General features: G+C 59.5%; 41 protein-coding genes and 3 pseudogenes. 24 read left to right on the forward strand and 20 right to left on the reverse strand.

What is annotated here, in order from left to right; all coding sequences use genetic code 11:
• Positions 1 to 147: 147 nt before the first annotated feature.
• Together IOD40_RS18950 and IOD40_RS19885 are read right to left on the reverse strand one after the other, a co-directional pair.
• Positions 148 to 412 (reverse strand): annotated as a pseudogene (locus IOD40_RS18950) (transposase); the annotation flags it as partial.
• Between the two features lie 223 nt (positions 413 to 635).
• Positions 636 to 917: a hypothetical protein gene (locus tag IOD40_RS19885; protein WP_210336983.1), complete on the reverse strand. Its 282-nt coding sequence runs from the start codon at positions 915 to 917 to the stop codon at positions 636 to 638.
• Positions 918 to 1,555: 638 nt separating this feature from the next.
• Here IOD40_RS19885 and IOD40_RS18955 point away from each other — a divergent pair.
• The 5 genes from IOD40_RS18955 to IOD40_RS18975 all read left to right on the forward strand — a co-directional run bounded on the left by IOD40_RS18955 (position 1,556) and on the right by IOD40_RS18975 (position 7,861).
• Positions 1,556 to 3,889, forward strand: a complete 2,334-nt coding sequence (locus IOD40_RS18955) for an FdhF/YdeP family oxidoreductase (RefSeq protein ID WP_198478271.1) — start codon at positions 1,556 to 1,558, stop codon at positions 3,887 to 3,889.
• Between the two features lie 211 nt (positions 3,890 to 4,100).
• The gene (locus IOD40_RS18960) at positions 4,101 to 5,063 is read left to right on the forward strand and encodes a Bug family tripartite tricarboxylate transporter substrate binding protein (RefSeq protein ID WP_198478272.1); all 963 of its coding nucleotides are present in this window, start codon (positions 4,101 to 4,103) and stop codon (positions 5,061 to 5,063) included.
• 53 nt (positions 5,064 to 5,116) lie between these two features.
• On the forward strand, positions 5,117 to 5,842 hold the full coding sequence (locus IOD40_RS18965; protein ID WP_198478273.1) for an RraA family protein: 726 nt from the start codon (positions 5,117 to 5,119) through the stop codon (positions 5,840 to 5,842).
• 59 nt (positions 5,843 to 5,901) lie between these two features.
• Positions 5,902 to 6,354 carry a tripartite tricarboxylate transporter TctB family protein gene (locus IOD40_RS18970; protein WP_198478274.1) on the forward strand — a complete coding sequence of 151 codons (453 nt, stop codon included), beginning with the start codon at positions 5,902 to 5,904 and terminating at the stop codon, positions 6,352 to 6,354.
• 4 nt (positions 6,355 to 6,358) lie between these two features.
• Positions 6,359 to 7,861, forward strand: a complete 1,503-nt coding sequence (locus tag IOD40_RS18975) for a tripartite tricarboxylate transporter permease (RefSeq protein WP_198478275.1) — start codon at positions 6,359 to 6,361, stop codon at positions 7,859 to 7,861.
• A 64-nt stretch (positions 7,862 to 7,925) separates the two neighbouring features.
• Here the strand turns inward: IOD40_RS18975 and IOD40_RS18980 are convergent, their stop codons facing one another.
• Complete coding sequence (locus IOD40_RS18980; protein ID WP_210336984.1) at positions 7,926 to 8,813, reverse strand: helix-turn-helix domain-containing protein; 888 nt, start codon at positions 8,811 to 8,813, stop codon at positions 7,926 to 7,928.
• A 51-nt stretch (positions 8,814 to 8,864) separates the two neighbouring features.
• Between IOD40_RS18980 and IOD40_RS18985 the strand changes: the two genes are divergently transcribed.
• From IOD40_RS18985 to IOD40_RS18995, 3 genes are read left to right on the forward strand one after another with little or no spacing between them, the layout of a single operon-like run.
• On the forward strand, positions 8,865 to 9,854 hold the full coding sequence (locus tag IOD40_RS18985) for a fumarylacetoacetate hydrolase family protein (protein WP_198478277.1): 990 nt from the start codon (positions 8,865 to 8,867) through the stop codon (positions 9,852 to 9,854).
• A gap of 3 nt (positions 9,855 to 9,857) precedes the next feature.
• Positions 9,858 to 10,487, forward strand: a complete 630-nt coding sequence (locus IOD40_RS18990; protein ID WP_198478278.1) for a flavin reductase family protein — start codon at positions 9,858 to 9,860, stop codon at positions 10,485 to 10,487.
• A 4-nt stretch (positions 10,488 to 10,491) separates the two neighbouring features.
• Entirely contained in the window at positions 10,492 to 11,298 is an 807-nt protein-coding gene (locus IOD40_RS18995; protein ID WP_198478279.1) for a cupin domain-containing protein, read from the forward strand.
• Positions 11,299 to 11,816: 518 nt separating this feature from the next.
• Here IOD40_RS18995 and IOD40_RS19000 read toward each other — a convergent pair.
• The 5 genes from IOD40_RS19000 to IOD40_RS19020 form a co-directional block, all read right to left on the reverse strand.
• Positions 11,817 to 13,685, reverse strand: a complete 1,869-nt coding sequence (locus tag IOD40_RS19000) for an ABC transporter ATP-binding protein (RefSeq protein WP_198478280.1) — start codon at positions 13,683 to 13,685, stop codon at positions 11,817 to 11,819.
• Entirely contained in the window at positions 13,685 to 14,569 is an 885-nt protein-coding gene (locus tag IOD40_RS19005) for an ABC transporter permease (protein ID WP_198478308.1), read from the reverse strand. The genes IOD40_RS19000 and IOD40_RS19005 overlap by 1 nt, the downstream gene beginning before the upstream one ends.
• A gap of 35 nt (positions 14,570 to 14,604) precedes the next feature.
• Positions 14,605 to 15,585, reverse strand: coding sequence for an ABC transporter permease (locus IOD40_RS19010; protein ID WP_198478281.1), 981 nt, complete (start codon positions 15,583 to 15,585; stop codon positions 14,605 to 14,607).
• Positions 15,586 to 15,686: 101 nt separating this feature from the next.
• On the reverse strand, positions 15,687 to 17,255 hold the full coding sequence (locus IOD40_RS19015) for an ABC transporter substrate-binding protein (RefSeq protein WP_198478282.1): 1,569 nt from the start codon (positions 17,253 to 17,255) through the stop codon (positions 15,687 to 15,689).
• The gene (locus IOD40_RS19020) at positions 17,248 to 18,984 is read right to left on the reverse strand and encodes a M28 family peptidase (protein ID WP_198478283.1); all 1,737 of its coding nucleotides are present in this window, start codon (positions 18,982 to 18,984) and stop codon (positions 17,248 to 17,250) included. Before IOD40_RS19020 ends, IOD40_RS19015 begins: the two co-directional genes overlap by 8 nt.
• Before the next feature lie 160 nt (positions 18,985 to 19,144).
• Between IOD40_RS19020 and IOD40_RS19025 the strand changes: the two genes are divergently transcribed.
• Both IOD40_RS19025 and IOD40_RS19030 read left to right on the forward strand, forming a co-directional pair.
• A complete protein-coding gene (locus IOD40_RS19025; RefSeq protein WP_198478284.1) occupies positions 19,145 to 19,990 on the forward strand; it encodes an N-formylglutamate amidohydrolase in 846 nt (281 codons plus the stop codon).
• Positions 19,991 to 19,996: 6 nt separating this feature from the next.
• Positions 19,997 to 20,791: an IclR family transcriptional regulator gene (locus IOD40_RS19030; protein WP_210336985.1), complete on the forward strand. Its 795-nt coding sequence runs from the start codon at positions 19,997 to 19,999 to the stop codon at positions 20,789 to 20,791.
• Between the two features lie 146 nt (positions 20,792 to 20,937).
• Here IOD40_RS19030 and tcuB read toward each other — a convergent pair whose 3' ends face one another.
• The 4 genes from tcuB to IOD40_RS19050 all read right to left on the reverse strand — a co-directional run bounded on the left by tcuB (position 20,938) and on the right by IOD40_RS19050 (position 28,244).
• Positions 20,938 to 22,122, reverse strand: a complete 1,185-nt coding sequence (gene tcuB / locus IOD40_RS19035; protein WP_198478286.1) for a tricarballylate utilization 4Fe-4S protein TcuB — start codon at positions 22,120 to 22,122, stop codon at positions 20,938 to 20,940.
• Positions 22,123 to 22,136: 14 nt separating this feature from the next.
• Entirely contained in the window at positions 22,137 to 23,531 is a 1,395-nt protein-coding gene (tcuA, locus tag IOD40_RS19040) for an FAD-dependent tricarballylate dehydrogenase TcuA (RefSeq protein WP_198478287.1), read from the reverse strand.
• 262 nt (positions 23,532 to 23,793) lie between these two features.
• Positions 23,794 to 24,738 carry a LysR family transcriptional regulator gene (locus IOD40_RS19045; protein ID WP_198478288.1) on the reverse strand — a complete coding sequence of 315 codons (945 nt, stop codon included), beginning with the start codon at positions 24,736 to 24,738 and terminating at the stop codon, positions 23,794 to 23,796.
• Between the two features lie 665 nt (positions 24,739 to 25,403).
• Positions 25,404 to 28,244: a hypothetical protein gene (locus tag IOD40_RS19050; RefSeq protein ID WP_198478289.1), complete on the reverse strand. Its 2,841-nt coding sequence runs from the start codon at positions 28,242 to 28,244 to the stop codon at positions 25,404 to 25,406.
• Positions 28,245 to 28,250: 6 nt separating this feature from the next.
• On the opposite strand from IOD40_RS19050, the gene IOD40_RS19055 reads away from it, so the two are divergent.
• Complete coding sequence (locus IOD40_RS19055; protein ID WP_198478290.1) at positions 28,251 to 28,538, forward strand: hypothetical protein; 288 nt, start codon at positions 28,251 to 28,253, stop codon at positions 28,536 to 28,538.
• A gap of 532 nt (positions 28,539 to 29,070) precedes the next feature.
• Here IOD40_RS19055 and repC read toward each other — a convergent pair.
• The 3 genes from repC to repA all read right to left on the reverse strand — a co-directional run bounded on the left by repC (position 29,071) and on the right by repA (position 32,922).
• Positions 29,071 to 30,330: a plasmid replication protein RepC gene (repC, locus tag IOD40_RS19060; RefSeq protein ID WP_198478291.1), complete on the reverse strand. Its 1,260-nt coding sequence runs from the start codon at positions 30,328 to 30,330 to the stop codon at positions 29,071 to 29,073.
• Positions 30,331 to 30,551: 221 nt separating this feature from the next.
• On the reverse strand, positions 30,552 to 31,604 hold the full coding sequence (repB, locus tag IOD40_RS19065; RefSeq protein ID WP_407649226.1) for a plasmid partitioning protein RepB: 1,053 nt from the start codon (positions 31,602 to 31,604) through the stop codon (positions 30,552 to 30,554).
• A gap of 109 nt (positions 31,605 to 31,713) precedes the next feature.
• Positions 31,714 to 32,922 carry a plasmid partitioning protein RepA gene (gene repA / locus IOD40_RS19070; protein WP_198478293.1) on the reverse strand — a complete coding sequence of 403 codons (1,209 nt, stop codon included), beginning with the start codon at positions 32,920 to 32,922 and terminating at the stop codon, positions 31,714 to 31,716.
• Between the two features lie 309 nt (positions 32,923 to 33,231).
• Between repA and IOD40_RS19075 the strand changes: the two are divergent.
• Positions 33,232 to 33,871, forward strand: a pseudogene (locus IOD40_RS19075) (hypothetical protein).
• Between the two features lie 41 nt (positions 33,872 to 33,912).
• Here the strand turns inward: IOD40_RS19075 and IOD40_RS19080 are convergent.
• Positions 33,913 to 34,140 (reverse strand): WGR domain-containing protein, encoded by a 228-nt coding sequence (locus IOD40_RS19080; RefSeq protein ID WP_198478294.1) that lies wholly within the window; start codon positions 34,138 to 34,140, stop codon positions 33,913 to 33,915.
• 156 nt (positions 34,141 to 34,296) lie between these two features.
• Positions 34,297 to 35,451: a tyrosine-type recombinase/integrase gene (locus IOD40_RS19085; protein WP_198478295.1), complete on the reverse strand. Its 1,155-nt coding sequence runs from the start codon at positions 35,449 to 35,451 to the stop codon at positions 34,297 to 34,299.
• 447 nt (positions 35,452 to 35,898) lie between these two features.
• On the opposite strand from IOD40_RS19085, the gene dctP reads away from it, so the two are divergent.
• Genes dctP through IOD40_RS19100 form a run of 3 tightly spaced genes read left to right on the forward strand, consistent with a single transcriptional unit; the run spans position 35,899 to position 38,795 of the window.
• Positions 35,899 to 36,924: a TRAP transporter substrate-binding protein DctP gene (gene dctP / locus IOD40_RS19090; RefSeq protein WP_198478296.1), complete on the forward strand. Its 1,026-nt coding sequence runs from the start codon at positions 35,899 to 35,901 to the stop codon at positions 36,922 to 36,924.
• 34 nt (positions 36,925 to 36,958) lie between these two features.
• Positions 36,959 to 37,498: a TRAP transporter small permease subunit gene (locus IOD40_RS19095; RefSeq protein WP_198478297.1), complete on the forward strand. Its 540-nt coding sequence runs from the start codon at positions 36,959 to 36,961 to the stop codon at positions 37,496 to 37,498.
• Entirely contained in the window at positions 37,491 to 38,795 is a 1,305-nt protein-coding gene (locus tag IOD40_RS19100) for a TRAP transporter large permease (RefSeq protein WP_198478298.1), read from the forward strand. The genes IOD40_RS19095 and IOD40_RS19100 overlap by 8 nt, the downstream gene beginning before the upstream one ends.
• A 56-nt stretch (positions 38,796 to 38,851) precedes the next feature.
• Here the strand turns inward: IOD40_RS19100 and IOD40_RS19105 are convergent, their stop codons facing one another.
• Positions 38,852 to 39,670, reverse strand: a complete 819-nt coding sequence (locus IOD40_RS19105; RefSeq protein WP_210336986.1) for an IclR family transcriptional regulator — start codon at positions 39,668 to 39,670, stop codon at positions 38,852 to 38,854.
• A gap of 133 nt (positions 39,671 to 39,803) precedes the next feature.
• Here IOD40_RS19105 and IOD40_RS19110 point away from each other — a divergent pair, with 133 nt between their 5' ends.
• The 8 genes and pseudogenes from IOD40_RS19110 to IOD40_RS19145 all read left to right on the forward strand — a co-directional run.
• Complete coding sequence (locus IOD40_RS19110) at positions 39,804 to 41,843, forward strand: hydantoinase/oxoprolinase family protein (RefSeq protein WP_198478300.1); 2,040 nt, start codon at positions 39,804 to 39,806, stop codon at positions 41,841 to 41,843.
• Entirely contained in the window at positions 41,840 to 43,507 is a 1,668-nt protein-coding gene (locus IOD40_RS19115) for a hydantoinase B/oxoprolinase family protein (RefSeq protein WP_198478301.1), read from the forward strand. The genes IOD40_RS19110 and IOD40_RS19115 overlap by 4 nt, the downstream gene beginning before the upstream one ends.
• Positions 43,508 to 43,578: 71 nt before the next feature.
• A complete protein-coding gene (locus tag IOD40_RS19120) occupies positions 43,579 to 44,889 on the forward strand; it encodes an aspartate aminotransferase family protein (protein ID WP_198478302.1) in 1,311 nt (436 codons plus the stop codon).
• Positions 44,890 to 45,464: 575 nt separating this feature from the next.
• Positions 45,465 to 47,729 (forward strand): FepA family TonB-dependent siderophore receptor, encoded by a 2,265-nt coding sequence (locus IOD40_RS19125; RefSeq protein WP_198478303.1) that lies wholly within the window; start codon positions 45,465 to 45,467, stop codon positions 47,727 to 47,729.
• 70 nt (positions 47,730 to 47,799) lie between these two features.
• Entirely contained in the window at positions 47,800 to 49,164 is a 1,365-nt protein-coding gene (locus IOD40_RS19130) for a class I SAM-dependent methyltransferase (protein WP_198478304.1), read from the forward strand.
• Positions 49,165 to 49,517: 353 nt separating this feature from the next.
• Positions 49,518 to 50,960: an NAD(P)/FAD-dependent oxidoreductase gene (locus IOD40_RS19135; protein WP_233714059.1), complete on the forward strand. Its 1,443-nt coding sequence runs from the start codon at positions 49,518 to 49,520 to the stop codon at positions 50,958 to 50,960.
• Positions 50,961 to 50,994: 34 nt separating this feature from the next.
• Complete coding sequence (locus IOD40_RS19140; RefSeq protein ID WP_198478305.1) at positions 50,995 to 51,528, forward strand: TetR/AcrR family transcriptional regulator; 534 nt, start codon at positions 50,995 to 50,997, stop codon at positions 51,526 to 51,528.
• Positions 51,529 to 51,816: 288 nt separating this feature from the next.
• A pseudogene (locus IOD40_RS19145) lies at positions 51,817 to 52,218 on the forward strand (integrase core domain-containing protein); the annotation flags it as partial.
• Positions 52,219 to 52,263: 45 nt separating this feature from the next.
• On the opposite strand, the gene IOD40_RS19150 reads toward IOD40_RS19145, so the two are convergent.
• Entirely contained in the window at positions 52,264 to 52,485 is a 222-nt protein-coding gene (locus tag IOD40_RS19150; RefSeq protein WP_198478306.1) for a hypothetical protein, read from the reverse strand.
• 159 nt (positions 52,486 to 52,644) lie between these two features.
• On the opposite strand from IOD40_RS19150, the gene IOD40_RS19155 reads away from it, so the two are divergent.
• Complete coding sequence (locus IOD40_RS19155; protein ID WP_198478307.1) at positions 52,645 to 53,958, forward strand: metal-dependent hydrolase family protein; 1,314 nt, start codon at positions 52,645 to 52,647, stop codon at positions 53,956 to 53,958.
• 354 nt (positions 53,959 to 54,312) lie between these two features.
• On the opposite strand, the gene IOD40_RS19890 is transcribed toward IOD40_RS19155, so the two are convergent.
• A partial coding sequence (locus IOD40_RS19890) for a hypothetical protein (protein WP_210336987.1) occupies positions 54,313 to 54,552 on the reverse strand: 240 nt, incomplete at its 5' end.

The raw sequence follows: 54,552 nt of genomic DNA on the forward strand, positions 1-54,552 counted from the left end.
GCCCGAACCATTTATTGGGAACGGCGTGTGCGGATCTCATCATGGCCTGGCTGCAACCGCAGCCCACTCGCGAGAGGCCGGATACATTTATGCAACTGGTATCGTCGCTCACGATGTCGCGTACCCTTGCACGGACGAGGCGGACCATACATTCTTTGACAAAAGCTCCTTCAGCGCAGCTGCTTCTAGCATCTGGTCCGCCAGCAGCTTCTTCAGCTTAGCGTTCTCATCTTCCAGGGCCTTCAGACGCTTGGCGTCGGACACGTCCATCCCGCCATACTTCGCCTTCCAATTAAACAGTGTCGCCTCGCCTGACCCCATGCTTGCGGGCCAGATCGCCTGCCTTCGCGCCCGCCTCGTGCTCGCGCAGAACCCCGATGATCTGTTCTTCCGTGAACCGCTTCCGCTTCATCTATCTGTCCTTCGATCAAAGGCCGGACTCTAATCTCAGATGGAGGAAAAACTCAGTGGCAGGTCAATACGGTCAATTCCCAAAGCTACAAAAGCAACTGCAGCTTTCACAGATCAGAGTGCTGACACCAGACACCAAGATGATCGCAGGTCCAGCAATACCGAGTAGGATGCCGAGTTCGGTGTTCGAGCCCCGCCGAAGTGGGGCTTTGATTGACGTTCTCTTATTTCTTCTGGATATTGCTGCTGGTATCTCGCTTTGCTGGTCTAGGTTTCGTATCGCCCGTCGGTACCGCGATACTGCTTCCGCGTTCTGCGCAGCCTCGTCTGGCTTGGCTATGGGTGATCTCCTGAGTACCGTCACCGTATGTCCATCTATAGCCATCGTCACAAATTACGGTATATCGCTCGTTCTTATATTCGATTGAATATGCGAAGGCCGTCGGGATTGGTGCGAGAAGAACGGTTGATGCGATTGTGACCAGGACGATGTTCTTGAAATTCATGACTGGCTCCTCCGGTTATTACAATCAGACGAACAAAAAACGCAAACCTATCGTTTTTGGACGCTGCTGCTCGTGTCTTTCTGTGCTGGTCCTGTTCTGGCCAATCCGTCCGGGACCTTGATGCTACTTCCACGTGCTTCGCAGACCTTCTTCGCGTCGTCATGTGTTATTATTTGAGAACCGTCGCCGCGCCTCCATCTGTCCCCGTTGTCACAGGTAACCGAATACTTCTTATCTTTGTAGTGGATCGTATATGCGAAAGCCGACGAGATCGGCGCGATAGAAACAGCTAGCGCGAGGGTTGCTAGAGAGATGGCCCTACAGCTCATGTCTTATTTCTGCCTTTTGAGTACAAAAATAGTGTAGTCTTTGCTTTGAACTCGTGCTGAACGCGTTGTTCAGAATGTATTCAGATTTCGGCGATAAATATTTTGAGGCAGCGCGCGTACCGGTGGACTTACCGTCATCGGGCACAGCCGAAGCAAACATCACCCAGTTGTCAAGGCACAACGGTTCGGGTGACGCCGTAACTCTGCCAAGTCCCGCGCCCTCCTCCGCCTCGCCCCTCCCCTACCTCGGAACGATCCCCCCAGGCCTCGCATTAGCAAACTGAAGCAACACTGGATCTGGAGCGCGGGATGGCTGATCGGGCACGTCACCAAACCTACACCCAACCAACGGGGGGCTGGGGGTCGATCAAATCATTGGCAAAGCATGTGACAAAGCAGGGGGCGTTTGCGGCCGCGCCCGGCTTGGTGCGTGATCACAACAAGACTGGCGGCTACATGTGCACCAGCTGCGCATGGGCAAAACCGGCCAAGCCGCATTTCGGCGAGTTTTGCGAAAACGGCGCCAAGGCGACGTTCTGGGATCTCACCCCGCGCCGCGCTGATCGCGCGTTTTTTGCCCGCCACACCCTGTCGGAGCTGCGCAAACGGGACGATTTCGCTCTCGAGAATGAAGGGCGACTGACAGAGCCGATGCGCTATGACCCGGCCAGCGACCGCTATGTGCCCGTTTCCTGGGACGAGGCATTCGCGGATATCGGAGCACGGCTGAAGGGTTATGATCGCGAAAGCGTCGTCTTCTACATGTCCGGCCGCGGCTCGCTTGAAACCTCGTTCATGTATCAGCTGCTGGCGCGGATGTATGGCAACAACAATCTGCCCGACAGCTCCAACATGTGCCACGAGACGACCTCGGTTGCGCTGCCGCAGAGCATCGGCACGCCGGTCGGCACCGTGCTGCTCGAGGATTTCGCGCAGACGGATTGCATCCTTTCCTTCGGCCAGAATGTCGGCACCAACTCGCCGCGCCTTCTTCACACGCTGGAGGAGGTGCGCGAGCGCAACGTGCCGATTGTGGTATTCAACCCGCTGCGCGAGCGCGGCTGGGAGGAGTTTCTCAATCCCCAGCATATCGGCCAGATGGTAACCAACAGTCCGGTGCAGATCGCGACGCAATATTACCAGCCGCGCGCGGGTGGCGACATTGCCGTGATGATGGGCATGGCGAAGGCCCTGCTTGCCTGGGACGACGACTCGAAGGCCGCCGGCGCAAAGCGCGTCCTCGACATTGCCTTCATCGACGAGCACACACATGGATTTGACGCGTTCGAAAGTCGCGTTCGCGCCTGCTTGTGGGAGGACATTGTCCGTGAAGCCGGAATAGCGCGCGGTGAGATCGAGGCCGCGGCGCGGACCTATGCCAATGCAAACTCCGTCATCGCCATTTACGGGATGGGGCTGACCCAGCATCGCCTTGGCGTCGACAATGTTCAGATGCTGATGAACCTTCTCTTCATGCGAGGTAATATCGGCAAGAAGGGTGCCGGCATCTGTCCGATCCGAGGCCATTCCAACGTTCAGGGCCAGCGCACCGTCGGCATTGCCGAGAAGACCGATCTGGTTCCGCTGGACCGGCTCGCGGAGCGCTACAGCTTCTCCCCGCCTCGTCAGGACGGGCTGAACACGGTCGAAGCCTGCGAGGCAATCATCGAAGGCAAAATCAGGGCCTTCATCGGCCTTGGCGGTAATTTCCTGCGCGCCATTCCCGAACGCGAATTGATGGAAGAGAGGTGGCGCGATCTGGATTTGTCCGTACAGATTGCCACCAAGCTCAACCGCACTCATCTGGTGCCCGCGAAAACGACGTATCTTCTGCCGACCCTAGTGCGCTCTGAGATCGACGAGCAGGCGACAGGGCCGCAAATCGTGACGATGGAAGATTCCACGACCCGGATCCACGCCTCGCGCGGCAAATACAAGCCTGCCAGCCCGCACCTTCGCTCCGAACCGCGTATCGTCGCCGAGATCGCCAAGGCAGCGCTTTTGCCAAACGGGCGTGTGCCGTGGGATGAATGGGTGGGCGACTATGCCCTGGTGCGTGACGAAATCGCGGCCATCTTTCCGGCAGATTTCGGGGATTTCAACGCGAGGCTCGACATTCCGGGCGGCTTCGCGCGGCCGGTCGCAGCCCGGGACCGTGCGTGGGAAACGAACACGGGTCGTGCCAATTTCAAGGTGCCGCAGGCGCTGAACGCCTCCTTCGACGAGGGAAATGATCCAGACATATTGCGGCTGATCACCCTTCGCTCGAACGACCAGTTCAACACGACGGTCTACGGTTATGACGATCGCCTTCGCGGCATTCACGGCTCGCGCATGATCGTGATGATGAACCGCAAGGATCGCGAGCGACTCGGCATCGAAAAAGACGGGACCGCAAGGTTGACCACCGCCGTTGATGACGGGATCCACCGCAGCATGGGCGGCTTTCAGGTGATCGATTACGACCTGCCCTCCGGCACGATCGCCGCCTACTACCCAGAATGCAACGCCCTCATTCCTCTCTGGCACTACTCCCAGGAAAGCAAAACGCCAGCGGCAAAGTCCGTGCCGGTGCGGATTGAGGCTGAGCGGCGGATCATACCAGGTCACCTCAAGGTCACGGCTTCTAGAGCTGCTAACTAGGCATTGGCAGGCTAGGCATTAGGTATGTCGTACTGAGGACCTCCACTTTCATCACTACCCGCGTCAAGTAAAAGAAATTTCCTCATATTCCGGCATGCGGAACGCTGTGCTGTCTTGCTGGAGAGCCTCCATCTCCTGACATAGTAGTTTACCTATCCGCCGCACTGGGAGGCCATCGCAAATGGTCCGCGGCAAATCGGGAGAGATAGCTATGTTGAAGAAATATTTGGCAAGCGCCGCGATTGGCATGATGGCGCTCGGCTTGGGCGCATCGGCTTCGTTAGCACAGACCTATCCTGACCGTCCGATCACACTGGTTGTTCCGTTCGCTGCAGGCGGCGGCACGGACATTCAGGCGCGCAAGGTTGCTGACGGCATTTCCAAGGCACTCGGCCAGCCGGTCGTTGTCGAAAACAAGCCGGGCGCAGGCAGCCTCATCGGCGTGCAGTATGCAGCCCAGCAGAAGCCGGACGGCTACACGCTGCTAATGATGTCGTCGTCCTACGTGACGAACGTCGTTCTGGGCGAAGGCAAGCCATACGATCCGGCAGCCGATTTCGAGCCGGTCACCATGGTTTCGATCTCGCCGACCGCACTCGTCGCTCACCCGAGCGTCAAGGCTGAAACGCTGCAGGAATTCATCGATCTCGCCAAGGCAGAGCCGGGCCTGATCAACTACGGCACGTTTGGCGACCGTTCGCAGCCGCATCTGTCGGCTGTGCTGTTCGGCGCTGAAGCTGGCCTTGAGATGAATGCAATTCCTTACAATGGCGGCGGCCCGGCTGTGACGGCTGTCGTCAGCGGCGAAGTCGACATGCTGATGCCGACGATCATGCTGGTTCAGCCGCATGTCGAAAGCGGCGCGCTGCGTGCGCTTGCGATCGCATCGTCGGTTCGCAGCCCGCTGGCTCCGGAAGTCCCGACCTTCGCTGAAGCTGGCTTCCCGTTCGAAATGGGTACCTGGTTCGGCATCGCAGCTCCGGCTGGCACCGATCCGGAGATCGTCAAGAAGGTTTCGGAAGCAGCCATCGGCTTCCTGACCACCGACGAAATGCGCAAGGAAATTGAAGGCGAAGGCTCGGTCCTTCTCGCACTCGACCCGGCGAAGACGAAGGCATTCATTGCCGACGAAATCGAGCGCTGGACGAAGGTCAAGGAACTCGGCCTCTTCTAAATCTGGACAATCCGGGCGGCCTCAGCCGCCCGGTCTGCTTTACGGATAGGACCATGACAGTCAGACTTACCGGCAAGATTGCCGCCGAGCGCATTGCTGCGCTGGATTTTCCGCGTCCCGACCAAGACATCATCGACGCGTTCAAGACCATCGGATGCGACACTTCGATGGTGTCGGATGTCATGGACAAGCTTGGTCTCGTCGGCGCTGTTGGCGCGTCGGACCTCGTTCCAACCATTCACGGCCAGCCGATCGTCGGCCCCGCCATCACGGTCAAGCACGAGCCGCTGCGCGGCGACGACAACCCGAACCAGCGCGCTGCCGCCGGCTTCAACGGCATGGCCGAAATGGAAGCGCACAACCTTGCCCAGCCGGGCGATGTCGTCGTCATTCAGGGCGTCGCCGGTCTGTCGAACATGGGCGGCGTCTCGTCGACCATCGCACAGCGCCAGGGCATTGTGGGTGCCATCGTTGACGGTGGTATCCGCGACCTCAACCTGTCGCGCGAAATCGGCTTCCCGAAATGGGCGACCGAAATCTCGCCGATCACCGGCAAGTGGCGCATCCAGACGACCGAGATCAACGGTCCGGTCAATGTCTGCGGCTTGCGCATCAATCCGGGCGATCTGATCGTCGCCGACGACACGGGCGTTTGCGTTGTCCCGATCGAACATGCACGCGCGGTGGCCGATGGCTGCCTCAAAATGTTCAACCTAGAGGCACGTCGTCTCGAAGCCATCGCTGCCGGCGCGCATATCGCAGACCTGCCGAAGGCCTGATTATCACGACAACGCTCGCTCCTCACCGGGGGCGGGCGTTTAGTCTTGGAGGAAATGACATGCTGCGGTTTTTGCTGCGCAGTCCTGATGGGCAAACGGCCCTGACATTTGTCGGGCTTGGCCTTGCCGTCGCTTGGGGTGCAACAAGCTACAACGTCGGAACGCCGGGCCGCATGGGACCGGGCTTCTTTCCGTTTGTCCTCGGCCTCCTTTTGGCCGCGCTCGGTCTTGGTGTCTTCCTTGCCGGCTGGTTCAAGCGCGAGCACGAAGCCTTTGGACCAACGCCGTGGCGCGCGATCATTTGCATCACCGCATCGGCCCTTATTGCCGGTGTCTTCCTCGAGCAGTTCGGACTGGCACCTGCCGTCGTCGCATCGACCTTCATCGGCGCACTGGCCGAGCCGCGCGCCAACTGGCTGCGCGTTGCCGTCGTCTCGGTCGCTCTTGTCGGCTTTGCGTGGCTTGTCTTTGTCGCCGGGCTGGATCTTCGACTGCCGCTGGTGAGGACCTGAGGCCATGGATTTCATCAATAACCTCGCGCTTGGCTTTTCCCACTCGCTGGCGCTGCACAATATTCTCTATTGCTTCATCGGTGCGCTGCTTGGCACCGCGATCGGCGTCCTGCCGGGTCTTGGGCCGCTCGCCACCATTGCGATGCTTTTGCCGCTGACCTTCAGCCTTGATCCGATTTCGGCGCTGATCATGCTCGCGGGCATCTATTATGGCGCGCAATATGGCGGCTCGACCACCGCGATCCTCGTCAATCTGCCGGGCGAAAACTCGTCGGTCGTCACCGCGATCGACGGCTACCAGATGGCGCGTCAGGGGCGTGGTGGCGCAGCGCTTGCAACCGCAGCGCTTGCCTCCGTGCTAGCAGGCGTCATCGCCACCTTCTTCATTGCCGGCTTCTCGCCGATCTTGGCTAAGGCCGCGCTGTCGTTCAAATCACCAGAATATTTCTCGCTGATGATCGTTGGCCTGTTTGCGGCGGTTATCCTTGCCAACGGCTCGATCATCAAGGCGATCGGCATGGTGGTGATCGGCCTGATCCTCGGCACGGTCGGCACGGACTTGAACAGCGGCGCCAATCGCTTCACCTTCGGGACGCTGAACCTGATGTCGGGCCTTGAATTCGTCGCCATCTCGATGGGCCTCTTTGCCTTTGCCGAGATCATGTCGAACGTGGCGCAAAAGGCCTCGGCCAAGACCGACCTGCACAAGGTCTCGCGCCTGTGGCCTTCGAAGCAGGATTTCCGGTATGGCACTCCTGCAGCGGTGCGTGGCACCTTGCTTGGTTCCGTGCTCGGCATCTTGCCTGGTGGCGGCGCGGCGCTTGCGTCTTTCTCGGCCTACTCGCTGGAAAAGAAGGTCGCGCGCGATCCGTCGCAGTTCGGCAAGGGCGCCATTCAGGGCGTTGCAGGTCCAGAAGCTGCCAACAATGCGGCGGCCCAGACCTCGTTCATCCCGATGCTAACGCTTGCGATCCCGTCCAACGGCGTCATGGCGCTGATGATGGGCGCGATGATGGTGCACAATATCGTGCCGGGCCCGATGATCCTGACGCAGAACGCGCCGATGTTCTGGGCGCTGGTCACCTCGATGCTGATCGGCAACGTGATCCTTGTTCTCCTCAACCTGCCGCTCGTCGGCCTATGGGTCAAACTGATCAGCGTGCCGTACACGGTGCTCTATCCGGCTATCTTGATGTTCTGCCTGATCGGCCTCTACGGCATCGAAAACTCGAGCTTCAACGTCTATGTCGCAGCTGTGTTCGGCCTCGTCGGCTTCATGCTGCACCGGTTGAAGTGCGAACCGGCTCCCTTGCTGCTCGGCTTCATTCTCGGCCCGCTGCTGGAAGAGAACCTGCGCCGTTCGCTGCTTTTGTCTAAGGGTGACTTCACCATCTTCGTCGATCGCCCGATCTCGCTGGCGCTTCTGCTTCTGGCTGCGGTGCTGCTTTTGTCGACGATGATGCCAAGCTTCCGCAAGAAGCGCGAAGAGGCATTCGCCGAAGACTGATCAACGGCACATTCCCGAAACGAAAAGCCCCCGTCAGCATCCGCTGCGGGGGCTTTTTCGTGACTCAGAGATAATCCAGCGGTGCGGCGTCTTCGCGGTCTAGCTCGTGATGTTCGTGCTCGCCGCGTTCGGACGTCGATGCCGCGCGCGGCATGGCGCGCAGACGTTCGAGGATTTGCTCGGACGTTGCGTGCAGATCTTCGGCAAGCTTGGCCTTGGCGTCTTCGCCAACCGCCGAGCGGAAGAATGTGATGCCGATTGTCGCCGCTACCCGCCCGGTACGGCACAGCACCGGTACTGCGATCGAGTTGGTGCGTGGCTCCGTTGCCGGGTCACGCTCGGCCCAGCCCTGACGGCGATAGATATCGATATAGGGTTCGATGAAATCGCGGCCTGCCTTGTCGAGACGGCCGAACATTCGCTCGCGCTCTTCATCCGGGCAAAAGGCAAGGTAGGCACGCCCATGCGCGCGGTGCAAAATGCTCAGCCGCCGGCTCATCGTTGAATGCGTATGGGACAGCGGGCTGCTCGACATGGTCGAATAGCGCACGACCATGTGGTCGAAATCCACCACAGCCATCGCCGCCGGCCACAGCGCCCGCTCGGTAAACGCATCGAGCGGCACGGCAGACGCCTCGACCAGCCGTGACACGCTGTTATAGCCATCGCTCAGCGCCAGAACGCGCGAGGACAAGCAATAGCCGGCATTGCGCTCCAGTCGCGTCACATAACCGCGGCTTTCCAGAACTTTCAGCATGCGCACGATGGTCGGCTTTGCATAGCCGGTGCGCGCGTGAATATCACGCAGCCGCATCGGCCCGAGGTGGTTCATCGCCTCAAGGATGGCCAAGCCCTTTTCAAGTGAGGTTTCCGCGGACATCGACACCATCAGAAAATCGGCATGTTCCAGTTTGCGGAACGTTTGCGCGTTCCGCTCCAACCTGGCCCCCATGCAGGCTAAGCAGATACGGCATATTGCGTTCAAGACAATGAGAGCATAACCATGAAGCTGGGTACCATCAATCACAACGGTCGCCGCGAACTCATCGCTGCTTATGGCGACGACAAGGCCGTATTGCTGCGCCCGCTGCTGGCCGATGCCGGCCTGCCCGACGCTGGCCTGTCGCTGAACGATTTCATCGACGCAGGCGCAGCCGCCATGGACGCTGCCCGCGCGATCCTTGCACGTACTGATCTTCCGCAAGCCGCTGTTCTTGCGGTCGAGGGCCTCGACTGGTTGCCGCCGCAGCCGCGCCCGAGCAAGATCCTTGGCGTTGCCTTCAACAACATGGGCATCCGCAACGCGGCTTTCCACGATCCGGGCGTGCCGAACTTCTTCCTCAAGGCTCCGTCGTCGCTGACGGGCCACGGCAAGCCGATCGTGATCCGCAAGGATTACGGCGAGACGATCCCCGAGCTCGAACTTGCTGGCGTCATTGGCAAGCGCCTCAAGGAGGCGACCGTCGAGGAAGCCCGCGAAGCGATCTTCGGCTTTGGCATCATCAACGACATCACCTCGCACGGCCTGAAGTTTCAGCTCGACTCGATCTCGACCGCGCGCTCGGCTGATCTGCTGCGTCCGTTCCACCTCGCATGGCGTCGCCAGCACGGCGAGGAAGACCGCGACGTGCATTATGTCTACCACGCCCGCTCCAAGGCTTCTGACACGTTCGGTCCGATGGCCCCGTGGCTGACGACCGCTGACGAGGTGGAAAACCCGAACAACCTTGCCGTCACCGGCTGGTACAATGGCGAAGTTTTTGCGCAGGATTCGACGTCGAACTACCGCTTCAAGGTTGAGGAAGTCGTTGCCGAGGCATCGCGCTACTTCACGCTGGAGCCGGGAGACATGTTCTGCTTCGGCACCTCGGCCCGCGGCAACGAAAAGTTCCCGCACGGACACCGCAGCGTCAACCTGCACGAGATGCAGGGTGAAGTCGCGATCGAGATTGCCGGCCTTGGCCGTCTCTCCAACCCCGTCATTCTGGAATAATCCATGCTGATCGATCTTCGCGATGCACCGCTGTCCGACCGCGGCTTAATGAATGCGATTGTCGCGCCGCGCCCTATCGCGTGGATCGGCAGCCAGGACGCTGATGGACGAGGCAACCTTGCCCCGTTCTCCCACTTCAACGTCGCTTCAGGCGCGCCAGCGATCATCTCGGTGTCGATGAACACGCCAGATGACCGCCCACGCAAGGATACGCTGGCGAACATTCTCGAAACCGGCGTCTTTTCAGTCAATCTGGTCAGCGAAGCCTTGCTGCCCATGATGGTGGCCACATCCGCGCCGCTCCCAAAGGGCATGGATGAAGCCGCGGAACTCGGCGTTGCAACGGAACCTTGCGACTTCATCGCCGCCCCGCGAGTGGTCCAGGCTCCTGCAACGCTCGAGTGCCGCCTTTATCGCACTATCGAGATCGACCCCGAGCGCGAAGGCGACACGCTGAGCACGCTGGTTCTCGGCCGTGTCGTCGGCATTCATCTCCTCGACGAGCATCTCGACGAGAAATCGCGCTTTGATCCCAAGCGCGCGGCGCTCGTCGCCCGCTCTGCCGGTATCCAGTACCTCACGGTCGGCGAGACCGTCGCCATCCCGGCCCCTTTCAAGCGCGCAGGAAGCTGATCCGATGGAACCGACCAAGTATTTTTACGACCTGTTCGACACAAAAGCCGCTTCTACGTCGCTTGACGGTGATGGCCTGACCGTTCGTCGCCTCGAGGCGGCGCAGCGCAGTCTCTCCCTGACCACGCCCGACACCGCCGAAGCGATCCTGATCCTGTCGCACGGCAAGGCGCAGGTGACAGGCCAGACCATTCAGGGCGAGCGCCAGCTTGCCATTGTCGCGCCCGCAACCGACATCGTGCTCGAACCCGAAACGCTTGCCTATCTCGTCGCGCCAAAGGCAAAGACGGCTCGCTTCACGAGGGCAAAGACACTCCCCGCCATCTACGACATGGATAGGTTGCAACCGCCAGCGGACAATCCGCGCCTCAAGATGCTGCAGACCGATGCGATGAGCATCAACTGGGTGCATTATCAGGGCCCGCGCGACCGCACGAAACTGTCGCCGCATTCCCATGCCGACTTCTCGCAAGGCAGCCTCGCGCTTGAAGGCAACTTCATCCATCACCTGCGCACGCCGTGGAGCAAGAACGCCAATGAATGGCGCGCGGATGTGCATGTCGATGCTGCAAGCCCGAGCCTTGCGACGATCCCACCAACGGTCGAACACACGACTGAAGGCGTCGGCGATGGCCCGCACCTGCTCGTCGATCTGTTCCACCCTGCCCGCGCCGACTACATCGCCAAGGGCTGGATGCTGAACGCGAACGACTATAAGAGCTGCGGCAAACAACGCCTGCCCGAGCGCATGGCGGGTCAATCGGCCTCACATCCCGTGGCCTTGCAAAATATGTTGCACGGTAGGGGATAGAACGGTTGCCTGATTAGGCGAGCGCTTTGGATGGGCTTTTAACCCTTTGCGGTCCCCTCCGGAGCAGCCCTACAACGGTCAGACGGCATCTCGATAGGCTTCAGGTAGGCTTGGACAAGGGGAATAATGGCAGCAGGGCATCGCGTCCGCACATGCGCGGCGGTGTGCGCGCTTGTGTGGAAGGGAACGCCGGCGAGGATTGCAGCACTCGCGTAGGATCAAGCGCGGGAGCCTTGTCTGAGGCTCTGGTCAGGTCTCGGAACGACGGGCATTCATCGCTGGACTGATGGCTGATGGGGCGGCCATAAGGTCGCAATGCTCGCCGCGGTTAAGGTTTGGGGATAAGGTTCACCGAACAGGGTATGCGTTTTCGCGCTGGCCCTTCCGGGGCCAGACGCCGGGCTTCTAGCTGATCGAAGTCATTATCGATAAGGCCAGGCGCGGCCGGGCCTTGCCAATGAAGGGCTTTCGCTGCCTGATCGACATGTTGCCCGCCTTAGGACCCACCCGAATTTCACTCATGGACGGGTCCGTTTTATAGGTCCGACAGAGACAGCTGCGTCTTTCATCACCAGGTGGCCCGGGGAGACTTCTGCGTAGTCACGTTGAGGTGGGACGAAATTGATCGGGCGAATGGGGCTCTTGATCTCGTCGTTGGACAGACCGTTTCGGATGTTGCGTCGTTCAGGATCCGAAATCGGCACAGCCGAAATCAGCTTTTTCGTATAAGGATGCTGCGGATCGCTAAACACGCGGTCGCGGGGGCCAATCTCGACGATCTCACCGAGATACATCACGGCTACGCGATGGCTCACCCTCTCCACCACTGCCATGTCGTGGCTGATGAATAGGTAGGACAGGCCAAGACGCTCCTGGAGTTCGAGCAACAGGTTAACCACCTGCGCCTTCACCGACACATCGAGTGCGGAGACGCTTTCGTCGGCGACGATCAGCTTGGGGTCGAGGATCAGTGCACGAGCGAGCGATATACGCTGGCGCTGACCACCCGAAAACTCGTGCGGAAGACGGTTTAGCATGTCGGCACGCAGACCAACGCGCTCGAGAAGGTCGGCCGCCTTGTCGCGTGCCTGAGAACGCGTTCCCATGCGGTGGGCGAGGAAGGGTTCGGTAATGGCCTCGCCGATGGTCATGCGCGCATTGAGGCTGGCGACCGGGTCCTGGAATATCATCTGAACTTGCTTGCGCATCTGGCGTAGCCCGTTGCGGTTCAGCGCAGACATCTCGGTGCCTTCGACAATGATCTGACCGGATGATGGCTGGGTCAGGCGCATGATCGAGCGTCCGGTGGTTGATTTGCCGCAGCCGGACTCGCCTACGAGCGACAAGGTTTCACCGGGGCGCAAGTCGAAAGAGACGTTTTCGACGGCATGAACCCTGCCGGTCAGCCCGCCAAAAGTCCCACCCTTGATGTCGAAGCGGGTCACGAGGTTGCGCACTTCCAGAATAGGCTTGGCGGCCGGATCGACCGTCGGTACGGACGCGGGCACCGGTTCCGCCAAACCCGTTTTCTTGCTCACAACCGGAAAACGAAGAGGGTCTTGTAGACCGCGCATGCTGCCAAGACGCGGTACAGCAGCCAGCAGCGCCCGCGTATAGGGAGCTTGCGGTGAAGAAAAGATCTGCGATGTCGGCCCTTCTTCAACCGCGTTGCCGTGATACATCACGACAGTGCGGTCAGAGATCTCGGCGACGACGCCCATGTCGTGTGTGATGAACATCACAGACATGTCGTCCTGATCCTGCAACTCCTTGATCAGCTCGAGGATTTGCGCCTGAATGGTGACGTCAAGCGCCGTAGTGGGCTCGTCGGCAATCAGCAGGCGCGGCTTGCAGGCCAAAGCGATCGCTATCATCACCCGCTGGCGCATGCCGCCAGAAAATTGATGAGCATAATCATCGAGGCGCGACGCGGCAGATGGAATTCGCACACGGTCCAATAGCCTGACCGCTTCCTTGCGGGCCTGGGCGGCAGAAAAGCCCCGATGGCGGCGCAAGGTCTCCACCATGTGGAAACCAACGGTGTAGACCGGGTTCAGGCTGCTTTCCTGAAAAATCATCGCAATGCGATTGCCACGGATCTTGCGCATCTCGGCATCGGGCAGCGCCAAAAGGTCATTTCCTTCGAAAAGGATCTGGCCTTCGATGCGGCTTGTCGACCTTGGCAGGAGTTGCATGATCGACATGGCGGTCACGCTCTTTCCCGAGCCACTTTCACCGACCACCGCGACTGTCTCACTGCGGCCGATGTCGAACGAGATGTCTCGCAGCACCGGCGTCCAGAGCCCATCTTGCTGGAAGGATGTTGTCAGATTGCGGACAGCCAGAAGCGGCCCGGCTTCCGCGCGTAACGAAACGTGGCCAGTCATTATGCCTGTCCTCGCGGGTTGAAGGTTTCACGCAGGTGGTCGCCCACCATGTTGATGGCCACGATGGTGATCAGAAGCGCAATGCCGGGGTAGAAACTCATCCAGTACTGGCCCGAAAGCATGTATTGGTAGCCATTGGAGATAAGCAGCCCAAGGCTCGGTTCGGTTACAGGTACGCCAAGGCCAAGGAACGAAAGGGTCGCTTCAAGGGCGATGGCGCGCGCGATCTGTACGGTGCCGATAACGATCAGCGGGCTAAGGCTGTTTGGGAGCAGATGCCTGAGGAGAACCCGCCAGGTTGGCACACCAAGGCAAACCGCAGCTTCGATATATTCGCGGCGCGTCTCGACAAGCGCAGAGCCTCTTGCCGTGCGCGCATAGGTCGCCCACTCCACGATCACCAGCGCAAGCACGACGTTTGCCACGCCCTTGCCCAGGAAGGCCAGGATCATCAGCGCAACGAGGATGGAGGGGAAGGAGAGCTGCAGATCTACAATCCGCATGATCAGGCTCTCGGTGCGGCCCCCGGTATAGGCAGCGATTAGCCCGATTGTAGCTCCGATCAAGGCGGCCGTAATCGCCGACACGATCCCGACAAATAGCGAGATGCGCAGTCCGTACATGATTGCGGAGAGCATGTCGCGGCCCTGACCGTCCGTGCCGAGCATGTAGACCAAGTCGCGACCGAGTGCTTCGCTCCCTGGTGGCAGCAGCCCGTCCATGATGTCGAGTTGCAAAAGGTCGTAGGGGTTCTGCGGCGCGAGGAACGGGGCCGACAGCGCTACGAGTAAAATAATTGACAGGACGATGAGCGCTAACAGCGCTGCAGGAGCGCGGCGGAAGCTGCGCATCAGTGTCTTGAACGAGCCGGCCCTGACCGGCATTGCCACCGGTCCGGCTTGAAAATCCGTATCCGACATTATTTGGTCCCCCGCGCGCTCAACCGGACCCTCGGGTCGAGGAAGGCGTAAAGAATGTCGACGATCAGGTTGATGCAGACGAACATCAGGACGATCAGCATCAGGTAGGCGACGATGATCGGGCGATCGAGAACGTTGATGCTGTCGATGATCAGCTTGCCCATGCCAGGCCATGCGAAAATGGTCTCGGTGACGACGGAGAAGGCGATCAACGAGCCGAATTCCAGGCCAATGATGGTCACCACCGGGATCATGATGTTCTTGAGAACATGAACCCAGATGACGCGCTTCTCGGTCAGGCCTCTTGCACGGGCGTAGCGGATATAGTCCTGGGGCAGCACTTCCTGCACACCGGCTCGGGTGAGACGCATCACCAACGAAACCTTGAAAAGGGACAGGTTGATTGCGGGCAACAGCAGATGGCTCAGGCCGTCGCGCGTCAGGAAGGACCACTGGACGCCGAGGAACTCGGCGGTGTCACCTCGCCCACTTGCCGGAACCCAGCCCAACTGCACCGAGAACACCATGATAAGCATCAGGCCGACCCAGAAAGTGGGCAACGAGAAGCCAAGGATCGATCCCGTCATGAGGAGCTTTGCCGGCCAGCGATCCGCGCGAAGGCCAGCGTAGAGGCCGAGCGGAATGCCGATCACAATGGCCATCAGCATCGCGGCTAGCGCCAGTTCGATCGTTGCGGGCAAGCGTTGCAGGATCACACCGAGTGCCGGCGCACCGTAGACATAGCTGGTGCCGAGATCACCGCGAAACAAATTGCGCAGGAAGTCGAGATATTGAGCCCATAGCGGCTTGTCGAGGCCCAGATATTCAATGGCCCGCAGCCGTTCTGCCTGGCTCGCGTCCGGCGGGATCAATATGTCTACCGGATTGCCAATGACGTTGACGCCGATGAAGACAATGATCGACATGGCCGCGATAACCAGGCAGGCCTGGAAAAGTCGTTCGAACAACCATCGCAACATTTGAATCTCTTTCTGTCCGGCGCGAGGCGAGCTTTTAAGCGCAGCCACACGCAGCGCGAGGCGCAGCCGCCGGTCCGGCGGCTGCGCTCAAGGCGTCGGTCTTAGTTGGAGCGGATGTTCCGGATCATGGTGAAGCCGTCACCACGCGGCTCCTCCATGACTAGATCGGAGCGCAGGCCCCAGCTCGACGTCAGGAACATGATGTTCAGCATGGCGTGTTCCTCGACTGCCTTGGCCGCGATGCCCTGAAGCAGCTTTTCACGCTCATCCATATCGAAGGCAACACCTGCTTCCTTGATCATCTGGTCGATTTCAGGATTGGAGTGCTTCATCCGATTGTTCGAACCAGTGCCCGCCTTCGGGTCGTTCGTCTGGATCAGAGCGACGTAGAAGTTCATCGGGCTGCCGGTCGGGGTCGCGTAACCGGCCATCATTGCCGAGAACTCCGAACCGTTCTCATTGCCGGTGCCGCGACGGAAAAACACCGAAGCCGGCATCGCGTCTACGGTCGTGCGAACACCGACCGAAGTGAACATCGATGCAAGTGCCTGGCAGGTCTGCGCGTCGCCTGAGAAGCGATCATTGTAGCACGCCAGAGTCATGTTGAAGCCATCCGGGTACCCAGCTTCTGCCAGCAGTTCGCGGGCCTTGGCCGGATTATACTCCGGAGCCGAGATGGAGACGTTGTAACCGGAGAAGCCATCGGGCGAATACTGATTGGTCGGCACGGCGCCGCCCTGCATGATGCGCTGTGCGATGCCCTCGCGGTTGATCGACAGGTCAAGCGCCTGAACGACCTTCGGATCCTTGAACGGGTTGCTCTCAAGAGGCTTGCCCGCACTGTCTGTGACCTGAGGGGTCACGTCGCGCGCGCGGTCGAGTGCCAGATAGACCGTGAAGACGGACGGCGCTTCAACCAGCTGAGCACGTTCACGAATCTGGCCCGAGAAGTTGCCTGGAATGTTGTCGATGACGTCAACGTCACCGGCGAGCAAGGCTGCGACGCGGGCGCTGTCATTGGGAATAAAGCGATAGGTCACCTTCTCCCACTCCGGAAGGTTCTCACCCCACCAATTGTCGTTTCGCTCGAGCCTTACGTCCTGTCCCGGCGTCCAGCTGACCCATTTGTAAGGGCCCGTACCAATTGCGGCCGACCCGCCGTTGAAATCATCGGCGGTCGCGTCCTTGGCCGCGATGTGGGAAACCATGCCGATCGATGTCAGGTTCTCGGGCAGGAAAGACGTCTCCACCTTGGTGGTAATGCGCACGGTCAGCGGATCCACCGCCTCGATGCTCTCAATATCCTTGAGATATGAGCGGTAGGTGCGTGCGCCTTCGATGGTCAGACCGCGCTCGATCGAGAACACCACGTCATCAGCGGTGAATGGCTGGCCATTGGCGAACTTGACGCCCTCGCGCAGGTGAATGAGCCAAACCTTGGGCTCGACTGCCTCCCAGGACGTCGCCAGCCATGGCTGCGGCTTCAGGTACTGGTCCTGATAGAGGAGCGGCTCGTAAACCTGCAGCTGAACGTTGCGGTTTGGAGAATAGAGCTGGTGCGGATCGGCGGCATCGACCGACGCCTTGATCGCAATCGTGAGATCTTGCGCCAGAACAGGAGCCGAAAGGCAGAGCGCAAGGGCGGTGGCAAGGCAGGCGGGTTTAAGCATGGGTTTCGATATCCTCATTTGAGCCCATTCTAAAGTGTGAAAGTGAGGCAATTGACGCCGTCGCCTGCGCCAAATTGTATTCGAGCCGATTCAGGGCGCGCTGCGCATCGACCCGGGCGAAACGGGTTGCGTCAGCCTCCTCGCTTGCGGCTTTTTGCTCGGCGGCCAGGCGCCGCAGCGGTTCCAGCACAGGCCATGGCACGGTCGGTAGCGCGGGGAGATGGCTGAAACGATCGCCATTGCCGTAATCAAGCGGGACGAGCCAACGCGACAGCTCCATAAGCGCAGCGTTGACGATCGGCGCATGCCCCGCTCGCGTCAGGTCCTGCAGCTGATTTCGTAGCGTTTCCACCGCGGTTGCGGCGATGGCGAGATCGAGGGACCCTTCCAGGTTTTGCTGAAGACCCGCAATTTGCGCGGCTAGGTCCGCAAGCGTTTCATCATGGGAGATCGGCAGGATCTCGTCGCAAAGCAACGCCTCAAGACATCCAAAAAGGATGCGAGCGTCGCGCGCGAGAAATTCCGGATTGATCTTGTCAATGAGATCGTGCGGGGTGTGCCACCACCAGCCGAGCGCGTTGCGCATGCCGGGAACCGATGATTCCTGGCGGCTCAGGGACCCAAACATTGACGGTACGCCCAGCGACTGCAGGGAATCGTCAGCAGAACGAACCTTGCGGTTACCGGCCAGCTCCTGCCCGGTTTGGGAGAGAATAACGCGGTGGGCGAGCGGTCGAAGCGCGCCCATAACCCCGGTGCCTGTCAACGAGGTGAAATCCAGCCCTCCGGGGCTGTCGATGTTCACATGGGCAACACAACGCTTGTCGAGCTCGCGCCAGTGGTTATCCACATACCAGGCCGAGCCGGAATAGCGGCCCTGTGAGTGGCCGGACCAGATGCAGATGCGCAGCCCCCGCTTCCAGCTCTTGTGAAGCTTCACGAGATTGCGCGCGACTTCAATGATCGCGACATTGGCGCTGCCATTGTCCATGACGCCGTAGTGCCATGTGTCGTGATGACCGGAAAACAACACGAAGGGCTCGTCTTCTTCGGTCGAGCCAGAGGCGGAAGATAACTCAGCCACCAACAGCGGGGTTTCCCGCCAGCCAGTATCGACTTCCGCAAATATGGTCGCCTCGACGCCGCCCTCGCGCGCCAGATCACTCCGGACTGCGGCTCCATCTGCTGCGGAGACGGTTACGACAGGCACCTTCGGAAGCTGTCCAACCGTTTCCAGCGATGGATTTCCCCAGACCGGAGACAAACACATTTCGTGAAGATGCTCATGCGGACTGACGTGAATGACGCCAGCAGCCCCGGCGCGGGTTGCGCGCAAGGCGACTACGGGGCTTGCAATCCCGTCCACGAGCAGGATGCGTCCGCGCAGGTCTTCGCGCGCAAAGGCAGCAGCATCACCGCGCCCGAGGTCGATAAGCATACCGCAAATACCGTCTGGTCCCGTTGCGGCTGCCATTGAATGGGTAATGCAGGTGAGCGCTTGGCCCGCAACAGTGCAGGAAGCATTGCCGGGAAGGCTGATATAGGCGTCGTGCGAGAGCACGTTGCAGCTGAAACCAGCCTCGCGCAGACGGGCTTCGATCACAGCGAGGCTTTCGCGCTCCCCGACCGTGCCAGCATGTTTCGTATGACGGGCCAGCTCCGCAAGGTCCGCCATCATCCGTGACGGCTGAACATTGATTTCGTCGCCGGAAGTCCGGTTGGCATTCATCAAATTCGTCCCTCTGGCCGCGTTGGCGACCTCTATGTCACTTCCCCTGACGTGTTTTTCGATATATGTCAATTCCTACATTACGACGTCACGCCTGTCGTGACAGACGAAGCCCGGAAGGGGCCTGCCTGGTCCGGGCGCAACATGTCAAGGAATGAAAATGAGCGGCACCTACGACATCATCGAAGCAGAAGGTACGGCACTGCCGATCCTCTATGACTCACCTCACAGCGGTACGCAGCGGCCGGCAGACTGGGCTCCGCTTGCAAGCGATGCCGACCTCGCGACCAGCTGGGATGCCTGGGTGGATGAGTTGTTTGCAGCAGCACCCAGGCATGGAGCCACCTTGCTGCGGGCGCATTTCCCGCGCTCCTTCATCGATCTCAATCGGGCACGCGACGATATCGATCCGGCGCTAATCGAGGGCGACCTCCCCTTCCCTCTGCGCCCCACGCGCAAGAGCGAAGTCGGAATGGGGCTGTTGCGGCGCCTGGCGTTGCCGGGGGTTGAAAACTACGATCGTCCATTGCCGGCAGCGACCGTGCTGCGTTGGATCGAGACCTATTACGACAGCTACCACGATGCGCTACGTGCGCGGATCGAGGCCATGCATGCAGTCCATGGGCTTGTCAGGCATATTGATTGCCACTCGATGAAATCCGTCGGCAATGCCATGAATGACGACGCCGGATGCGCCCGGCCCGACTTCGTCATCAGCGACCGCGACGGGGAAACCTCCGATCCTGCCTTCACTGCATTAGTTGCCGACGCGTTTCGTGATCTCGGCTACAGCGCGCAGATCAATGATCCCTACAAGGGTGCACACCTCGTCGCGCATTATGGCGATCCAGCGCGCAACATCTTCAGCGTCCAGATTGAGGTCAATCGCGGCATTTACATGCACGAGAAGGCGCTGGAAAAATCTGGACGTTTCGCTCAGGTTCAGGCAGACATCGGCACCGTGATCGCGCGGATCTCCGCGTTGGTGAGACAGGAACTCGCATAATCGGGGATGAAGATGGGATCCGAGGAGCCGGACGGTTCAGCCTACCATATCGAGGCCGTTGACTTCGCCGTCCGCGTTCTGACGACCATTGCGGCAGAAGCCGATTTGTCGATGGCAGAGATTGCCCGGCGAACGGGCGTCAGCCGCCAACGCATCCTTCGCATGCTGCGCACGCTTGAATCATCGCAGATGATCGTGCGCAGCGGTGAAGGAAAGTCCTATCGCCTTGGCTATCGGGCGCTCCTGATTGGCGAGAGCGCCCATGCCCAATCGGATGTGCTCAGCAGAGCCAAGCCGATCATGCACCGCCTCGGCGAGGCCGTACAAGAGACGGTGCAGCTTCGCATCCGCCATGGCGACGAGACGGTGTGTATTGCAAGATGGGAGCCACCGCGGGACGTTCGCGTCCACGCGGTTGTCGGCCGCCGCCGTCCGCTGCACGTTGGCTCCGGAAAGGTGTTCCTGGCGTTCATGCCGCAAGAAGAGCAGGAACGTTATATGGGCGGCGAACTGGCAAGCTTTACACCGCGTACGCCGACCGATCCGGTTTTGCTGCGTGAGCGGTTGCGAGAGCTGCGCGAGGAAAAGTTCCATATAAGTCGCGGCGAACTCAGCGAAGATCTTATCGCCGTTGCCGCGCCGATCTTCGGGGCCGGCGGGGCGGTCGTCGCCGCTTTGACGGTGGGCGCACCCGCTGCCCGTGTCGATGACGACGACATTGCTGCCATCAAGGAAGCCGTCTGCTCGTCTGCCCTAGACCTGTCCCGCCAAATGGGCTTCCGTGACACGTCCGCCTTCTGATCTTCTAGCCTTGCTCTCTCGCTAGTTGGTCAAGTCGGTAGCCTTCGGGTATTCCAGAGCCAGGTCCGTCTGCTGAGCGCTCCCGTTTGGTTGCTTTGCTTCAGACACCCGCCCCGCCATCTCCGGCGTTGCGGGTGTCGCCTTTTTCAGTCAGATCCGGCCTGGATCGGATTTGGTAACCGCTTCTCTATCGCATGCTTCAGCAGAGCGGCCGTGCGGTAGAATCCATGGGCGAATTTGCCGTAGGGGATCGTCAGGAACAGGCCCATTACGAAGCCGAGATGGAGGGCGAGAAGAAGCGGCATGCCGGAGGTCTCGCGTAGTGCCAGCAAGGCGAGGCCTGTCAGGCTGATGAAGAACAGCAGAGCGATGAAGCCGCGGTCCATCGACTTCTGCCGCTCGTCGATCTGGAGGTCGTTGCGGCGGAGGTTCAGCCAATAGAGGCCGATCGGTCCTGCAATCAGTCCAAGACCGCCCAGCGTGCCAAGCAGGACCGGCAGGCTGAGGACGGGATATGGCGCCTCAATGCCCCACGCATAGTGATAGAGCGTTGCCACCGACGTCGATGCGAAGCACAGCATGAACCCGTAGAAGGTCAGGTGGTGGAAGCGCCGCCGCCACAATGTGAAGGCGTCGTCTTCGTTATTGCAACCTTCGCCATGGCCGCCATCCAGGTACCTGAGCGTCAGCACTGACGTGGCCGCTTCCCCGATCGCAGCCGGATTGGCAAGGGTTTCCTGCGGAGCCGATACCTCCCGCCAGAAGCGGACAAGGCCAACACCGAGCGCGACGAGCACCCAGGCGGCGGTGGTGCCGAACAGAAGCACCAGCGTGTTGTGCGGGAACACAGCATAGAAGTCCGCGTCGAGGCCCGGTACGAACAGGCGTCCCTGGCTGGCGATAGCGATCATCAGGAAGAGTGCCATGCCGAAGCTCACCGCCATCGCGACGGCAAGCCCGTTGCGGCAATAGAGCTGACCGAAGGCCTTCGGGAACGCATACTCCACGTAGGTGTCGCGGCGCACCCGGGCCAGTGCCTTGGGCAGGTTTACGCCAAACTCGTGCGGCGGCGCATACTGGCAGGCATAGAGGCAGGCCGAACAATTGTGGCAGAGGTTGGCGAGGTAGTGGGCATCCGCCAGATTGAAGTCGAGCCGCCGCGTCATCGCCGAAAAGACGGGGCAGAAGCTTTCGCAATACCGACAGGCGTTGCAGATGTGCAGGATGCGATCCACCTCGGCGGCGTTGGCATCGGCCTCGCGGACTTCCGCTATCGGGACCGGTGCGCCCCGGGCAGCGACCGGAGCTTCTGTAGTTTCACAAGCATTCATGAAGGCATTCCTGATCAGGATTTGTTGAGAGCTGCTGCTGCGGCACCGGATCCGGCAATCCTGCCGAACGTCGTTCCGATCGACATGCCGACACCGGCCGTGTAGCCCTTGCCGAGGACGTTCCCGGCCATCATCTCGCCCGCCACGAAAAGGTTGGGGCTCGGACGATCCTCGAACCGCACTGCGGCCGAGCGGTCAGTCTTGAGGGACAGGTAAGTAAAGGTGATGCCGGGGCGTAGTGCGTAGGCATAGAACGGCGGCTTGTCGATTGGACGCGCCCAGTGGCTTTTAGACGGGGTGAGACCTTCCGTCCGGCAGTCGTCCTGGATGGTGTGGTCGAACGTTCCCTGGTGACAGGCCGCATTATAGGCGTTGAGCGTCTGCATGAACGTATCCACCGGAAGCCCGATCTTCTGCGCCAGTTCGGGCAGTGTGTTCGCAGTGATTCCGGGGAACACCGGCGGCATGTACCGGCCAATGACTTTCTGGTCGATGAGCGAATAGGCAATCTGACCTGGCTGCCCGGCAACGAGAAGGCCCCAGATGGCGTAGCGCTTGGGCCAGAAATCCTCACCCTCGTCATAGAACCGCTCGCCATCGCGGTTCACCACCACGCCGAGCGGCACGCAGTCGATGCGGGTACAGATGCCGCCATCATAAATCGGGGCGCGCGCGTCGATAGCCACGCAATGGCCCTGCGACGGATCCCCGATCATGTCCGCTCCCTGGTTCATCATGAACTTGAGAAGCACGCCCTGATTGAAACGGGTGCCACGGATCAGGAAGTTCTCTGCCGGCCACTCGCCCCTCTCATTTTGTCCCCAGGCCTCGCGAAGCCATTCGCGATTGGACTCAAAGCCGCCGGCGGCGAGAACCGCCGACCTTGCCTCGATCCGTTCTCCGGACTCGGTAATGGCCGCAACAAAGCGATTGCCGTCGAACACCAGTTCCTTCACCGGGGTTTCGTAGCGGACCTGGACGCCAAGCTTCTCTGCGCTGCGGTAGTAAGCATTGACCAGCGCCTTGCCGCCGCCCATGAAGAACGCGTTGGTTCGGGCGACGTGAAGCGTGCCCGCCAGCGCCGGCTGGAACCGAACGCCATGCTTGCGCATCCAGTCGCGGCAGGTGGCGGTGGTCCGGATCACGAGGCGTGCGAGCTCCTCATTGGTTTTGCCACCGGTTACCTTCAGCAAATCCTGCCAGAATTCCTCTTCCGAATAAGCGTCGACGAGGACGTCCTGTGGCGTGTCATGCATGCAGCGCAGATTTCTGGTGTGCTGCGAGTTGCCGCCGCGCCATTCCCGAGGAGCCGCCTCGAGCATCAGGACGGAAGCGCCGGCCTCCCGCGCGGTAAGGGCCGCGCAGAGTGCCGCGTTCCCTCCTCCGATGACCAGCACGTCAATCGACATGTAAACTCCCTGAAGATGTGTCCTTCACTCTCCTCTAAGGAAATCCCGGAAGTCCGCCATCATCAAAAGATGAAGAGCCCCTCTCGAATCAAGAAGACCCCGGAAGCGACACGGCCCGCATTCCTGTTGGGGGGCCACGCCTCCCTGCGCAGAGATCCGATCTATCGGCATGCATAAACGTTTGCCCTCACTTTCGGAGAGCAATGGAGGCCGTGCTTCGCCCGAAAGGCGGTGGCACGCACGATCTAGGCGGCGCGAAAGTCTATACGCTTTCGTGCAGCACGGCACCGAGCCAGCGGCCGTCACGGACGAGCTTTGCCACCACCTTGCGAAGTTGGGCACGCAGCGCCAGGGCAGCTGGTGCGAGCTCATGGTCGGGCAGGCTTACCAGCACGTTGCTGCGCCGGACTTCCGAAGTGGTGAGTGGGACGAACGCCAGCTTCTTGGCGGGAGCGCGCGTAAGAGCAGCTCCAGGCTGGATGGTGACGCCGAGACCGGCGGACACGACCTCCATGATGACCGCCAGTGAATCTATCTCCATCTGTATCTCCGGACGGCACTCAGCGTTCGCAAATGCTCTGTCGAGGCTGTCTCGCAGGCCATGTCCTCGGCTCGGGAGAATGACGGGCAAAGAAGCAATCTGCCGGAGCGAGAGATCGCCTGTACCTGCCGCGATATTCGCTTGCTGCAATAATTCGCTGCGTCCGATCAGAAAGAGCGTCTCATCGAGAAGCGGCGTCATATCTCGGCTGGCGGAGCTGTTGTCAGGACCGAACAGAACCGCGAGGTCGATCTGCCTCGCCTTCAGCATGCCCGACAGGTGACCGGACATGCCCTCGACGAGCTGCAATCGGATATCCGGGTAGCGCCTGTTCATTGCCTGGATAAGCGGTAGCGCCAGGATCGAGGACGTCGTCGGTGCCAGACCAAGGGAGACAACACCGGTAAGTCTCGCTCCTTGGGCGGCTTCGACTGCAGCATCGATATGCCTCAGCGCGAGAGTTGCGTGCTGGCAGAAGAGTGTGCCAGCTTCGGTCGGGGTTACCCCTGAGGCACTCCGCACAAGAATGCGGGTCGATAATTCACTCTCGAGCCGGCTGATCTGTTGGCTGAGCGCCGAAGTCGCCACGCCAAGCTGCGCGGCGGCCTTGCCAAGGCTTCCGCACTCCACCGCTGACAGCAGGTATTTTAGTTGGCGCAATTCCATAGGCACTCTCTCGCAGTTGTGTCTGCCAGTCACCCTCGTTTTGCCGCATGGCCAGGTTGCCTATTCGGACGGCGGCTCAACGCTAGGCGCGCTACTGGGGCCGTGGCGAAGATGGGAGATCTCCCTTTAGGCCGAAGAAGTTAAGAGCACTCTTACCTCCATTAGTGCGGAATTGAGCCTAAATGGCTCCACAACCGCCGCACCATACGAGCGCCTGTTATGATCGATAATCTTGCCTTATCAGTCATGATCCACCACGAACCTCTGACGCTGAGGCATTTGAGAAGAGCAACGATGTTCTGGTGCGTCACGCGCCCGCTGTGGCGTCCCTACTATCGGGAGATGCTGGCTTGGCGTTTCCCTTGATATTGCGCTTAATGTCTCCTCGTTCGTGATCGTCGATCACATCGTGGAAACCTGCGATCTCATCTTCACCACTTCGGCCGGGTTCGAACGGATCTTCTCGCCAAGGCTGACAATGATCCCCGCTCCGTTCGATTGTGATTTTCCGATTCGGATGTCATGGGCAGCACGCACCCACAAATCCCCCTCTCACGTCTGGTTCGGCTCGCTGATTTCACAGATCGCGAACGACCTGCGAAACGAAGGCGGGAAATTGATGCGTCCTTACGCCGAATGAGGAACCGGAATTTGACCAGTGCACCTTAATGCGCAATCCAGCGGCTCTCGAACAGACGCGCGCGTTTCCATTGCGAAAGATCATCGGCTGCCTCACATGGCGCTTCCACTGCGTCACGTCGCATGCCGAATTCCCTATCGATCAGATATCCAATGATCACGCATAACTCACTATATTCGCCGCGTTGGGCGTTTTTGGTGACAAGCGTTGCGCGCATCAACACAGCCTCAAGGCGACGAGCTTTCCATTCTGCAGTGCCATAATCCACGAGCTCATCGTGATACTCGTCTGCAATCCAGCCATTAACAGCCTGCGCTGCTCTCCATTTTCCAGTTTCCGGGAAAAGGCCCGCGAAGTCTGTGTCGGAGGCCGTTCCGGAGCTGAGGAATGCCTTGCTCAGCTCGGAGAGGTCGTTGTGAGCAGCTCGCGCCTCCTGCGAATAGCGGCTTCGCAACTGGTTCTCTGTCCTTCGTCGCGCAACCTCGGCTTGACGGTTGTTCTCCTCGTTAAATCGGGCCGCCGCTTCCATCTCCTGGCGACGCAGTGCGATACGCCGCTCGCGCTCCTGCACGCTGCTCGCCGAAAGCGCTGCGCCCTCTTCTACCAACTCCGGGGTGATCCAAACCGGCAGCACCAAACCGTTCTTGTTAATCTGAGCGAGTGCGGCCAGGAGGCGAGCGAGATCGTCCGCCTGCGCGTAGACGATCCGGCATGAATTTCTCTGGATGTTCGAGAAGGCGCGGTCGAGCGTTACGACCAATCGGCTCATATTGGCCGGAACATGTCGCTCAATTGCAGTCCCTGCAAGTTCGAACGCATTCTCGTGATCGGCCGCGTCCGCTGGCGGAACCACCGTACACAAAGTGGTGTCAGCGTTATCAAGGGAGACAAAGCCAAAGCCCTGGCGCACGCCGGCGGTTACCTCGTCCTTGATCTGCATTGACATTTGCGCGTCCGCTTCGACGGTCTGCCCAACCGAAGACCAGGAGACGAGGTCGATAGCCTTGAATGTGCCAGCCTCAAAAGCGGAGATAATCGGCTGAACCTCCAGAAGATCGTTCGACAGGAGAGTTCCCCGTTCTATGACCAACACGTCCTGCTTCAAGGCGTTTCGGGCATTGCACAAGCCGGACGCAGAGATCTGCTGTGCGCCCAGCTTGCGCAAGATAGGCGTCACATAGTCGCCAAGTGGCAGATTCTGAGAGTCCGGCCCGATCCAGCAAAGGTTTGCAGTGCCGTTTTCGAAAGTGGTTAGACCGACAAGATTGACGATAAGATGGGGGGCATTCGGGCTGTAATTGCCAAGAATGATTACATCGCGCGGATCACCAGTCAGAAGAGACTGGTTGGCATCTGTGATTGCCAGACCGTTATCAGCTTGTTCAACCGCGGTCTCCGAGGATACCTCGCTATAGACGAACCCATCCAGCTCGGCACGGAGCTTCAGCCTGTCAACAGCGTTGGCGGCAAGGCGTTGGGCGTTGAAAAGCGCCTCATCCTGACCAGATGAAACACTCTTGGCGATAAGTTCCTGCAATTCCAACAGATCGTTGACGGCCTCATGGAGAATGTTGGCCCCGACAAAATCCGCGATGAATGCCTCGGTTCTGCGTAGTTCCGCAGCAGCGGTCGCGCGGGCGTTTATTCGGGAGATTTCGACGGCTGTCTTCTGTTCCTCGATGAATGTCTGATAACTGTCCTCACTCTTCAGCAATTCATCCACGTTGAGGATCACCTGCTCGATCTGTTTCACATCGTCAGAGGCTTCAAGCTGACGCAGGCGCACAACAGCCCGGGCGACATCGATCGCGTTCGTGAATGTTCGTTTGCTTTCAGTGAAGTCGGCGATTGATGACAGCAGTGAAGCGAGGCGCTGCTTGCCTGCGCTAAGCGCAAGTCGGCCGCGTTCGGCTTCGGCTGCCTCCCTCGCAGTGCGCTCTTCCTCGGCTGCCTGATCCTGCTGCGCCTTGAACTCGTCGGCGGCCCGCGACGCAAGTCGCAGCATATTATGGTCGCCAGCCTGCGCAGTTACCGCACAATCGCTACTGGCCGAGGCCCAGTCATGTCGCGCAACCGCGATACCGCAGCCAAGTTTCGAGCGGGCCCCCTTTAAGGCTGCCTGGGTTTGCAAAAAGGAAGCTGAATCCACCGTTAGCTCGGCATCACTTCCCTCAGCAGCGACCTCGACAGACGGGGTCTGCCGCGCCAATGCATCGAGTGCATCGGAAATCCGGCGGTCCAGATGCTCAAGTTCCGACAAAAGGTTCCTTTGATGTGGATGAGCCAATGCAGACAAGCATTTGGCGACCGCGTCTTCGATTTCGGCACCGGGCGCCGCCTCGCTACAAATATCGGCGGCACCGACGGCGAGCGCCAATTCGGCCCGATATTCAACGAACGATGCCTTGTCCGGCAATCCACTCTGCCGAAATTCCACATAATCGCTGTGATCTGCGAAACCCGCCGCAAGAGCCTCCTCGAATTCATGGCGATCCGTAAAGCCGCCATCTCTCGCCAGCCGAAAGTCCTCGGCGCTTTCAAAGCCCGATGCCCGGAACTTGCGATAGTCGTCGTACCGGTTGAAACCTTGCTGTCTGGCGATCGCCAAATCCTGAGCGTTATCGAAGCCTCCCTCTCGTGCTGCGACAAGCTCTTCTCGCGTCTCGAAACCTAGAGCCGCTGCATCCGCAAGTTCTCGTGCGCTGCGAAAGCCCAACTGCGCGAGATACTCGACATGCGAGATATAGCCTTCCTCGAGCACGACAGGCGCAAGCTCATATGCGGCTATGAACGAAGCTTCCGCCCTGCGCGTACCTGGTCCGCGATCGCCGTCAACGACCATGTCGTAGAAGCCCAGCCGAGCCATGGCCGCTTGAAGTCGACGGACATATTGAATTTCCTTACGACGGATTTCATTTTGCCGCGCTCTTTGCTCCGCGGCAGCAGCCCGCTGCCGCTGGCGTACGGCTTGATCCTCTGCTTGCCGTCGCTGACGATGTTCCTGCCGACGCATATCCTGTTCAATGATGCGGCCCATCATATTTATGATGCCACCAACATCTTGCGCTGCCGTTGGAACAACACTGCTGATGAGCGCCGATACACAAAGCGCCCAGGTGACGCGCCGCAGAACAATCATATTTATTCCCCCAACCGGTAACAGGCTATACGGTTGTGGTGAATTCGCAACTGTGATTATTCGACATTGTCAGTCGTACACTTCGCCGACGAAGTCTTTTAGATAATGCTTACTTGGAATATTAGAATACGTTGCTGAATCTTCGTTTCGTCGATCGTTGTCGCTACTTCCTTCGAGAGAGCACCGGCAATGCACAGATTTCTCGAAACTAGGCTCAAGACGGGCGAGCTCTCAGTGTTTCTCGATGTTTGAGTGTGCGGTGAACCGCAGCGTCTAGAGCAGCTCTAACTGTTTGTTTTTAATTCCGAATTTCCACGCGGTCCGAATCGTATGGTTAATTTTCCGTTCTCTGTGGTCGAGCAGGATTTCAGCCGACGGGCAATTGCACGCTCTGCTCAATGAGAGAGCCGGTTTTGCCGCAGCGGCGGAGGCCCCTCCCCTCTTTTTAACAAAACGGCGAGGATCGGGATATTGTCCCGCTGGGACGACACCGGCGAACAAACGACGCAGAGCAGCGCCATGCAACGATCAGGCCGTCATCCGGTTGGACCCCTCACCCGACTTCGCGCCGTTCCCCCTCAAGGGCGGCCAGCATGGGGCGGACGGAGAACTTGCCTTGCTCGGCCCGCTCGGTGAGCGCGCGCAGATAGCCGCCTGGGGAGCGGATGCCGTCGGCGCGCTCAAGGATGGCCGCGACCGTGATTGCCGCGCCTTGGGTTCCCATGGCCTCGCACGCACGTCTCCATGCGTCCGGCGAGATGCCCAGCATGGCTCGCACGAGTTCTGCCGTCGAAATGGCGTCGCGCCAATCATTTATGCCGTCTTTGGCGTAGCTCGCCAGCGTCGGGCACACGCCAAGCACATAGGCGAGTGGCGCAGTTTCCCCTTTCTGTTCCGGCGCAGCTGTCTGATGGGTCTCATCCGAACCTTTCGCCGCTTCGTTAGGGATTTTGGTGCTCACCTCGCGCTTCGGCTCTGTTTCGGAGCTTAGTTCAAATTGGGGGTCTGTATTTGAATTCTGATAGTGCCGCTCGAAATGAGAGTCATTGCCGCTCATTTCTTGTTCCGTGAAGGAGTCGAGATAGGTCTTTTCCACCCGTGCGCGCAGTGCAACGAGGTCCTCACGGCGGCGCTCCAGCACACTTCGTTCAGCCTGACGCGGCAAACGTTTTGCAAGGGGCTGCAACTGCATCAGGAAGCTTGCCCAGTCGCCGTTGAGCCTTTCGGCAAGACCGGCCTCAATAACCTTGCCAGTGTCGCGCAGATGGATTGAAATCTCCGTCCGCAGCTTTTGAAGCGCCCTCGCCTCGTCGCGCACAGCTTCCGCTGCTGCGTAGATCTCGCCCGCCGCAAGCGCCAGGGGCGACAGGTCGAAGCCAAAGGCATCCGCAATCGTACCGCGCTCGTCACGGCGGCAGTAGCGCTTGCCATTGGCGCTGTCGCGGCGAAGGATCAGCCCCGCTTCTACGAGAGCGGCAATGTGCCGGCGCAAGGTTGCTTCAGCCATTCCCCGGCTGCGCAGCGACAGCTCCGCATTTGATGGAAAGACGACGATCGGCTCCGAACCGTCGATCTCACGCGGCGTGTGAAAGCTCAAAAGCGCTTCCAGGACGACGATTGTGCGATCAGACAGACCAAAGACGCCCCGCGCTTCAGACAGGGCGCGAATAAGTTGCCATTTGTCGGCGCGGCCGTTGTCGTTGCCGCCATTCTTGAGTGCGCTGCGCTTGCGCTCGACAGCTTCCCGCCGCTGAAAATCGGCAACACTTACCCGTCCGCCGCCAAAAGGCGTCGCTCCAAAAAGCTCAGTCATTTTCGAGTCACCTCGTCTTGAGGCACAGAAATCCGTGGCCGGAACGCACCGACGCCTTGACAGCGGGACTCGGAAGTGATTCTTTCGGATTGCTACATTCGAAAAGGGGCTTCCGGGATGGTAACGTTCTGGGGGCCTTTTTTCTTGCCTGTTTCTCCGTTGTTCGTGTCGTCTTGTACGCGGTTACGCACCGGGCAGGCGGCAAACCCGCCCGGCAAACTCTATTTCTCGCCTCCGCTCTCCTGGAAGGCGGCGTGAAGCTCTGGCAGGCGGGAAGCGAGATAATCCGCGAATCCCTTGCCCGCTGATTCGGGAATCGTCAGCCGCACCGCCCTGCCCGCGCGTGCGAGCTCAGCGATGGGCGAGCCGGAGGGCGTCGCGATCGTCACCGTCTTGGCGTCTCTGGCCGCAGCCCCCCTCCCCTTCGCTGAAGCCTGGAGCCGATCGAAAAGACGCTGGAAGCGCGTATCGCTGTCGGCTTCCAGGAAATCCGGTGCGGCAAGTTCGCTCTCAGCCAGGCCGTCACTGTCCTTTTCCAACAGCTCTCCAAGGGCGAGCCAGCGCGGGCGTCCAACCTTGGGCGCGGGGCCAATGGCGCGCACCACTTGTGGCGGTACGGCTTCGGCGACCTGGATCAGGCGCGACATTTCCGACTTGTGAACGGAAAGCGCTGCCATCGCGGTCGCGCGGTCGAAACCGTGATCGAGCAACAATTTGGCGAAGAAGGCGCGCTCGATGAAGGACAGGTCGCGCCGCTCGGCATTTTCCTTGCCCTGCGCCATAACCAGCGCCGTATCATCAAGGCTGCGCACGACAGCGCGAACCGGCTGGCCAATCTCGCGCGCTGCCTGAACGCGGCGGTGACCATAAGCAAGCTGATAGACACCTGCCGCCGCCTTGGCCGGATCGGCATGTGGGCGCACCAGCACAGGAACCTGCTGACCGCTCTCCCACATGCTCTGCTTGAGGGCCTGAAACTCCGGGTCGTTGATCGCGCCATCACTGAGACGATCGGCAAAAGGCGACCGCTCGATCAGCTTCGGATCCAGTTCGACGACCTGCTCTCCGGCAGCGAGCGTTTCGCGCAGCCGTCTCGCCTCCTCTGCTTCTTGCGACAAGGAGCCGAGGGAGAGCCCCATGGCGCGAACGGCAGCCGAGGGCGTGCGCTTGACGCCGGCATCGCTAATCGGTGTTGGAACGGCGTTCGCCGCCTCTTCCGGCGCCTCACCGGCGAAAAGCGATTTCAGCCTGTCCTTCCTAGCGTTCATCACAATGATCCTCCTTCGAGGCCATTAGGCAGCATCTGGCGAAGGGGTGGATAAGTCTGTCCCCGGCAGGGCCGGACGGGACGCTTGTTGACAGCTGTCAACTTTGCTGCGGCCATCAGTTCCGCCCCCAGCTTTGCAGCATCAACCCTTCGACTTCCGCATTCACCGCATTCAGCGCCTCATAGGCTCGGTCATAGGTGGTGCGATTGAAATTCTCTCTGCCGACCTCGTAGAGCGTTTGCTTTGAAAGCCCCGCATCCGAAATGGCAGTCGATTTCAGCATCGGCGCGGTCAGGACGCGATCGGCGAATTGCGTGCGCAGGAAGCCCGCGATCTGCGTTTGCGGACCGTCATTCGGTTCGTAGCGCGTGATGAGATAACGCAGAAAGTCGAAGTTGAGCTCGCCGCCCGCCTCACGCACAACCGACAGAAGATCGGACGTCATGAACAGGAACTGGCTCATCGAGGCGACATCCAGCATCTGCGGATGAACCGTGACCAGCACCGATGTCGCCGCACAAAGCGCGCTCAACGTAAGGTAACCAAGCTGCGGCGGGCAGTCGATGACGACCACGTCGTAATTCGCCTCAATCGACTGGATCGCCTGCTGGACACGCGCAAAGAACAAGCCGCCGCCATCATCTTCGGTGCGACGAGCCAGATGTTGCGGCGTGGTATGCTCGAACTCCTGCAGTTCCAGATTGCCGGGTACAATGTCGAGCCCGTCAAAATAGGTCTTGCGAATGATCGAGGCGAGGGGACGGCGCTCTGAATCGTAGCGGATCGCGCCGTAGAGCGTGTCGTTGCCCGAAAGGTCCAGCTCCGGCTGATAACCAAACAGCGCGGAGAGCGAAGCCTGCGGATCGAGATCGATCGCAAGTGTGCGATAGCCCTGAAGCGCGAAATATTGCGCCAGATGCGCCGAGGTGGTGGTTTTACCCGAACCGCCCTTGAAGTTCGTTATGGCAATGACCTGAAGATGCTCGCCGGGTTGACGCCACTTTATATATTGCTTGGCCTTGGCCGCGCTCTGGCCCGCAAGATGGTGGCGCAGTGCGTTAACGTCGGCGAGCGAGTAATGACGGCGACCACCGGGGCCCACCTCCGGCTGTGGCCCCTCTCCGGAGATCGACAATTGGCGCAAATAGCCATCGCTGACGCCGATCAACTTTGCGGCTTCACCAGAGGTGAACGAGCGCAGCGTCTTCATCGCCGTCGGCGGGAACAGCCTGCCGCGAAGCGCGGCGAGCTGCGCCGACAAAAGCTGCGCATCCGCAGCAATCTGGATGTCAGCCGGTTGCGTTTCTGGTTGGGCGATCGTCATCAACACCGTTCTGCCTGCCTGTGTGAAGCCGGAGAATCGTCTCCGACTCACCTCCAATACGAATTCTACGCGAAGAAACCAAAAGTGACAGTGTGGACCGGGAGTAACGGCAAAGCTCTGTGCAGAACCCACTTTCCGTAGATAGGGTGGGCCAACCGTCGATTCTCGTCAAGGGAATTAGGGTTAACGGAAATTAACCTTTCTGCAACCGATGCAGGGCCCAATGCAGGCACTTAGTTGACAGCTGTCAACTCGGTTGGACCGCACGCCAGCCTTGAACCAGCTGCTGCAAAAACCCATTACTCACCCATGGCCAAGGCGAAAACAAAGACAAAGCTCACTGACGAGGACCTGATACGCGAGTGGCGCCTGGATCCCTCGGTGACCCTTGGATCCGCTGTCCGCCTCAAAGGCATCCTCCTCGAAATCCGCGCGCGGTTGCCCCGCCCGATCCGCAAAGATCTCGACATCGAAGCCAGCGCACTCGTCCTTCGCATGCCCAAAGAAGAGGCCCAGGCATTTGCCGGCGCCGTCGAGATCATCGAAGTCGCAATGAGGGGCGTCGCGGATCTTCCGGTGATCCCCCGGGAGATCGAAGACATTCTGTCGATCTCAGCGTCGCTGCGCCACAAATGGCTCAAGGATGGGCGGCTGAAAAGTGCAGGCACACGCACCGTGCGCCTGCGGGGCAGGGCACGAAAGATCACTTTCCATGTCTTCGATCCGCATTATGTCGAAGACCTTCTCGATCGCGATCAGGTAGCCACATGGCGCGAGCAGGATAATCACCGCCACCGAGAGCCGCCGCCACGCAGCCGCACGCGCAGCCCATAAGCGGTTGACGAAAAAGGCTGCCACCGAAGCGTCAGATAAGGATGCCTCAGCTTCGCCCATAAATACGGGCCTCAAGAACTGGGACGATTTCGACCTCGACGGCCTTCTGCGCTAGGCTCGCGCCTTACGCGCAGCTTCATTTAACCCCGAGCTTCATCAAACAGTCCAATATCCCCGCTGCGTTCGACGCTTGAGCTGAGCTTGCCAGGCCCGTTCCGCAGCCTGCGCATCTGGATGGAGTTCAATGATCTGTCGCCCCGTTGTTCCGATGCGGCCCCAGCGCCGCACTAAAGCCACATCGCCGAACAAGGTCGGCTCGAGGGACAGCGCATAAAAGCGGTACGCGTTGGCGGCGGGATCTATGCGATGCATCAGAATTGTCATGCCGGCAATTTGCCGACATCGATTCTGAGCGTCCAACGCGTATTATGAATCGATCAGCTTGCGCCGATTCATCCGGTTGATGGATCGCGTGTGGTTTCGCCGCGCTGCCACCAGCCTCTCCTTCATAAGGAAGGGGGCCCGGGGGAGGGGAGGGGCCTAAAGGCCCGCCGCCTTGGTGAGGTTCACCCTGAACCGATCGCGCCGACGCTGATATTTACGCGTCATTTCCGCCGAGGCATGCCCGAGATGCTTTTGAACATAGCGCTCATCCACATCGGCCGAAGAGGCAAGGCCCGCGCGCAAGGAATGGCCCGCGAAAAGCGCCCCGCGTTCCGCTTCGCCGAGATCCCCGCGCAGACCAGCTGCAAGAGCCGCGCGCTTCACGAGCCGAGCCACAGCCTGATCATCGAGCCGGTTCGGGCCGATCTTGTTGCTCTTCGAAAACACCCGGCGAAAGACCGGGCCATGCGCAATCTTGGCAAAGTCGAGCCATAAGCGAAGAGCATGAACGGGGCATGTGGCATCTGACGAGCCCCGACCGATCTCTACCTCACGCCAACCCGTCTTGCCCCGCAAGGTGAGCAAAATGCCCTTGTCCTCATAAAATTCGATCCAGCCGCGCCCGTCCTCCGTCTGGTCGCGGGCGACATCAAGTCCGGTGATCTCCGAACGTCGCAGCGCGCCCGCAAAGCCAACCAAAAGCATGGCGCGGTCACGCAGCCCCCGAAGCCTGCCCCGATCAATCGTCTCCAGCATCGCCAAAAGGTCTTCGGGCAAGATCGCTTCCTTCTGGCGGGGCGGTGTCCCGTGGCGCTTGCGAACGCCAGCCATCACCGTTGCAATGTGGCGATCCTTGCGATCGAGCGTCAGGCCGCGCTGCGCATAGTTCCAACTGAGCGCAGCAAGCCGGCGCTCGATTGTCGAAACCGAATGCGGCTTGCGATCACCGCTCGCTGCTCCAGACGCGCAAGCGGTGACATACAATCCGACAATCTTGGGGTCGGGTGGAAATGGCTCAAAACCCTGGCGCCGACACCAGCCGGTGAAATGCGACCAGTCGGACGCGTAGGCGCGCCTCGTATTCGCCGAGCTCGCCGCCTCTACATAGCCCCGCGCCTTCTGCGCCAGCTCGTCCATTTGCGAAGGAAATGCGCCGGCCTGTTCCCCATCCTCCGATAGGGGAGGGGAGGGGAGGCGGGGGGAGGGAGAAGCAGCCGCCGGCCTGCTCATCTCGTTGACGAGATCGACAATATCGACAAGCTCCGCCTCCGCACGATCAGAACCGGTCAAAGCAAAACCTCCAGACGACATTAACGTTCATTCAGGCGAATCATCGCATAGCCTGTCCACCAGACTGACACGAGCCTGCGCTCCTGATAAGGCAACCTGTACCCGTGCTGGCTCCTCGTCGGTCGCACGCGCGCGTAAAAACCGCCTCAAATTGCCGGTGCGGAAACAGGCCACAACAACCTTGCGGCACAACCGGCGTCGAGGAAATGAACCGCCTTTCAGGCACGCCGGCGGCAGCGGCATCAAATTCGAAGCACTCAGGACTGAGGCGAATTCCATTAACGGCAGCCGGCTAGCGCCGCGAATATCTCATCCTCTTGAAATAACGGGTAATCCCGCGGCCAGCCGGTTTCGCGCACACCCTTCTTTAATTGTCGCTCAAAGCCAATCACAGGGTGTTGACAAAACGAGGCAAAAGAATTTCAGTATTCGTGAAAAAGTTCTGGAAAGTGAAATTCGGAGGTGGAGATGAAATTTATAAAATCGGCGATTGCCGGACTAGCACTTTCAATAGCCGGCCTGATGACATTGCCTGCAGCCGCACAGGAATATGTCTGGCGTTTGCAGACCAATCTCAATCCCGGCGATCCGGGCCATATCGCAGTCGAAAACCGCTTCGCCAAGCTCGTCGAGGAGATGTCCAACGGGCGCATGAAGTTCGAAGTGTTCCCCGTCGGCGCCTTGTTCCCTGTTGCTGATGGCCTGGACGCAGTCGGCGCAGGGGTTGCCGAGATGGGCATGCTGACCGGCGGTTATTTCTCCGGCAAGATCGGCCCGGTGGCGTCGATTGAGAACGGCGTTCCGGGTGCATTGCGCAGCCCGCTCGAGAGCTTCGACTTCTTCTACAAGAAGGGTTTCATCGAAATCGCTCGCGAAGCCTATTCGCCTTACAATGTGTTCTATCTTGGGCCACAGGTTTCTCCGCAATGGGATATCGTGTCCAACAAGCCCCTGCGCACTGTCGCTGACTTCAGCGGCCTGAAGATCCGCGCATTCGGTCTTGAAGCAAACTGGTTTGAGAGCATGGGTGCATCGCCGGTATTCATGGCCGGCTCCGAGCTTTACACCGCGCTCGCAACCGGTGCGCTAGAGGCAGCCCGTTGGGCCAGCCCTTCGGCAAACAAGAGCCTTTCGCTGCATGAAGTCGCAAAGTACTACATCCAGCCATCACCGATGCCCGCACCAAACAACTTCTTCGCGGTCAACCTCGATGCATGGAACAGCCTGCCGGATGATCTGAAGGCAATGCTGCGCGAAGCGGCGATGCTATCCTCGCTCGAATATCTTACCACCGGCATGAAGCATGACGCGCAAGCACTCGTCGACATGCAGGCTGCAGGTGTCGAACTCGTCACCATCGAGCCTGAAGAGTTCTCCAAGATGGAAGCGGCAGCCCGTAAGTTGTGGGCGGCTTATGCGGAGCAGGGCGGTATCCACGAGCGCGCGGTTAACATGCTCCTGGAATACCTGACCGAACTAGGTCGCGGCGAATGAAGTCGCGTCTCTCGCACACTGCGGAGAACGCTGAATGAAGTTCCTGTCAGATATGATAGGCCGACTGCTGGAAACCACCGGAAAGGTGGTTTCCCTTTCAGTGCTGGCTATTGCAGCAGTCGTGCTGATTGAAATCCTGTCACGCCTGTTCTTCAGAGTGTCTCTTCCATGGGCTGCAGACGTTGCATCCTGGTTGATGTGCGTCCTGATCATGCTTGGCGGCCCTTGGGCGGTTTCAACGGGAAAATTTGTTCGTGTTGACGCGCTCTATGCCGGCTTTTCTCCCAAAGTGCGGCTGATGATCGACACGGTTGTCTCAAGTGCCCTGCTTCTTTTCCTGGCCTATGTGCTGATCCGCTACGGCTACACTTTTGCCGAACGCGCCTTCATTGCCGGCGAACGTCCCGCCTCGGCCAACTGGCCGGCGCCTATTTGGGCGTTCAAGGCGCTTATCCCGGTGGGTGCCGGGCTGATGGTGCTCGGCTGGGCGCGATATCTGATGACCGAGTGGTACGCATATCTGCACCCTGAAGAAGCCGCCAGCACCCCGGAGGAGATTCAGGTCCATGGCTGATCCCACAATCCCTTCAATTCTGCTGTTCGGCGGAATGTTCTTCTTTCTCGGGCTTGGTGTTCCCATCGCGTTCGCGCTGGGTGGCCTGTCCGTCGCGATGATCTACTTCTTCTGGAGTCCAGCAGCGCTCAGCATGATCCCCATGCGGGCCTTCGCGACAGCGACAAGCTTCGAATATCTCTCCATTCCGATGTTCATCTTCATGGCGTCGATGTTGCAGAAATCGCGGATTGCCGACGATCTCTACGACACCATGCAGAAGTTCATGGGTGGAATTCGGGGCGGCTTGGCTATCGGTACGATCCTGATCTGTACCCTGTTCTCCGCCATGGCGGGCATCTCGGGAGCTGCGACGATCGCTATGGGTATGGTGGCCATCCCGGCGATGTTCTCACGCGGATACAACCGCCATATGACTCTGGGCTCGATCGCCGCCGGCGGCTCACTTGGCATTTTGATCCCGCCCTCGGTCACGATGATCGTCTATGGCCTTGTGGCCAACACGTCGATCGGTGGTCTCTATATGGGCGGCGTCTTGCCGGGGCTGTTGCTGGCATTCCTGTTCGGCCTTTATGCCTATCTGCGATCCGCCTTCGATCCGCGGGTTGCGGTCGACAGCACCACCTACACCTTGGGTGAGAAGCTGCGCAGCCTGCGTAAGGTGTTGCCGCCGATTATTTTGACCATGGCGGTGATGGGCTCGATACTGACCGGAACTGCTGCCGTTGCAGAGGCGAGTGCCGTCGGTGCGGCCGGCGCGGTACTTGCTGCCCTGATCGCACGGCGGCTGACTTGGGAAAACCTGTTTGCCGCGTCGCGGGAGACTTTGATCCTGTCTGCCGTGATCTTCTGGATCATCATCGCATCATCGGCACTGTCGACCTTCTATACGGCGATCGGCGCGACACGGATGATCGAGGGACTGATCCTGGATCTGGATGTCAATCGCTGGATCATCGTCACCATCATGTTCGTCATTCTGGCAATCATGGGGATGGTGCTCGAAACGACCGGCATCATCATGATTGCTGCGCCAATCTTCGCGCCGGTAGCAGTGCAGCTCGGCTTCGATCCGGTCTGGTTCGGCATTCTCTTCATCGTGTTGATGGAGATGGGCTTCCTGACCCCGCCATTCGGCTACAATCTGTTCTACCTGAAGGGCGTCGCTCCAAAGGACGTCACGATGAACGACCTATACCTGTCGATCATCCCCTTCGTGCTGATTATGATTGCTGCGATTGCCCTGATGATGCTGTTCCCGCAGATCATCCTGTGGCTCCCGCAAACTCTGATGTGAATGTGAAAGGCCGGCTGCATAGCCGGCCTTTCAACCTATACCGATGGGGAAGGGGCTCAGGCGCCCTGCATGCCCGTGAGCAGCTGCACCAGACGTTCTGCTGCCAGCTTCAGGGGCCCAACAAAATCCGCTGCGTCACGAGGCGCCATTCTCGACGTTGGACCCGTGACGCCCAACGCATAGACAACCGGTTCATCCAGGAAGCGCAGAGGCACGGCGTAGGCCATGACGTTGTCATCGATCTCGCGGTCGCAGACGGCAAAGCCGTTGCGGCGCACATCATCGAGTTCCGAATAGATGTCGATGCGGCTGGTCTTGGTAAGGGGAGTGAAGGCAGCTAATGCACCGGCCAAATGCATGTCAATTGTCTCGTCGGGTTGCGACGCCAGGATCACCTTGGCGGTTGCGGCCGCATGAAAGGGGAGCACGTCACCCGGGATGACGTGGAATCGATGCCCCGAAGGAGCAATTTCCTGCGCTATTGAAAGCACTTTCTGGCCGTCATAGCGCACCAGATAGCAGGTTTCGTTCAAGGACTGAGACAGCTCGGCGCAGACAAGCTGGCCAAAGCGCAACAGCCGTGAGGGATTGATCCCCAGCTGCAGGATCCTCCACAGCCGCGGCCCTGCAGAAAAGGTCTTTCGCCCCTGCGTATCGCTCTCCAGCAGACCGGTTTCGGTGAGCGAGTTGAGCAGCCGGTGCGCCGTTGGCTTTGCAAGCGACGTCAGATTGGCAACTTCGGTCAGCGTTACCCCCCCCCCTGAAGTCACGACCGCTTCGATGATCGAAAAATAGCGTTCCAGCGGGCTGTCGCTGCTGGCCCGGGCGGGTTTCGGCTTTTGCATCCGGGTTTGATTCTCTTGAGCGTCACTCATCGATCAACCCTATCGGACATTCCGGATTGTGAGAAGCAGCGCACACGGCATTCTCGCTTGACAATCAGATGTGACGCAAAAATAATACCGATTATCATAACTAAGTTTCGATAAATGAAAAAAGGAATGACGCATGGCCGTCACGATCGGGGTGGATGTCGGCGGAACCTTCACGGATTTTCTGCTGATTGACACCGAAACGGGCGAGATCCGGACCGGGAAGGTTCCGACGACAGTTGATGACCGCGCGCGCGGATTTCTCGAAGGCATCGCCGGGCTAGGTGTTACGCCGGAAGAAATTCGCTGGCTGGTCCATGGCACAACCGCAGGAACGAACGCCGTCCTGGAACATAAGGGTGCTAAAACCGGCCTGATCACCACTCAGGGCTTTCGGGACGTTCTCGAACTGGGCCGGCGGACCCGACCTTACGCCTACGGACTGTCAGGCACATTTAAGCCACTGATTCCCCGCGACCTGCGGCGCGAGGTCAGCGAGCGAATGGACGCCAAGGGCCGGGTCATTACCCCAGTCGATATCGAAGCCGTCGTCGCACAAGCGAAGGCACTTCTGGATGAGGGCGTTGAATCTCTGGTGATTCAGTTCCTGCATTCATACGTGAACCCTGAGCACGAAATCGCTGCAGCGCGCGCAGTACGCGAAATCTGGCCCAACCCATATGTAGTCGCTTCGCACGAGATCGTGCGCGAAATGCGCGAGTTTGAGCGCGGTTCGACCGCGGCCATCCACGCTTCCATCGCGCCGATCGTTTCCAGCTATATCGACAAGGTCGACAGTGCGCTGAAGGCGCAGGGCTTTGACCACGACCTTCTGATCATGCAAGCCAATGGCGGCATGGCCGCCGCGCCGGTCATCGCCGAACATGCCGTCCACACGATTATGTCGGGTCCGGCCGCCGGTGTGCTCGCCGCCGCCGAGCTTGCAAGCCTTGCAGGCTACGATAACGTCGTCACCGGCGATATGGGCGGCACAAGCTTCGACATCGCTCTAGTGACCAACGGCACCCCCCTGATCACGGCGGAGAAAGAGCTGGCTTATGCCATGCCGATCCGTATCCCGATGATCGACATTTCTACCATTGGTGCAGGCGGCGGCTCGATCGCGCATATCGACAGGGCCGGCATGTTGCGGGTTGGACCGGAGAGCGCCGGATCATATCCCGGGCCGATCGGTTATGGACGCGGCGGCGACCGCGTCACCATCACGGACTGCAACTACATGCTGGGCCGCTTGAACCCCTTTGCGGTAACGGGTTCGTCCGCCGACGCGCCGCTGGCCGAAATTGAAACGGCACTTACCCAACAGATCGGCGATCCACTTGGCCTCGACGCTGTTGCGGCCGCGCAGGCCGTGATCGATGTTGCGGTTGCCGACATGGCTGGCGCAATCCGTCTGATCTCCGTGGAAAAGGGTATCGACCCGCGCGACTTCACCTACATCCCCTATGGCGGTGGTGGACCACTCCATGCTGTCGCAATCGCCCGGATGCTGAACCTGCCGCGCGTGCTGGTACCGCGCTATCCTGGTCTCAACTCGGCACTTGGTTGCGTGTTGGCCGATGTCCGACATGACTTCGTGCAAACGATCAACCTGCCACTCGCGCAGATCCCTGCAGGCCAGGTCGATGAAATCATCGACAGCCAGATCACCTCCGGCAAGGAGTTGCTCGAGCGCGAAAAGGTTGTCGTCAACGAAGTGGTTCTGCAGCACGAGTTCGAGCTGCTTTACCGCGGCCAGTCTCACGTTCTACGCATCCCGGCACCCGAAGGCGCTTTCGACGCCGAGAAGATACGTCTCGCCTTCCGCGAGGCGTTTCTGGCGCGCTTTGCAATCGAATTGCCGACGATGATCCCCGTTCTGGTGAACGTCCGCACGACCATTATCGGCCGTCGCGACCGCATCAGCCTTGCCGATTTCACGCCTAAGGGCGGCAATGCCGACGCGGCCCTCAAGGGCACCCGGCGCGCCTGGTTTGACGGAGCCTGGTGCGAAGCGAAGATCTACGATCGTGAGCTGTTGCCGGTCGGCTTCGTCTTCCATGGCCCTGCGATCGTCGAGCAGTCAGATACCACTCTTATCCTTGATCCGGGCACACGCGGTGAAGTCGACGCGCTCGGCAATATCATCATTACTTTCGAGGAGCGCGCGGCATGAATGCAATTGCGCAAACTTCCACATTGTCCGCCATTGACCCGGTCACGCTGACCGTCGTCGAAAAGGGCTTGCAGCAGGTCTGCACCGAGATGGACCTCGTGCACGAGAAAACCTCGTTTTCTCCGGTCATCTCCGAAGCCTATGACCGCTCGAACGGCATCTACGGAATCCATGACGGGCGCATGATCTCTCAGGGCGAAACCGGCCTGCCGATCTTCCTCGGCGTCATGCAGGAATGCGTCCACTCCGTCATCAAGGAGCGCGCTCAGCACCTGAAACCTGGCGACGTCATTATCGTCAACGACCCTTATCGGGGCGGTACCCATCTGATGGACGTCAAGATGGTGATGCCGTTCTACTACCAGGGCAAGCTATGGTGCTATCTCGCCAATGCCGGCCACTGGCCCGACACCGGAGGTATGGTTCCGGGTGGTTTCTCTACAACTGCGACGGAGATCCATCAGGAAGGGCTTCGCATTCCGCCCGTCAAGATCATGGAAGGCGGAGTAATCGTCCAGGATATCGTGGATTTCGTTCTCGCAAACATCCGGGTCTCGGAAGAGCGCATCGGCGACATCTATGCACAGATCGCAGCCCTGCGGGCGGGTGAGCGCGCACTTACCGCGCTGATCGACCGCTATGGACTAGACGTGGTCAACAATTGCGTTGCCGAAATCGAAGACCGCGCCGAAACGATGATGCGCGCCCACATCGCGGACATTCCGGACGGCGTCTATTCTGCCTCCGCATTCATCGATAGCGATGGCGTAGTCAATGAGCCGCTTGAGGTCGCACTTGATGTTACCGTCAGCGGTACGAACATCACCTTCGACTTTTCGCGCTCGTCCAAGCCCTGCCGAGGTCCCCTCAATTCAGTCTGGGCAACGACCCAGTCAGCGGTGTTCATCGGGATGAAGCACATCTTCCCGAATGTGCCGATGAACGCTGGCTGCTTCGCGCCGCTTAACGTACTCAAGCCGAAAGGCACGTTCCTTTACGCTGAGTATCCGCGCCCCGTAGCTGGCTGTTCCGCCGAAGTGTCGCAGCGGATCATGGAAGCGGTGTTCCTTGCACTGGCCAAGGCCATTCCGGACAAGCTGTTCGCAGCGCCGGCCGGGACATCCGGGAACCTTTCGCTCGGCGGTTTCGACCCAGAAACCGGCGAACACTACATCATGTATTACTTCTCGGGCGGCGGCTATGGCGGCTGGTGGGATGGTGACGGCATTTCAAATGGCTGCTCAACCATCGGAATTTCAAAATCGCAGCCGGTAGAGATTCTCGAACAACGCTATCCGCTATTGTTCGAACGCTACGCTCTTCGCGAGGGTTCAGCCGGTGCCGGCCAGTTCCGGGGCGGCATGGGCGTTGACTATCGCATGCGGCTGCTGCGTGGCGAAGGCACCGCATCCTTCCTGATGGAACATGGCCGCTTCGGCCCTCCCGGAGTTCTGGGTGGTGAAGACGGCCAGCCAAACCGCATCCGCCTCAACATTCAGGGCCGCGAGTTCGAACCCGAGCATCTGTCCAAAGGCGAGAACTTCCGCCTCCAGGAGGGCGACTACATTGAAGTCGGCACACCAGGTGGTGGCGGTTACGGCGCACCCGAAAACCGCGATGCGCAGGCGCGCGTCGCCGATGAACGGCTGGGTTACAACGGCTGACACTGCATGCCGGGGCGCCATGGTGCGCCCTGGTTTTTCCATCGGGCCAATGCAGAATCTGGGAGAAAACCATGAGCAAACTAGAAACTCCGAAATCCGCCGCACTTTATGAACAAGCCAAGAAGGTCATGCCCGGTGGTAATACTCGCCACACCGTGTTTCGCACCCCTCACCAGGTTTACGCGGCACGCGGTGAAGGCTGCCGCATCATCGACATCGACGGCAACAGCCGCATCGACGCGGTCGGCAATTTCACGTCGCTGATTCACGGCTATGGCTGCGAGGCGATCCGGGTGGCGGCGCGCGAACAGCTGGAAAACGGCCTGTGCTTCGGCATGGCGACGCCCGGCGAAGTGCGCCTGTCGGAGATGCTTGCCGAACGCCTGCCCTCGGTGGAGCATGTGCGCTACTGCAACTCCGGCACCGAAGCGGTAATGAATGCGGTCAAGGTGGCGCGTGCCTATACCGGCCGGGCCAAGATCGCCAAATGCGAAGGCGCGTATCACGGCACCTATGACGTAGTGGAAACCAGCCAGGAAGCGCGCCCCGAAAATTGGGGCGAACCGGATGCGCCGCACCCTGTCCCGACTGCCGCCGGAACCCCGCAGGGCGTTCTCGATGATGTCGTGATCATCCCGTTCAACAATGTCGAGCTGGGCGAGAAGATCTTGCGCGCCAAGGGTAACGACCTGGCCGCCGTTCTGGTTGACGTTATGCCGAACCGGGCCGGGCTGGTACCTGCCACGCAGGAGTTCCTCAACATGCTGCGCCGCGTCACCCGTGAGATCGGTGCTCTGCTCATTTTCGACGAGGTGATCACCTTCCGCCTCGGTTATAATGGCGCCCAGGGACGATACGGTATCAACCCCGACATCACCGCCTTGGGCAAAGTAATCGGTGGCGGTTTCCCGATCGGTGCGGTGGCCGGACGCACGGACGTTATGGCGGTTTATGACCCGACAAACGGCTCGCCCCGTGTCCAGCATGGTGGCACTTTCAGTGCGAACCCGATGTCGATGGTTGCTGGCATCGCAGCCCTCGAAGCATTGACGCCGGAAGCATATGAGCATCTTGAAGCCCTGGGAGACCGGTTCCAGAGCGGAATCACCGCTCTGTTCGACGAACTGGGTATCGAGGCGCAGGTAACAGGTCTTGCCTCGCTGCGACGCATCCACCTCAACCGTGCAAAGCTCACGGATTTCCGTTCGACGGTGCTGGCCGGTAGTGATGGCGCAAACAAAGTCGCAGCCTTGTCACGTCTGCTCTTTGATGAAGGCGTCATCATTGCCGCAAACGGCCTACTTTGTTTCTCGACGGCGATGACCTTCGACGACATCGACGAAATCATCGCCGCTTTTGCGCGTGCACTTCCGAAATTGTGATCGCCCCCTGGAAGCCGCTGCGGACTTTGCGGAAGCCCGTGCCCTTAGCTTGATGTTATCGGGACGCGCTTGCGTCGAGCATTGCCTGACTGGAGTTGCCAACATCGGCAACTCCAGTTCCACTGGTTTAATGTTGCGACGCTGGAAAAATGGCATGAGAGCATAGCCGCTTTTCACACGGTCAGGTGCAAAGGGACGCGCCAAGGTCGGTCAGCCACTGAAGCGATCGCGGAGATAGAATCGTACGCGAGGCGCGCAGCGGCATTGGTGCCTGGATCGACCTTTATAATAATCGATGACCACACTCAGTCCTCGCCGGCCGGCCACCAATGAGGTCTATGCTAGGGCGGAAATAGCAGGCCATTCGGCATGCTAGACCTTAGCCAACCTCCCAAGCTGTCTCACCCGCCAGGGTCGCCCCACAGACACCCTATGCAACCTTTTTGAAGAGCAAAACCGGCACATGACACTTGCGATTTCAACCGCAGGCGCTAAAGAGGACTAATTCACTCCACTTTGGCCCAGCCGCTGCCAAGCCAAATGTCCCCATCACTTTTGAAGCCTTTGAGGACGTTATGCGCAGGCACATCACTCCATTCCACACCACCACTGCACTCACGCTCATGATTTCCGCCGGCCTGTTTTCAGGCGCTGCCGCGCAAGAAATGGCGGATGATGGCGCAGAGGTGCTCGTTCTGGACGAAATCACGGTTTTGTCCGCTGAGGACCAGCTCAAGCAGTCGCTTGGGGTGTCGGTAATCACCGCGAAGGATCTCGAGCGCCAGCCTACCGGTCGGGACCTGTCTGAAATGGTGCGCAAAATGCCCGGTGTGAATCTCACCGGTAACACCGATTCAGGACAATACGGTCAAAGCCGCCAGATTGATCTGCGCGGCATGGGGCCGGAGAACACCCTCATCCTGATCGACGGAAAGCCCGTTCTGTCGCGTAACTCACAGCGTATGGGCAAGAGGGGCGAGCGCGACACGCGCGGCGATTCAAGCTGGGTTGCACCGGAGCTGATCGAGAGCATTGAGGTAATCCGCGGCCCGGCAGCCGCACGTTATGGTTCAGGTGCCGCCGGCGGCGTCGTTAACATCATAACCAAAAGACCGGACGTCGCCAGCTATTCGCTGTCCACCTATCTGGAAGTGCCGGAGTCGAGCAAGGAAGGCGGCACCCGCCGCGCAACCGCAATGGCATCCGGACCAATCAACGACGCGGTGTCCTACCGCTTCAACGTGAGTGGCAGCTGGACAGATCCCGATAGCATCGACATCAACCAAGCAGCCGCGGAAGCGGCAGATGGCACCCCTGGTGCAGACGTCCGCGCCGGGCGTGAGGGTGTGCGCAGCTACAACATCGGAGCACTTGTAAGCGCTGCGATCGACGAAGCGAACCGCCTCGACTTTGAGGCGTCCTGGAGCCGTCAGATGAACAGCTTCGTCGGAGGTGTTCTTAGCGGCAGCATCGGTAATCCGAGCGACATCGTGGCGGACCTGATGAACTCCGAGGCAACAACAAGTCGTCTCGACCGCATGACCCTCTCAGCGACGCACATTGGCACCTACGATTTCGGTGAATCCAACAGCTACATCCAGTGGGAGCGCACACGGAACCGCCGCCCGTCCGAAGGGCTCGTCCGCGGCGATGAAGGTATTTTCACTTCGCTCGATGACTATCGCACCTCTCAGCTAGACAATCTGACGGCAAAGACAGAGTGGGTTCTGCCGCTCAATTTTCTGGTCGATCAGAAACTGACACTGGGCGCGGAATATCGTGGTGAGTTCCTGCGTGCACCGATCAGCGGCGACGCGATGTCCTCCGGTGAGTACAACAACATCGAGACGCATACGCTCGGCATCTTCCTCGAAAACAACATGCTGATCACCGACAAGCTGACGGTCACTCCGGGCTTGCGCGCCGACTATCACAGCGAATACGGGCTCAATGCCAGCCCGAGCCTCAACGCGTCTTACAATTTGACTGACGAGATCACGCTCAAGGCCGGTATTGCCCGCGCGTTCAAGTCACCCAATCTCTACCAGTTGAGCCCTGATTGGCTGTGGAACAGCATGGGCAATGGCTGCCCCGCATGGCTGCCTTCAAACTGCGTCCTGCGTGGCAATCCCAACCTTGATCCCGAAATCTCGGTCAACAAGGAAATCGGTATTGCCTACCAGAACGATCTCGGCTGGGCGGCGAGCGTCACCTATTTCCACAACGACTACAAGAACAAGATCATATCCGGCGAGGTCTTCTCCGGATATACGGCAAGCGGTCAGAAGATCTTCGACTGGGAGAACTCCGGGCCTGCAACAGTCTCCGGTTTCGAAGGAAGCGTGACTGTTCCTGTTCTCGAAAATCTGACCTGGACGACGAACTTCACCAAGATCCTGAAGTCGGAGCGCGAAATCATGCGCCGCGACCTCAATGGAAACAACTCAATCGGCAAGACGCAGCTTTCCCTCGTGCCTGACTACACGATCAACACCTCGGTTCGGTGGGAGGCGATCGAAGGGTTGGGCCTGACAGTCGGCGCCACGCATTATGGGAAGACCGAGGCCGCGATCGTCAATGCGCGCGGCATCGAGATCGCTCCGGAAAATCGTATCTCTCGCGATGCCTATACGCTGGTCAATGTCAGCGCGGACTATGAAGTCAACGACAATGTAAGCTTTGCCGCCGGTATAAATAATCTCTTCGATAAGAAGGTTCACGCTACTGGCGGCGCAGTCCTGAATGAGTCTGCCAACGGCTCCGGTGTCAATGCGTCCAACGCCAATACGTATAACGAACCCGGTCGTACGTACTGGCTCTCGCTGACCGCAAAATTCTAACTCGAAGTTTGGTGGCCTCCTGCGCCTGCGGGGGAGGGGAGGCCACCAGCACACGCAGGATACTTTCGCGATGGATGTTGAGCGGGACTACATCACAGAGGTCGCCTATCCGCCGCAATTTCATCGCGAACACGCACCAGTCTGGCTGGATGCAGTTCTCGCTGCTCTCGGCACGAAGGTCCCGGAAGATACAAGCCGAGTATATTGCGAGATCGGCTGCGGCTCCACCTTTGGCCTTCTATTGCTGGCCGCCACCAACCCTTCCATGACTTTCCATGGAATAGACATTAATCCCGAGCACATTGCAGACGCACAATCCGCAGCGTCCGACGCGAAGCTGGAAAATGTAACTTTCCACTGCATGGATTTGCGCGACGTCAGGAATTTCCCGTCATGTGACTACATCATTGCACGCGGAATATACTCTTGGGTGGCACCGCCGGTTCGATCTGCAATATTGGACTTCATCTCGCGGTATCTTTCCACAACAGGCGTGGCACTGATCCACTATATGGCACTGCCCGGTGCAGCGGACATGGTGCCGATTCAACGCCTCTATCGATCCCTGTTCGAAAAGTCCGGCCATGCGCACCTTGCTGCGATTGATGCGGGCCGACAAATCCTCAGTGGGCTGCGCGAAGGAAGAGCGGGCTTTTTCGAAACTCATCCGGTGGCGCGTCTCAAAACCCTACAAGAGCAGCACGACGCAGCCGGTCATACGATCCATGATTATCTCAACGATCACTATGAACCGTTTCTCGCAGCGGATGTCATCGAGTCTCTGGAGCAAAGGGGGCTCGCTTTTGCCGGAAGCGCCACGCCGTTTGAGAATATCGATGATTTCGCGGTCCCGTCTTCCATGCGCAGTCTGGTTAATTCGCAATCGACGATCTCTATGCGCGAGGCGGTAAAAGACTTCGCGTCCAACCAGTTCTCCCGCCTTGATCTCTACACGCGCACGACACGCCGTCTTTCTCCGGAAGAGCACACGGCTGCACTCCGCAGGCTGAAAGTGCGCGCTGTATCCGTTCTACCTGATAGTGCAGGCGTGAAATTTGACACTCCCATCGGCCCCGTTGAAGGCTCGGCGCAGATATTTGGGCCCGTGCTCGAGCGCCTGCGCGCCAACGGCGTGGTGACTTTCAGGGAGCTGGAGACGATACCACCTTATCGCGGCCAACCAGGCCTGATCAATCAGGTCCTCCACTCGCTGGTCGGGTCAGGCGCGGTCCATCCCGTGCCCGATGTAGCGGTGGCTGAAGATGCCGCGAAAAGATTAAACGCGTTGCTCCTCGAAAAATACAGATGCGGAGGGCTAATCCCCGCACTCGCATCGCCTCAAATAGGCTCCGGTATCCGCACCGGCACAGAAGACCTGGACCTCCTGGCGCAAGGGATCAAGCCCTCCGAGCCACTGGCAAGTCTCCTGCCGTGATATCCCTGCGACACCTCACAGAGCCTGCCAGTCGGCTATCTCGTCGATCTTTCTGTCCCGGACCAATAAGTGGTCAAGCTGGCCTGTCTCTGCGGCTTTCGAATTGCCCCTGCTGATCCGGACGCACAAATTGTCAAAGCACATCCCACCTAACGCAAGTCCCCGATTTCGTACGCATATGAGGTTCAGCCAGTGACCCGGATGCGACCTCGCGCAGCCACCATACCTCACAATAGGGTTGATTAAAGACTGACCAGTCTGATATTCGTGCAGCCGATTTAGCTGCATGAACAGCGGCACGCATTGCCAGTCAATTCTCCGGTGAAGATGGCTGGCCATAGAAGAGGTATTCGATGGCTATTTCCAGACGTAGCTTCCTTGTCGGAGCGGGCAGCGGCGCAGCGGGTGTCGCGATTGGTGCGGGCCTGGGCATTGGTGCCATGTCCGGATCGGGCTGGCGCATCAATTCCTCCGTCCCGCGCGCCATGCCGGTTCAAACGCTTTCCGAATTGCCCGCCGAAGCCGACGTCGTCGTTATCGGAGCTGGCATTGCGGGCATTTCAACCGCCCTTTTCCTCAACGAGAAAGGGCTCAGCACGGTTGTACTTGAAAAGGGCGTCGTGGCGGGCGAGCAGTCCAGCCGTGCCTTCGGATGGGTCTATTCCAATGGCTGGGACCTTGGAAAGCTGGAGCTCACGAACCAGTCGAAGACGATCTGGCAGAGCTTCTCAGAACGTTTTGGCGAAGACATCGGCTATCGCCAGTCCGGCAATTTCACCCTGATCGGTTCCGACGATGAGGTGGAGATGCATCGGGAATGGCTGAAAGCCGCGCTGGAAATACAGCCCCAGATGGATTCCAGGGTCGTCATGGGATCGGAACTCGACGCGCTCATCCCGGGTGCCAGCGAGAAGTTCCCCGCCGCGCTCTACCAGCCCAGTGACGGCACGGCAGAACCCGACTATTCCGTGTCACGGATCGCCCAGGGGGCAATCCGCGAAGGGGTCAAAATCGTTGCGCCCTGTGCGGCCCGCTCAATCGAGCGCGAAGCCGGTAAGATTGCAGGTGTGCATACCGAGAAGGGGTACATCAAGGCGCGGTACGTCGTCATCGCAGGTGGAGCCTGGAGCTCGCTGTTCGCCGGGAATATGGGCGTTCGTGTACCGCAGCTGACGCTCTCCTCCTCAATGCAGCGCTTGAGCCGTATTGATGGCGCTCTGCCTGGCGCAGGCTACGGACCGGACTTTACGTGGCGAATGCAAGCAAACGGCGAGACTTCGGTCGGCGTCGGCACAAGCGCATCGCCGATTACCAAGGACAGCTTCCGCTTCCTGTTCGATTTCTGGCCGACGCTCGGCTATTCGGGGGATCTGGTCAAAGTTCGCCTGAGCAAGGACTTCTTCGAGTCGCTGCGCATGAAGTCGAGCTGGAGCCCCGACGAAGTGACGCCCTTCGAAGAGGTGCGCATGCTTTCAGGAGCCGTCGATCGGTACGAGAACGACACGGCTCTAGCCAACCTCCGACGCGCATTCCCGCAGTTTGAAAAGGCGGTGGTCAAGGAAGAATGGGCCGGCATTATTGATGCTACGCCGGATTCCACCCAGTTCGTCACCGACATACCGGACGTTCCCGGTCTCTTCCTGATCACCGGCTTCTCCGGTAATGGCCTGACAACCGGCCCGGCCTCAGGCCAAATGATCGCGGAAATGATTGCAGGTGAGGAAACGACGTGCGACCCTTCAATCTATCGTTTCAATCGCTTTACTGACGGTTCCGAATTCGTCTTCCGTTACTGAGGGCGGCGTAACCGGGGCAACAACATGACGTGAGATGGCCAGACCAAAGAGGATCGACAAGAGCGAAATATTGAAGGCTGCCGAGGCTCTGATCACGGAGACCGGCGGCCTCCATTTCACAATGGACCTCGTGGCCGCAAGGGCAGGCATCAGCAAGGGTGGCTTGACCTATAGCTATCCCACCAAGGATGCGCTGATTGAGGACATGTTGCGCCGGGAGCTGCAGCGCTTCGTTTCCCATCGTGAGTCTGAAACAACTGGTGTTGCGCCTCGGGATAAAATGGAGGCACATATCAAGGTTTCGGCTGAGCAAAAGGCGGTCTACCTCACGCGCGCGGCGCATTTGATGGCGGCTTTATCCAGCCACCCCGACCATCGCAAGCAGGTGCAGGCATTTTATCGTGAAGCCTTCGAGCTTGCCGATCCGACTACCGAAGAAGGCAGGAGGGCACGTACCGCCTTCCTCTCGATCGAAGGACTTTTTCTTCTGCGCGGGCTCGGCCTCATGGAGGTCAGCGACCAGGAATGGGACGATGTATTTGCCGATGCGCTCAAGCATCTGAACTAGGGCTCGGCTTCTGCGGTTACCGAGAGTTCAAGATCGTGCCAGCGCCGTCTTCAACTCCAGTCCAGCACAACCGCAGCGCCATGATAAAAAAGGTTCCGTCGCAAACTTTTCGTCAAGATCGCGTAGGGCATGAAAGCTGCTCCGTTTGACGTGCTCGCATTAAATCGGACCGTTTTAGCTGGAATTTTCCAACTATGATCCCTCGATGGGAAAAGGAGAGTTCCGATGAAGGGATCGAAGTTTTCGGAAGCGCAGATCGCATTTGTTTTGAAGCAAGCAGAGGACGGTACTGCCCATTCGGGCTTTGTGCTCGACGCCCAAGACCAGGCGCTTCATGATCGGCATCCCGTCCACCGTGGCGGACTGGTTCACCATTCCGACCGCGGGGATCGCAATATGTGTCCTTTCACTATTCCGAACGGCTGGCGGAAGCGGGCATCGAGCCGTCTGTCGGATGTGTTTGCGACTCCTACGACAACGCTCTCGCTGAAACGATCAACGGTCTTTACAAGGCCGAGGTCATCCATCGGCGGACCGTGGCGAAATTTCGAAGCCGTGGAGTTCACCACTTTGGAATGGGTCGACTGGTTTAACCACCGACGCCTCCTGGAGCCTACCGGCAACATAACGCCAGCCAAGGCAGAAAAGCGCAACTATGCCATGCTGGACGCGCCAGCCATGGCCGCATAACTTAGACCAACGGTCTCCGGCAAAGCCGGCGGGGTTCAGGCTCGGCTAGTCTCCCTTTGGTTGTCGGTTCTGATCAATGTCAAGCACCGGCCGCATCATGTTTTCCACGCTGACGAAGGGCACAAGGCTGATCGGGTCGAGCGGCGGAAATAGCTCCATGGAAACATTGACCATGAATGCTCGGGCCGGAATCATATCAGACCTTGTCCCGGAAAATCGGGGATTGATGGCAAGGGCCAAAGCTGGAGGCGCGCGGTAGGCCGGCATGGCCGCGCCCGATTATGTAGCTGTGGCTCGGCCTCTTAAAGCGTGCTAGTCTTGACTGGTTGGGGGCACCACAAGCTTGATAAGCGTTCTGCTTTCCAAGTCCAGTTGCGGCGGTCTGATATGACTAACCTCCTTTCTCGTAGGTCGATTCTAGTCTCGATGGGCTGCGCAGTCGCTGCGCCGTCTTTCGCCTTCGCTCAGCCGGCGACGCCTCGATCGCTGTTGCTTTCCAATGTGCGCATCTTCGACGGCGTCAATGACCAGTTGCGTGACGGCCATGTTCTCGTCTTCGGCGACAAAATAGAGGAAATCTCCAGCAGCCCTATTCAGCCTCCCGCCGGAACTGAGACGATCGATGGCGGCGCACGGGTATTAATGCCCGGCTTGACCGACGCGCATTGGCATATGGTATTCGCTCCCAACACACTGGCCAACATGGAAGCGTCCGACACCGGCCTGATGTACGCGAATGCTGTCGCGGAGGCGGAACGCACGCTGATGCGCGGCTTCACCACGATCCGCGATGTCGGCGGTCCGACATTCGGCCTGAAACAGGCCATCGACAGCGGAGCGGTCCCCGGCCCCCGAGTCTATCCCTCTGGCGCGCTCATCTCGCAGACCGCAGGACATGGGGACTTTGCGCCCGCGTATGCGCAGCCGCGGTCGCTGGGCAGCGAACCGTCGCGTTTCGAGCAGATTGGCGCGTTCGTCATTGCCGACGGTGTCCCCGACGTCATGGCGGCGGTGCGCGCGCAACTCAAACGCGGTGCCAGCCAGATCAAGCTGGCTCTGGGCGGCGGGGTCATTTCAGACTCCGACCCCATTGACACGCTGCAGTACACGCCGGAAGAAATCCGCGCCGCCGTCCAGGTGGCAAGCGACTGGGGCACCTATGTCGCGACACATGTCTACACCGTCGCCGGCATCCACCGCGCCATCGACGCCGGCGTTCGCTCGATCGAGCATGGCCACATGGTCGACGAACAGACCCTCAAACTGATGGCGGAGCAGGACGTCTGGCTAAGTCTTCAACCCTTCGAGGCGGGCGACAATCCCCTGACCCCCGAACAGATCCAGAAGGCCGAACCGACCAGCCATTGGGACCGGGTCGCCGAATGGGCTAAGGCGCAGAGTACCAAAGTGGCGTTTGGAACCGACCTTCTGTTCCAGCCGGACGGGACCGGGGCTCAGCCCAAATTGCTCTCGCGCTTTGCCAGGGTTTTCGGCAACAGTGGTGCGCTACGGATTGCCACGTCGGGCAATTGCGACTTGTTCGCTTTGAGCGGCGAGCGCAATCCCTATAAAGGCGCGAAGCTCGGCGTGCTGGAACGCGGTGCCTGGGCTGACATGCTGCTGGTCAACGGCGACCCTACGCAGGACATCGATCTGCTGACGGACTATGAGCGCAATCTCGCCGTCATCATCAAAGGTGGCGAGATCTTCAAGAACACGCTTCCCGATCTCGCGAAGTAGCGCTTTTGGCAGAGGCGATCGGCGCCAGTACAGCCACGCGATCACGTCCCTGCCTTCGATTCCGACGAACAGACGCGAGGTTCTGGATCTTGGATAGCGACGCTCGGAGCGTGCAAAGCGCTACTGGCGAAGCCAGCTTTGGAACCAGTGTCTTCGGGTGGCGATGTCATTTCTGGATGGCGCCCGCGCGGCAATGTGATCTGGATGATCGTTGAGCGTTGCGGGTCGGATACAGTATGCTGTCACGTCTCCGGCCTGTTGGTGCGGCACAATACGGCCGCAGCCCCCTGACGTTGTCCGCCTGAGCCGATCCCCATTCCTATGTCGCTGTCACATCATACCACCATCACTCCGCTAACTGTTTTGCCCGATGGGCACTGCCGTGATCAGGCAGGCCCGTGACCTCAGAGCTGTTGCTGGCTGATGACAAGCCTGAACGCCGATCGCTTCAAGGAATTCCTTCGACCAACTGTAATACAGGCTCGCGCCGAAGATCTGAGGTGGACCCGTCTGCTGAGACAGTTTGGCGGCTTGGCTAAGGTGGATCAGGTTGGTTTTTACGCCGCCAGTTGCTCCATCATTTCTGCGGTAGCA

Source organism: Aquamicrobium zhengzhouense, assembly GCF_016124105.1.
GTDB lineage: Bacteria > Pseudomonadota > Alphaproteobacteria > Rhizobiales > Rhizobiaceae > Aerobium > Aerobium zhengzhouense.

Bases quoted from the DNA above. Each gene is read 5' to 3' on its own strand.
- repA (WP_198478293.1), bottom strand. From the start codon at position 32,922: ATGACGATCGCCCAACCAGAAACGCAACCGGCTGACATCCAGATTGCT.
- IOD40_RS19095 (WP_198478297.1), top strand. From the start codon at position 36,959: ATGAAGTTCCTGTCAGATATGATAGGCCGACTGCTGGAAACCACCGGA.
- IOD40_RS19110 (WP_198478300.1), top strand. From the start codon at position 39,804: ATGGCCGTCACGATCGGGGTGGATGTCGGCGGAACCTTCACGGATTTT.
- repC (WP_198478291.1), bottom strand. From the start codon at position 30,330: ATGACTGAGCTTTTTGGAGCGACGCCTTTTGGCGGCGGACGGGTAAGT.
- IOD40_RS19115 (WP_198478301.1), top strand. From the start codon at position 41,840: ATGAATGCAATTGCGCAAACTTCCACATTGTCCGCCATTGACCCGGTC.
- IOD40_RS19150 (WP_198478306.1), bottom strand. From the start codon at position 52,485: ATGCCGGCCTACCGCGCGCCTCCAGCTTTGGCCCTTGCCATCAATCCC.
- IOD40_RS18955 (WP_198478271.1), top strand. From the start codon at position 1,556: ATGGCTGATCGGGCACGTCACCAAACCTACACCCAACCAACGGGGGGC.
- IOD40_RS19045 (WP_198478288.1), bottom strand. From the start codon at position 24,738: ATGGAATTGCGCCAACTAAAATACCTGCTGTCAGCGGTGGAGTGCGGA.
- IOD40_RS19085 (WP_198478295.1), bottom strand. From the start codon at position 35,451: ATGTCGTCTGGAGGTTTTGCTTTGACCGGTTCTGATCGTGCGGAGGCG.
- IOD40_RS18970 (WP_198478274.1), top strand. From the start codon at position 5,902: ATGCTGCGGTTTTTGCTGCGCAGTCCTGATGGGCAAACGGCCCTGACA.
- IOD40_RS19100 (WP_198478298.1), top strand. From the start codon at position 37,491: ATGGCTGATCCCACAATCCCTTCAATTCTGCTGTTCGGCGGAATGTTC.
- IOD40_RS19140 (WP_198478305.1), top strand. From the start codon at position 50,995: ATGGCCAGACCAAAGAGGATCGACAAGAGCGAAATATTGAAGGCTGCC.
- IOD40_RS18960 (WP_198478272.1), top strand. From the start codon at position 4,101: ATGTTGAAGAAATATTTGGCAAGCGCCGCGATTGGCATGATGGCGCTC.
- IOD40_RS19015 (WP_198478282.1), bottom strand. From the start codon at position 17,255: ATGCTTAAACCCGCCTGCCTTGCCACCGCCCTTGCGCTCTGCCTTTCG.
- IOD40_RS19025 (WP_198478284.1), top strand. From the start codon at position 19,145: ATGAGCGGCACCTACGACATCATCGAAGCAGAAGGTACGGCACTGCCG.
- tcuB (WP_198478286.1), bottom strand. From the start codon at position 22,122: ATGAATGCTTGTGAAACTACAGAAGCTCCGGTCGCTGCCCGGGGCGCA.
- tcuA (WP_198478287.1), bottom strand. From the start codon at position 23,531: ATGTCGATTGACGTGCTGGTCATCGGAGGAGGGAACGCGGCACTCTGC.
- IOD40_RS18985 (WP_198478277.1), top strand. From the start codon at position 8,865: ATGAAGCTGGGTACCATCAATCACAACGGTCGCCGCGAACTCATCGCT.
- IOD40_RS19080 (WP_198478294.1), bottom strand. From the start codon at position 34,140: ATGACAATTCTGATGCATCGCATAGATCCCGCCGCCAACGCGTACCGC.
- IOD40_RS19120 (WP_198478302.1), top strand. From the start codon at position 43,579: ATGAGCAAACTAGAAACTCCGAAATCCGCCGCACTTTATGAACAAGCC.
- IOD40_RS18975 (WP_198478275.1), top strand. From the start codon at position 6,359: ATGGATTTCATCAATAACCTCGCGCTTGGCTTTTCCCACTCGCTGGCG.
- IOD40_RS18995 (WP_198478279.1), top strand. From the start codon at position 10,492: ATGGAACCGACCAAGTATTTTTACGACCTGTTCGACACAAAAGCCGCT.
- IOD40_RS19125 (WP_198478303.1), top strand. From the start codon at position 45,465: ATGCGCAGGCACATCACTCCATTCCACACCACCACTGCACTCACGCTC.
- IOD40_RS19105 (WP_210336986.1), bottom strand. From the start codon at position 39,670: ATGAGTGACGCTCAAGAGAATCAAACCCGGATGCAAAAGCCGAAACCC.
- dctP (WP_198478296.1), top strand. From the start codon at position 35,899: ATGAAATTTATAAAATCGGCGATTGCCGGACTAGCACTTTCAATAGCC.
- IOD40_RS18980 (WP_210336984.1), bottom strand. From the start codon at position 8,813: ATGGGGGCCAGGTTGGAGCGGAACGCGCAAACGTTCCGCAAACTGGAA.
- IOD40_RS18965 (WP_198478273.1), top strand. From the start codon at position 5,117: ATGACAGTCAGACTTACCGGCAAGATTGCCGCCGAGCGCATTGCTGCG.
- IOD40_RS19030 (WP_210336985.1), top strand. From the start codon at position 19,997: ATGAAGATGGGATCCGAGGAGCCGGACGGTTCAGCCTACCATATCGAG.
- IOD40_RS18990 (WP_198478278.1), top strand. From the start codon at position 9,858: ATGCTGATCGATCTTCGCGATGCACCGCTGTCCGACCGCGGCTTAATG.
- IOD40_RS19020 (WP_198478283.1), bottom strand. From the start codon at position 18,984: ATGAATGCCAACCGGACTTCCGGCGACGAAATCAATGTTCAGCCGTCA.
- IOD40_RS19885 (WP_210336983.1), bottom strand. From the start codon at position 917: ATGAATTTCAAGAACATCGTCCTGGTCACAATCGCATCAACCGTTCTT.
- IOD40_RS19010 (WP_198478281.1), bottom strand. From the start codon at position 15,585: ATGTTGCGATGGTTGTTCGAACGACTTTTCCAGGCCTGCCTGGTTATC.
- IOD40_RS19000 (WP_198478280.1), bottom strand. From the start codon at position 13,685: ATGACTGGCCACGTTTCGTTACGCGCGGAAGCCGGGCCGCTTCTGGCT.
- IOD40_RS19155 (WP_198478307.1), top strand. From the start codon at position 52,645: ATGGGCTGCGCAGTCGCTGCGCCGTCTTTCGCCTTCGCTCAGCCGGCG.
- IOD40_RS19130 (WP_198478304.1), top strand. From the start codon at position 47,800: ATGGATGTTGAGCGGGACTACATCACAGAGGTCGCCTATCCGCCGCAA.
- IOD40_RS19050 (WP_198478289.1), bottom strand. From the start codon at position 28,244: ATGGCTCGGCTGGGCTTCTACGACATGGTCGTTGACGGCGATCGCGGA.
- IOD40_RS19135 (WP_233714059.1), top strand. From the start codon at position 49,518: ATGGCTATTTCCAGACGTAGCTTCCTTGTCGGAGCGGGCAGCGGCGCA.
- IOD40_RS19005 (WP_198478308.1), bottom strand. From the start codon at position 14,569: ATGCCGGTCAGGGCCGGCTCGTTCAAGACACTGATGCGCAGCTTCCGC.